Below are 56,435 nucleotides of genomic sequence, written 5' to 3'. Positions count from 1 at the left end.
GGGTGGGCGGTCTCGCACCCGATCAGACCGTTCGCGAGCCACGCCACCGGCTGCGGCCGCGCGCCGTCGTCTTCGGCCTTCTGGGCCTCGCGGCGCTTGCCGGTGGCGCTTGGTATGGCAACAACTGGTGGCATGTCGGCCGCTTCGTGATGTCGACTAACGACGCCTATGTCGGCGGCGACGTGACACCGATCTCCCCGCACGTCTCGGGCTTCGTCTCGGCCGTCCTCGTGCAGGACAATCAGTTCGTCCATGCCGGCCAGCCGCTGCTGCGCATCGATTCCGCGGATTTCACGGCGGCGCTGGACCATGCCCGCGCCGTCCTCGCCGAGCGCGAAGCCGCGGTCGCGACGCTCGTCGCCCAGCAGCGCCTGCAAGGCTCAGTGCTGGCCGAAGCCGGTGCGGATCTCGCCGCTTCTCGCGCCGAGGCGGTCTTCGCCGTGGCCGATGCCAAGCGCTATCGCACGCTCGCCCAGACCGACGCAGGATCGCGGCAGGATTCCGAGCGTGCCCTCGCCGCCGTGCAGACGGCGCAGGCGCGTGTCGCAGCCGCGGAGGCGAAACAGACGGCGGCGATGCAGCAGCTCGCCCTGATCGGCACGCAGATCACGACGGCCCAAGCAACCGTGCGCCAGGCAGAGGCCGATCTCCGCACGGCGCAGCTCAACCTGGGCTATACGGAGATCGACGCGCCGGTGGACGGCTATGTCGGGAACCGCTCGGCGCAGAGAGGCGCCTATGTCACGGCCGGTACCAACCTGCTCTCCGTCGTGCCCGCCGATGGCCTCTGGGTGGATGCGAATTTCAAGGAAAATGATCTCGCCCGCATGCAGCCGGGCGAGCCCGCGCGGATCGTGGCGGACGTGCTGCCCGGCCGCGTCTTCCACGGCCATGTCGGCAGCCTGGCGCCCGCGACGGGCGCCGTCTTCAGCGTCATTCCGCCGCAGAACGCCACCGGCAATTTCACCAAGATCGTGCAGCGCGTGCCCGTCCGCATCTTGCTGGACCCAGCCGATGCGCGGCTCGGTCTGCTGCGCGCGGGCCTCTCCGTCACCGCCTCCGTCGATACGCGGGGCGTACGCGGCCCCGCGTCATGAGCGCCGCCGGACCTGCGCCTGGCGTGAGGGGCATCGTCCCTTTCGCGATCATGTGCGTCGGCATGTTCATCGCGCTGCTTGATATTCAGATCGTCGCCTCATCGCTGCAGGACATCGGCGGTGGCCTGTCGGCGGCGCAGGATCAGATCGCCTGGGTGCAGACGGCCTATCTGATTGCCGAGATCATCATGATCCCGCTCTCGGGCTGGCTCACCCGCGTCTTTTCCACGCGCTGGCTCTTCACCGCCTCCGCCCTCGGCTTCACCCTGGCCTCGATGCTCTGCGGCCTGTCCTGGAACATCGGCAGCATGATCGTCTTCCGCGCGCTGCAGGGGCTGCTCGGCGCCTCGATGATCCCGACGGTCTTCACCTCGTCTTTCCATTATTTTCAGGGACCGCGGCGGGTCTATGCGGCGGCCGTGGTTGGCACCATTGCCTCCGTGGCGCCGACGCTCGGCCCCGTTATCGGCGGCTGGATCACCGATGCGCTGAACTGGCACTGGCTCTTTTACGTTAACCTCGTGCCGGGCCTGCTGGTGGCGGCAGGCGTCGCACTCCTCGTCGACATCGACCGCGCGGATCTGCGCCTGCTGCGGGACGCCGATTATCCCGGCATCGTGTTGATGGCGGTCTTTCTCGGCACGCTCGAATATGTGCTGGAGGAGGGAACGCGATGGAACTGGTTCGGCGACGAGACCATACGAACCTGCGCCGCCATTTCCGGCGTGAGTGGCCTACTCTTCGTCGCGCGCAGCTTGACTTATGTGCATCCCGTCGTGGATCTGCGGGCGCTGACGAACCGGAACTTCCTGCTCGGCTGCATCCTGTCCTTCACCACCGGCATCGGCATTTTCGCGACGATCTACCTGACGCCGCTCTTCCTCGGCTACGTGCGCGGCTTTTCCGCTTGGCAGACGGGGCTCGCGGTGTTTTCCACAGGCGTCGGCTCCCTCGCGGGCGTGCCGGTCTATATCTTCCTCGCGAAAAGGATCGACGGGCGCTGGCTGATGATGGCGGGGCTCGCCTGCTTCGGCCTTTCCATGTGGAGCTTCAGCCTCATCACCAGCGAATGGGGGGCGGACCAACTGTTGGTGCCGCAGCTCATTCGCGGCTTTCCGCAGGTCTTCGCGGTCGCCCCCGCTGTGACGCTGGGCCTGGGCAGCCTACCGCCCGAGCGGCTGAAATATGCGAGCGGGCTCTTCAACATGATGCGCAACCTCGGCGGCGCAGTTGGCATCGCGATCTGTGGGGCGATCCTGAACAGCCGCACCAACGCCCATTTCCTCGATATCGCCTCGACATTGACCCCGGCGAACGTGCCGATGGAGACGATGCTTCAAGGGTTGACGCGGCATTTCACCGAAACGCTCGGCTCACCCGTCGCGGGCCACGCCGCCGCTTTGCAAAGGCTGCACGACATCACCTACGCACAAGCCTCCACAATGGCCTATGCGGATGCTTTTCTTGCGATCATGGCGGCTTTTGCGATCGCAACGCCACTGGTCTTCTTCATGCGTCGCGTGGCACCGGCTACGAAGCCGCCCGCCGATGCACACTGACCGGCGGGCCTACTCCGAATAATCGAGTGCGCCGACGAGGCGGGGCTCGCCCTCCCGGGTGCGATCGAGATCAAAGCTCACGACGGTGAGGATGCGATGCGCTTCCTCATAGTCTTCTTCCGTCTTGCTCGGCTGTTTGAAGCGGAAGCTGCGGCCGTCATCCAGAAGGCCCAGCAACTCGCTGTTCTCCTGTTTGCTGATGGTGAATTTCTCACCCGCCTTCGGCTTCTCTTCGGCGGCGACATCGATATGGGCAGTGGGCATGCTCGGCTCTCCGATGAATTGTCCGCAGAGAGAAGGTGGGCCGGACGGGACAGCCGTTGCAGAGCCCTCGCGGGATTGTCAGCCTGGCACCACGCGCCCTTCATGAAGCGTGATCACTCGGTCGAGCGCACGCAATGCCTGGCCTCGATGACTGATCAGCAGCGTCGTCCGCCCCTGCATCAGCCTGCTGATGGCGTCCGCCACCAGATGTTCGGAGGCGGCGTCCAGCCCCTCGGTGGGTTCGTCCAGGATGAGGATGGGGGCGTTTTTGAGGAAGGCGCGGGCGATGGCGATGCGCCGTGCCTGGCCGCCGGAGAGACGCGTGCCCATTTCGCCCACCATGGTGCCCAACCCCTCCGGCATGGCGCGGACTTCATCCAGAATGCCGGCGTCGCGCAGAGCCTCCTCCATCTCGGCGTCGGTCGCGTCTGGGCGCGCGATGCGAAGGTTCTCCCGAATGCTGGTGTTGAAAAGATGCGTCTGCTGCGCAACGGTCGCGCAGGCGGCGCGCAGGCTTTCGCCGAAGAGAGCATTGATGGGCACGCCCCCGAGCAGGATGCGGCCTTCCTGACACTCCCAGAAGCGCAGAAGAAGATTGGCAAGACTCGTTTTGCCGGAACCGCTGGGCCCGATCACGCCAAGCGCGCCACCCGACGGGATGTGGAAGCTCACATGGCGGAGAGCCCAGGCATCCGCCGCCTCATACCGCAGGGAGACATCCTGAAAGGTGATGTCGAAGCTTGGCGGAAGGGCAAGGGGTGAGGCCGGCTCCTGCACGGCGGGCTGCGTATCGACGATCGCGAAGATGCGGCGCGCCGCCGCGAGGGTCTGACCCAGCGCGCGATAGGCGCCGGGTAGGGCGCTGACCGACTCGAAGCTCGCCAGCACCAGCAGCGCGATCATCGCGAGATCGGGGCCGGGGAGGGACCGCGCATGGACCAGCGGCACCGCGATGAGGAGCGCCGCAACCATCGTCCCCTGAACGAGCAGAAGCGTGGCGCCACCGGCCGCGGCTTCCACCCGCGTCTCTTGCCGCTGCAGGCCGGACAGCGTGGCGTATCCCGCCTCATGCCGCGCCGTCTGGCGTGCCAGCGCGCCGAAGACCTGCAACTCCTCGAAGCCGCGGACGGTATCGGCGATGTCCGCGCGCAGGCTGCCGCGCAGGGCGACGGCGGCGGCACCGGGGCGGCGCCCGGCACGAAAGGCGAGGATGGGCAGGCCAAGCCCCGCCAGAAGCAGGCCCGCGGCATCGACCAGGGCCACGCTCCAGGAAAAGCGTGCGAGAAAGCCGGTCACCAGCAGCAGGCAGACGAGCGCGGTGACGCTCGGCGCCAGCACGCGCAGATAGAAATTGTCGAGACTGTCGATATCCGCGCGGATGCGGCTCAGCAGGTCACCGCTGCGATGCGTCTGCAACCGCGCGGGCGCCAGCGGCTCGAGATGCGCATAGAACCAGACGCGCAGGTCCGACAGTAGGCGCAGCGTCGCCTCATGCGTCACCAGCCGCTCCAGATAGCGGCCGACCGTGCGGGCGATGGCGAGGGCGCGGATGGCGGCCGCCGGCACGAAGATTTCGATGCGCATCAGGCCGAGCCCGGCGAGCCCCATGCCGGCGATGAACCAGCCGGAGAGGGCCAGCAGACCGACATTGGTGAGAATGACGAGGATGCCGAGCAGGATGCCGAGCGCCTGCCAGCGCCAGCCGGGGCCGAGCAGACGCAGCAGCCGCAGGAGATCGCGCATCACACCGCTCCTTCGTGATAGAGGCTGTGCATGGTGGCATAGTCCCCGGCGCGACCCAGCAGCGCCGCAGGCGTGCCCTGCTCGACGATGCGCCCGTCGCGCAGCACCAGGATACGGTCGGCGGTCTCCGCACTTTCCAGCCGATGCGCGATGAGCAGCACGGCAGTGTCGCGCTCGAGCCGGGCGAGATTGGCGCGGATGCGCGCGGCCGTCGCTTCGTCGAGGCTCGCCTCCGCCTCGTCCAAGACCAGAAGATCGGCCGGCTTGAGCAGGGCGCGGGCCAAGGCGATGCGGCGGATTTCACCGCCCGACAGGCCCTGGCCGCGCTCCCCCACCACCGTTTCGTAGCCCTGTGGCAGACGGCGGATGAAACCGTCCGCCTCGGCCATCTCGGCGGCGCGGATCACCGCGTCCATGCGGGCCTCGGGTGCGCCCAGGCGGATGTTCTCGGCGAGCGTGCCGGCGAAGAGCGTCGGCCGCTGCGGCATCCAGGAAACGCGGGCGAACCAGGCCTCGCGTGGGATGGTGGCGAGATCAATCCCGCCGACGGTGATACGCCCCGTATCCGGTTGGCCGAGGCCGAGCAGCAGGCGGGCGACCGTGCTCTTGCCGGAGCCGCTCGGCCCGACGAGGGCCAGCCGCTCTCCACGGCCGAGAGAGAGGCTTACGTCGCGCAGCGCGGGCTCTCCCTCCCGGTAGGCGAAGGAGACGCCGGTGAGCGTGATCACGCCGCTCGCCAGGGGGGCGGTTTCCCCGCTTGGTCGGGTTGCAGGCTCGGGTGTCTCCAGCAGAGCCACGATCCGCTCGGAAGCGGCGATCGCCTCCATCCGCGCGTGATACTGCGTGCCCATGGCGCGCAGCGGGCGGAAGAATTCCGGCGCCAGCAGCAGAACGAAGAAACCCGGCATGAAGGCGAGTTCCCCGTAATAGAGCCGGAAGCCCACGAAGACCGCGATCATGGCGACGCCGAGCGTCGTGAAGAATTCGAGTACGAGGGAGGAGAGGAAAGCGACCCGCAGAACGCGCATCGTGCTTTCGCGATAGTCATTCGAGATGCGGCCAATCAGCGTTGCGGCGTCGCGGCTGGCGCCGAAGAGCTTCAGCGTGGAAAGCCCTTCCACCACGTCGAAGAAATGCGCGCTCATCAAAGCGAGGCGCCGCCATTGCTGCTGATTGAGCTTTTCCGTGCCGCGGCCGATGAGGATCATGAAGATCGGAATGAGCGGCGCGCCGATCATCATGATGACGCCGGAAATCCAGTCCGTCGGCAAGACGAAGGCGAGCAGGGCCACGGGCAGGAAGGCGGCCACCGCCATCTGCGGCAGATAGGCGGCATAGTAGTTGTCGAGCGCGTCCACCCCTTCCACCAGCAGATGGGCGATGTCGCCGCTGCGCTGCGTGCCGAGAAACCGCGGCCCGAGGGCGGTGAGCTTGGCATGAAGGGCGCGCCGCACCTCTGCCTTCACGCGCAGGCTCGCGGCCATGGCGGCGCGCGCCGTCGCATGCGACAGCAGGGCGCGCAGCAGAGCGAGGCCGAGCAGTAGGCCGAGGGCAGGCAGGACGGCCGCCAGCGGCTGGCCGTGAAAGACCACGGCTGTCACCGCATGGGCCAAGGCCCAGGCTTCCGGCACCAGCAGAAGGCCGCCGGTGGCGCCGAGAAGGATGGCAAGACGCAGTGGCCGCTTGGCAAGCGTGGACTGGCGGCGCAGCCAGCCGTCCAGCGCGCGGGTGACCGCGCGCGGCATGGGCTCTCTATGAGTGGTCATGGCACACCTTGGAGGCCGCGCGCGGCCTCGGAGTGATCAGTGATAGGCGGCGAGGGCCGAGATGCGGGCCCGGAACACCCAGATCTGATAGGCGTTGTACATCAGCATCACCGGGAAGAAGCCGCCCATGGCGAGGGTGAAGGTGAAGAGGGACACGGCCGGGCTCGCGCCGGTGTAGATCGTCCATGTGCCGGGCACGATCCATGGATAGACCGTGACCATCATCGCCACCGCCATGATGGCGAAGGCGAGGTTGAACCACAGGATGGCGGCAACGTCCCGGTCCGCCCGCACCGCCCGGCGCATGCGGAAGGCGACGAAGACGACGGCGAGCAGCACCAGCCCCCAGGCCCAGAAATGCGGGCCGAACCACTTCGCGGCCGCCCAGGGGAAGATCAGGGCATTGACGACGACCGTGACCGCGACCGCGCCGAGAGCGAGGTAGAAGATAAAATCCGTCCACTGCGCGGCTTGCTCGCGGATTGGCTCGCCATGTTCGAAACGCGCCCGGATGAACAGCACGCCGGCGAGGGTGACGGCGATGACGGAGGCGACGCCGGTCCAGATGCTGAAGGGCGAGATGAAGCGGAAGGAGCCACCCACATAGGTCTGCACCACGCCCGGCGTATTCGTCAGCGGATAGCCGTGCAGCAGCGCGCCCACCGCCATGCCGCCGAAGAAGGCGACGACGAGGCTCGAGACGCCGAAGCAGATGTCGGAGAAGCGCTGCCACGGCGTCTCGGCCAGATGGCGGAATTCGAGGGCGAGCGCCCGGGTGATCATGCCCCAGAGGGCGAGGGCGAGCGGCACCATCAGGTAGCTGAAGGCGGAGCCGTAGACGAAGGGGAAGGTGCCGAAGAGCACGCCGCCGGCCACGATCAGCCAGGTCTCATTGGCGTCCCAGGTGCCGGCCATGGCCGACATGATCGCGCCCCGCTCGTGATGGCTGCGCACGAAGAGGGAGAAGACCCCGGCGCCGAGGTCGGCGCCGTCCAGCAGGACGTAGAGGAGCACGCTGAGATCGAGCGCGATCCACCATGCGAAGGTGACGATGGATTGGATGTGGCTCAGCCCGTCCATGTTGGTTCTCCGGCCAGGATACGGTGTGCGTACGGATGCGGGTCAGATGGGGCGAACATAGGGGGGCGCCTCGCCCTTCGCGCGGTCGTCGAACTCGCCGAGATGCTGGTTGCCGCCGTAAGCCACGGGGCTTTTGAGGTCAGGCCCGCGGCGCATCACCTTGGCGAAGAAATACCAGGTACTGCCCCAGACGATGAGCTCGAAATACATGTAGCCGAGCAGCCAGAGGATGGCGGAGGTCAGATCCATGTGGCTGACGCCCTGCTCCGTGCGCATCAGGCCGTAGACGACCCAGGGCTGCCGCCCCACTTCGCGCACCCACCAGCCGCACCAGATGCCGAGGTAGGGCAGGAAGCCGCAAAGGATGGCGGCCCCGAGGAAGAGCCGGTTCTCGGTGATCCGCGCGACGGAAAAGCGGCCACGCAGGAACAGCCACAGGCCCCAGAAGGCGAAGAGCATCAGCGCGCCGCCCGCCGCCACCATGACGCGGAAGGCGTAGAAGGGCACGACCACGGGCGGCCGGTCGGCGGGCGGGAAGCTGTTCAGCCCTTCTACCTTGCCGTTCCAGCTATGGGTTTCGAGCAGGCTCAGCACGTGCGGAATGCTCATGGACCAGGCCATACCGTCACCCTTGGCATTGGGCCAGCCGATCACCTTCCAGCTGTTATCCACCGATCCATCGGGATTGTAGGTGTTATAATGGCCTTCCATGGCGGCCAGGGCCGCGGGCTGCGCATCGGAGACCGTGAGGCCGAGGCCGTCCCCCAGATAGACCTGCAGCGGCGCGATGACGACGAGGGCGAGCACCGCGAATTTCAGCGGCCGCTGGAACAGGGCGACATGCTTCTTCGTCAGCACGAACCAGGCCGAGACCGCGATGACGAAGCAGAGCGCGAGTTCGACGGCCGCGATCAGCATATGCGGGAAGCCGAGCCAGACGTCGGGGTTGAGCAGTGCCGCGACCCAGTCCGTCACCTGGAAGACGCCGTTCTTCAGCTCCACGCCGGCGGGCGTCTGCATCCAGGAGTTGGCGTCGAGAATCCACATCGCCGAGAGCGACGAGGAGAGGGCGACGTTGAAGGTCGCGAAAAGGTGCATGCCGCGGCTGATCTTGCCCCAGCCGAAGATCATCAGGCCGATGAATCCCGCCTCATACATGAAGGCGGTGATGGTCTCGTAGCCCAGCACTTGGCCGAAGAAGGGGCCGGCCGCCTGGGAGAAGGGGCCGTAGAGAATGCCGAAGGCCATCTCCATGGTGATGCCGGTGGCCACGCCCGCGGCGAAGTTCACGATGAACAGCCGTTCGAAGAAGCGAACGATGCGATACCAGGCTTCGTCGTTGGTCGCGACCCAGCGCCATTCCGCGCAGAAGAGCAGGATGGCGAGGCCGATAGTCAGCGGCGGATAGATGATGTGGAAGGTCGTGATCCAGGCGAAATCGAGCCGGGAAATAAAGACCGTCAGGGCATCATTGGGCATCGAGGTCACTCCGGAATGTGGCGGAAGCGAACCACATCGTTGCTAAGCCTTTGCGACTATGAACGAACTCATTCCGCAACAGAAGGCTGAGGCTCGTTCTTGCGTGCTACCCCGAAGCGATGACACTCCTGCCTCCGCCGCCCGCGGGGCCCGGACGGTTGATGCGTTAATTTCAGAAAATTCTGAAAGAAATGTATCCTTCCCTTGATCCAAGTCAATGAAACGGACGGATGGGTGACATGCGGCCGGCGCGCAGAGACCGGGCGGAGACGCGGCGGGTCGCCTGCCTCCACTACGTGCCGGGCCGGGCAGTAGATCTTCCAAGGTCCATCCGCTGGCGGCGACCCAGTGGTGATGGGCCGGGGTGGAGAGCGGGGGTGGCGCGGGCGCGACCATCCCCCACAACATGATCATCCGAGCGAGGGAAAAGCATGCGGCGTTTTGCGGCCGGTCGCGCCTAGCCTGTTACCTTTATAAACATCAATGTAATGATGTTTATGAACCTATGGATCGCGGCGGCCGGAGGATGATTGGCTGCGCTTTCTGGTCGAAACAGTTCGGGGAAACCTGCCATGAAGCGGCTCCGCCTCTCCACCCTCTGTCAGGGGCTTCTGTGCGCGACGGCGCTCGGCGCCGCGGTGATTGGGTTCGCCGCTTCGGCGCGGGCCGCCGCTCAGCTCAATGTGCTGACTTGGTGTGACCATGAAGACCCCGCCCTCCTCAAGCCCTTCGAAGCGGCGAACGGTGTCCATGTGAACTTCAAGGACATCGGCAGCACGGCGGATGCGCTGGCGATCCTCGGCCAATCCAAGCCCGGCGACTGGGACGTGATCGTGATGGATGAGACGGATACTGGCCGTCTCGCCAAGATGGGTCTGCTGTCTCCGCTGACGCCCGCCGACTATCCCTTCGCGACAATCCCCGCCGTCATTGCCGACCCGAAGCTGACGAGCCTGGATGGCACGCTGTACACCGTGCCGGAAAAATTCGGCTACAACACGGTCGCCTTCAACAAGCAGGCCGTCGATCCGGCCGCGATGGAGGACATCGCGGCGCCGTGGGACGCGAAGTACAAGGGCCACATCGCGGTCTATGATTACTACGTCCCCGAGATCCAGTATGCGGCCCTGGCCATCGGGAAGAATCCCGACGCGATCACCGATGCCGATCTCCCTGCCATCAAGGCGAAGCTGCTGGCCTTGAAGCAGAATGCAGCGCTGGTGGGCGACGTGACGACGACGCAGCAGGCGCTGACAACCGGTGCCGTGGATATCCTGGTCGGTGGTGGCGAATGGGTGACGGCCGGCATTGCCAAGGACAGCCCCAATCTCGACTACACCATCCCGAAGCAGGGCGGCATCCGCTGGCAGCAGGGGCTGGGGCTTTTCGCCGCCTCCAAGGACAAGGCGATGGGCGTCAAGTTCATCCAATACATTCTGAGCCCAGAAGGGCAGGCCAAGCTCGCCACCTCCTCCTGCTACTGGGGGATGCCGGCGAATACCCAGGCCGCGCTCACGCCCGACCAGAAATCCATCCTGCGCTGGGACCAGCAGCCCGGCTATCTCAAGTCCTCCTATACCTATCTGCAGATGACGCCGGAGATGGATAAGAAGCTTCAGGTGCTCTGGGCCGAAGTGATGCAGGGCAAGTGACCAGCCCCGCTTCTGCGGAGAGCCGTGCGGCGGCGCGGCAGCGGCTCTCCGGCCTTTACTTCTCGCTGCCGGCGCTACTTTGGATTCTCGTCTTCTTCGCGGCGCCCGTCATCGTCATGGCGGTCTACAGCCTGCATCCGCTCGGGCCCAATGGACAACTCGGGCAGTGGAGCCTCGGCGCCTACCGCGCCTTCGCCGCCGAAAGCGCCTATCGCGCCGCGCTCGTGAATTCCATCGTCACCACGCTCATCGTCACGCTGCTCAGCACCGTGCTCGCCTATCCCTTCGCCTATTGCATCGCCCGCGTGGTGCCCGCCCGCTTCCAGCGGATCGCGCTGATTGCGGCGATCCTTCCCTTCTGGACCTCCTATGTCGTGCGCTCCTACGCCTGGCTGCTCGCGCTCTCGCCCGTGGGCGTGGTCAACAAGACGCTGCTGGCGCTGGGCGTCATCCATCGCCCGGTGCTGTTTGCCTACAATCCGCATGCGACGGAATTCGGCTTCATCCACTTCTTCATCATGCTGAACACGCTCACAATCTATGCGAGCCTGAAGCAGATCAATCCGCGCTATGCGCTGGCCGCCCAGGACCTCGGCGCCTCTGCCTGGCGCAGTTTCCTGTCCGTCACCCTGCCGCTGAGCCTGCCGGGCGTCGCCGTCGGCGCCTTTCTCACCATCGTGCTGACGATCGGCGATTACGTCACGCCGCAGATATTGGGTGGCTTCCGCCAGCTTCTGCTGCCGCAGGCGATCATGATGCAGATCCAGCGCCAGCTCGATCTACCCATGGCGTCCGCCATGTCGCTCATCCTCACCCTGGTGGTGGCGCTCGCCTATCTCGCGATGCAGCGCTGGCTGAAGATGGCCCGGCTATGAGACGAGCGCTGCACAGAGCGGGCACCACGCTCGCCGGCCTCTACATGGCTCTCTGCTATTTCTTCATCTTCCTGCCGGTGGGCGTGCTCGTCCTCTTCTCCTTCCAGGGCGGTCGGCTACCAGTGCCGCCCTTCAACGGACCCTCCTTGCGCTGGTATGCCGCCGCCTTCGCAGACGACCGGCTGGTGCATGGCTTCGTCAATTCGCTGATCGTGGGGGTGGGCTCCTCCGCGCTCTCCGTGCTGCTCGGCTTCCTCGCGGCCTATGGGCTGGCGCGGCACGACTTTCCCGGCAAGTCCCTGATCCAGGGCGTAATCATGCTGCCGCTCGCCGTGTCCTATCTGCTCGTCAGCATGGGACTTCTCGTCAGCGCCTCGGCGCTGAACATTGGGCCGAGCCTGGTGACGGTGATCATCGGTCATGTCGTCATCAACATGCCGCTCGCCTTTGCCATCTGCCTCGCTCAGCTCGGCGAGCATCAGCGCCGCATCGAAATGGCGGCGCGCGATCTCGGTGCTTCCACCACCCGCGTGCTGTGGAGCATCACCGCGCCGATGATCCTGCCGGCGCTGATCGCCGCCTTCTGCCTGTGCTTCACCCTGTCCTGGGATGAGTTCCTCATCGCCTTCCTCAACACCCGCTTCAACGTGACGCTGCCTGTCGTCATCTGGAGCCTGCTGCGTGGCGGGCTCAATCCAGAGACGAATGCGGCAGGGTCCTTCATCTTCCTCTGCTCGGTTGCGCTCGTGATGATTGTCGAACTTCTCCTGCTCCGGCGGCGCCGCTCATGAGCGCGCCCCATCTCGTCATCGACCGCGTGCGCAAGGCCTATCCGGGGTCGGTCGCGCTCGATAACGTCTCGCTCTCCGTCGCGGCTCATGACTATGTGGTGTTGCTCGGGCCCTCGGGGTCGGGAAAGACGACGCTGCTCTCGATCATCGGCGGTTTCACCGTCCCGACCGCCGGGCGCGTGCAGATCGCCGGGCGGGACGTCACCAATCTCGGCCCGGCCGCACGGCCGACAACGACGGTGTTTCAGGATTATGCGTTGTTTCCGCATATGAGCGTCGGCCAGAACATCGCCTTCGGCCTCAAGTTGCGGCGGGTGGCCGGCGCGGAACGCCAGCACCGGGTCGAGCGTGCCCTCGAGATGGTGGGACTGGCGGGTTTCGGTCGGCGCGCCATTCACGAACTGTCGGGCGGCCAGCGGCAGCGCGTGGCGCTCGCACGCGCGCTGATCCTCGAGCCGGAGATCCTGCTGCTGGACGAGCCGCTGGGCGCGCTCGACCTCAATCTGCGCCGGCAGATGCAGGACGAACTCCTGGCCCTGCAGCGCCGCACCGGGCGGTGCTTCGTCCACGTCACCCATGATCAGGAAGAGGCGATGGCGCTCGCCAGCCTCATTGTCGTGATGAACAAGGGCCGCATCGAGGATGCGGGGCCGCCCGCGCGCGTCTATGCCCGGCCGGCCACCCGCTTCACGGCCGCCTTCATGGGTGAAAGTACCGAGATCGCCGGCACGGTCGTGCGGGCCGGTGTGCGCTCCGTGCTCGGCGATCTGCCGGTGACACCGAAGGGAGCAGAGGGTGAGGCGGCAACGGTGATCATCCGGCCCGAAAACATCCATGCGGATGGTGCCGGCGATGTCTCTCTCGGCGAGGCGCGCATCACCGAAGCCATCTTCCAGGGCGCGCATTACCGCGTGCAGGCCCGCTCCGAGACGAGCGACCAGACCTTCCTCCTGCGCCTGCCACCGCGTGCCGCGCCCGAAACCGGTAGCCTGCTCACCCTGTCCTGCGCGGAGGCCGATCTTGTCGCCGTCTGACCGCATCAGAGCAGAGGATTGGTTCGAGACCATCGCCATGGGGGAGGGGGTCACGCTGATCCACGAGCCTTGGATCAAGCCCTTCTTCCGCTGCAATATGTGGTTCGTGCGTGGCCGCGACCGCGATCTTCTCTTCGATAGCGGGCTCGGCGTCTTTCCCCTGGCGCCGGTGGTGGCAAGGTTCAACGGGCGCATGCCGGTCTGTGTCGCGAGCCACACCCATTTCGACCATATCGGCGGCCATCACGAATTCCCCTGCCGGTGCGTCCACACGAACGAGGCCGCAATCCTCGCCGATCCGCGCAACGCGTGGACCCTGGCCGACGCCTACGCGACCGACGCCATGTTCGATGCCTTGCCCGACGGGTGGGACAGTGCCGCCTATGCCGTGCAGCCTGCGCCGGCCGAGCGGCTTCTGGCCGATGGGGAGGTCATCGATCTCGGTGATCGCGCATTCCAGGTCATCCACACGCCAGGCCATTCGCCCGGTGGCATCGCGCTCTGGGAGGCGAAGACCGGCGTGCTCCTCTCCGGCGACATCCTCTATGACGGTCCTCTGATCACCGACACCTATCACGCCGATCTTGGTGATTACGACGCCTCCATCGACCGCTTGCAAAAGCTGCCGGTGAGCGTGGTGCATGGCGGGCATTTCCCGAGCTTCGGCCGCGTGCGTCTCCACCAGCTCGCCGCCGAGTATCGTGCCGGGCGGCGCCAGCCTGGCTGCCACCTCAGCGGCGTCTGAGGCGCGCCTTGGCCCGGCTCGATACCGTTGATCTGCGGCTGCTGCGCGTTTTCGCAACGGTTGTGGAGGCGCGGGGTTTTACGGCGGCGCAGACCATCCTGAACGTCAGCGGTTCCACCATCAGCAACCAGATCACCGCCTTGGAGACGCGCCTCGGCGTCAAGCTCTGTCAGCGCGGGCGCGCCGGCTTCAAGCTGACTGAAGACGGGGCTGCGATCTTCGCCGAGGCACAGAAGCTCTTCTCCGCGGTGGACGACTTCGACCTGCGGGCGAGCGCCCTCCGATCCCATATCCGTGGCACGCTCGTGGTCGGGCTGGTGGACGGCACGATCTCGGACGAACGTGTCGGTTTGCATGCGCTGTTCCGTGAGTTCACCACGAGCATGCGGGACGTGCAGCTTTCCATCGAGATGAAGTCGCCGAACGAGCTGCTGCGCGATTTGCTCGATGGGCGCATCCATCTCGGCATCGGCAGCTTCCCGCGCATCATGCTCGGGCCTCACTACGTCCAGCTGTACGAGGAGACGCATCATCTCTACTGCGCAGAGGGCAATCCGCTCTTCGGCCTCGCGGCCCACCGCGTCACACGCGAGCTGATCGCGGGTCAGCGCCTCATCTCCCGCGGCTATTGGGGTCGGCGCGACACGAAGCAGCTCGGCGGCGGACGCGGCAATGCCACGGTCAACAGCATGGAGGCGGGGGCCCATCTCATCCTCTCGGGCGAATATATCGGCTATCTTCCCGAGCATTACGCACGGCCTTGGGTCAGCAGGGGCGAGATGAAGGCGCTGCTGCCGGGGGAGGTCAGCTACGAGGCGCCTTTCGAACTCGTCTATGACCGTGCGGTCGAGAAACTCGCTCCGGCGCGGCTCTTCATCGAGCAACTGCGCGCGCGCTTCGGAGTGGCGGGGTAGCCAATTGTTTGCCCAGTCCTCCGGTGGTCCGCCGCCAGCGACAATTCCCGGGCATTTGGCCGTAAGGGGCGAGGCTCCGCGCCTTACGCCTTGGCTTGCTGCAGGGCGCTCAGCAGGTGCTCGGCCATGGGGCCGGCCGAGGCCGGGTTCTGGCCTGTGATCAGCCGCCCGTCGACCACCACATGGGCCTGCCAGTTGGCCGCCGAGGAGTAGCTTGCCCCGTCGGCAACCAGTGCGTCCTCAAGTTCATAGGGAACGTCTTCGCGGGCGTAGTCGTATTCCTCGCTCTTCGAGAAGGCGGTCATGCGCTTGCCTCTGAGGAACGGCTTGCCGTCGCCCAGGTCCACGCCCAACAGAGCGCAGGGCCCATGGCATACGGCAGAGACGAGCTTGCCCGTGGTCCACGCCCGGACAACCGCCGTCTGAACCTGGGTATTGCGAGCGATGTCGACCATCGGGCCGAGTCCGCCTGGAATCAGCACGGCGTCGTAGTCGGCTGCATCGACTTCGGACAGTTTTCGGCTGCGGTTCAAGCGGTTGAACGCCTTGCTCTCGAAAAAAGCCTTCTGCGCGGGGTCGCTCTCATCATAGGCGTCATGCGGCGTCCAGCCGCCAGCGGGTGAAGCAAACTCGACTGCGATGCCTGCTCGGTCGAGTATTTCGAACGGATGAGCGACTTCTGCAAAGAAGAAGCCGGTTTTGCGGTTTCTCGGACCGATAACGGCGGCGTTCGTTACGATAAACAAAACATGTTGCGTCATGGGTCTTTTACTTCTTGAATGAGTGGTGATGTCCGAGGCTATCTTACCTGCCTGCGAAGCGGCGGGAACGGAGAATTGACAGGGCGAGGCGACCTGGCCCGGCGTTGATAGACGTTGCGCGGCCCGAAGTATCGTCACATCCTGCCCTCCGACGGACCGATCTTGCTCTTGTTCCGTGCCTATCGCATCCACGCGGATCCGCAGCGTCTTGATGGTGACGGGGCGTGGCATCGGTGCTTCTGCCAAATCCGGGCGGCGACGGCTTCGCGCCGGGCAAGGGCGACCAAGTCGGAGTGGGATGCCGATGATCGGATCGGGGGATCGGAAATTTATCGGCAGCGAGCACCTCGGCAGTATCGCCGAGTGGCCGGACCTACTCATCGAGAGACGCAGGATTCAGGCTGGTCCTCAAGCAGATTTCACCGCCGAGAGCGTGGAGGTGGTGATCATGCTCGCCGGGCAGGCGGGATCACAACGCAAGGGAAACGGCGAAACTCAGAAAGGAGCCGCCCTCCCTGGGATGGTCTGGATTTCGCCGATAGGAATCTACGAGCACGACATTGAACTGACTGGCCCCGCCGAATGCCTTCATCTCTACCTTCCCCCGACACTTGTGGAGGCAAGCGCACTGCAGGATTATGACCTCGATCCTGCTAAGGTCGAACTTGCCTATGCGGGCTTCGTCGCTGACCCGATGTTGCATCAGATCGCTACCGCCATAACGGGCTGCATCGGCCGGAAATTCGACGTCACGGACCGGCTATTCATCGACGGGATGCGGGCTTCCTTGGCCGCCTGCCTGATGAGCAGCTACACCGTTGATCGCTGGAGGCGGCCCGAAGTCGCTCCCACACTCGATGCCAAGCGACTGAACAGGGTGCTCGACTATATCGGAGCGCATCTTCCCGAGGAGATGACCCTTGACCAGCTCGCTGCCGAAGCCTGTCTCAGCCCCTATCATTTCGCGCGCCTGTTCAAGCAAGCCACCGGGCTTTCGCCCCACCGCTACGTGACAGACCGACGCATCCAGCTGGCGCAGAACAAACTGGCGCGCAATGGCGCGTCGCTGGTCGAGATCGGCTTGGACTGCGGCTTTGGCTCGCAAACCAACTTCACGCGCGTGTTTCGCAAGAATACCGGCCTCACCCCCGGCCAATATCGCGCCTTGTGTCATGGCCGGGGCAACGGCAACTGATCCCACGGCGTGCACAACGACCGCGTGATGGACAGCCCCCATGACGGCGCTGGTGCCAGGAGCACGAGGCGGGTGGGGGCGGCCTGATCGCCGCCTCAGCCGCGCGGCAGCACCCGGAGAACGATCCGTCCGAGGGCGCTGATTGCAGCGCCAGGACAAGGTTTAGAGATGTGAGAAGATGGCGTCCCGTAGGGGATTCGAACCCCTGTTACCGCCGTGAAAGGGCGGTGTCCTAGGCCTCTAGACGAACGGGACAGGCCTGGTAGGCCGGAGGTCAGGAGCGGGGGCTCCATCATCGCGGCAGTGGCGCTGGGTAGCCGAGGGGCGGCGGGGAATCAAGCCCTGCGGTTCGTATTTCTCACCAAAGCCCGGCAAGGCTCGTCCGCGCCCGGCGAGGGGCGCCCTGCGAGGGGCGCCCTGCGAGGGGCGCCCGGCGAGGGACGCCCAGCCCAGGGATGACCGGTGCGCATCCGTCACGCCCAGGCGGCGTCCTGCACCATGAAGCTCGCCGAGACGGTGCCGTTCCACTCTTCCGCCCGCAGATGGCCGGCGAGATGCAGGGGCCGGCGGCCGGTATCGAGCAGCGCCTCCGCCACCGGCCCCGTCTTGGCGCGGAAGAGCAGCGTCTTCAGCCGCCCGCCACCTTCGCCCTCCACCATGGCCCTGATCGTTCCGCCATCCTTTCCGATACGGTCGGCCTTCAGCACGCGGACATGGCTCACCACCAGCAGCGGCTCGTCATTGCCCTGGCCGAAGGGGGCGAGGCGCAGCAGCTGTTCGGCGACGGGCACGGTCGCCCCCCGCGCCGTGAGCACGCCTTCCACCGAGAGTGCCGCGGCGGAGGGCATGGCGGCGGCAACCGACAGCCGGTCATTGAGGAAGGCATGCAGGGCCGGCACGCCCTCCTGCAGTAGGGCGAAGCCCGCCGCCATGGCGTGGCCGCCGCCGCGCTCCAGCAGGCCGCTCTGCCGCGCTGCCAGCACGGCCGCACCCAGATCGATGCCGGGCACCGAGCGGCCGGAGCCGGTGGCGCGGCCTTCGGCGAATGCCATGACGCAGGCGGGGCGGTTGAACTTCTCCTTCAGCCGCCCGGCGACGATGCCGACGACGCCGGCATGCCAGCCTTCGCCACCGACGAGGAGCACCGGGCAACCGGCCGCGATTTGGGCTTCGGCGAGGCGGATCGCTTCCTCCATCACCCCAAGCTCGATCTGCTGGCGCTGGCGGTTGATGCTGTCGAGCAGCTCGGCGATCTCGCGCGCCTCCTCGGGGTCCTCCGTCAGCAGCAGCCGCAGGCCGAGGCTCGAATCGGCGACACGGCCGCCGGCATTGATGCGCGGGCCGAGGGCGAAGCCGCAGGTCATGGCGGAGGGCACGCCCTTCGCCTGCGCCACCTCCAGCAGAGCGGCGATTCCGGGCCGCCCGCCGCGCGCCATGATGCGTAGGCCCTGGGCCACGAAGGCGCGGTTCAGGCCGGTCAGCGGCATCACGTCGCAGACGGTCGCCAGTGCCACGAGATCGAGCAGGCGCATCAGGTCGGGCTCGGCTCGGCCGGCGCCGAAAAAACCGTCCCGCCGCAGATGGCGCAGCAGGGCGACGGCGGTGAGGAAGGCGATGCCCGTGGCGCACAGGCTGCCCTGGCCCGAGCCGCAATCCAGCCGGTTGGGATTGACGGTCGCGAGAATCGCGGGCGGCGGACCCTCCGCCTTATGATGGTCGAGCACCAGGATATCGACCGGCGCGTTGAGGGCGGCGAAGACATCATGCGCGGCCGTGCCGCAATCGACGCAGACGACGAGACCCGCGCCCTTGGCCGTCAGCCCGGATAAAGCCGGCACATTGGGGCCGTAGCCTTCCGTCGCGCGGTCCGGAATGTGTGTGTGGACGACGCAACCGAGGCGCTGCAGCAGCTCGGTCATCAGCGCCGTGGAACAGGCGCCATCCACGTCGTAATCGCCGAAGATGCCGATCGTCTCGCCCGCTTCCACGGCGCGCGCCAGGCGTTCGGCCGCGCGGTCCATGTCGATGAGGGTCGAGGGGTCGGGCAGCAGGGCGCGCAGCGTCGGTGTCAGGTAATGCGTCGCTTCCTCGAGGCCGATGCCGCGGATGGCGAGCAGCCGGCCCACGATCTCGGGCAGGTCGAGCCGCTGGGCCAGGCCGAGGCCGAGATGGGCGGGCACCGCCAGCGCGCCGGGCCGCCACAGCCAGCGCCGGCCCGAGACGCTCTGCGAGACGCCGAGGACGAGGCCGTCATCCTCCTCGGCCGGCCGTGAGACGAGGGCACTCAGCGCGCCATCCTCCGCACGGCGCGGCTCACGCGTTGGTCCAATGCTTGATCGCGAAGTCATGATGCGCTTCGACGAAGCGCACGGTGCCGGACTTGCTGCGCATGACGACGGAATGGGTGACGGCGCCGACCTCCGTGCGTAGCACGCCGCGCAGCATCGGCCCGGTGGTCACACCGGTGGCCGCGAACATCACGTCCCCGCCCGCGATCTCATGCAGGCTGTATTTGCGGTTGGGGTCGATCACCCCCATGGTCCGGGCGCGCTCGATCTGCGCGTCAGCCTCGTAGAGCAGCCGGCACTGCATCTGCCCGTTCATGCAGCGCAAAGCGGCCGCGGCGATCACGCCTTCCGGCGCGCCGCCGGAGCCGAGATAGAGATCAACCCCGCTCACCGGCAGGGCGGTCGCGATGCAGCCGGCAACGTCCCCGGCCTCGATCAGCATGATGCGGGCGCCGGCCTCGCGACAATGCGCGATGATCTCGGCATGGCGCGGCCTGTCCAGGATGCAGACGACGAGATCGGAAATATCCACCTTCTTGGCGCGGGCCAGGTTGCGCAGATTGGCGCTTTCCGGCGCGTCGAGATCGACGACACCTTGCGGCAGCCCGGCGCCCACCGCGATCTTCTGCATGTAGATGTCGGGCGCGTGCAGGAAGCGGCCCTTGTCGGCCAGCGCGATCACCGCCATGCCGTTGGCCGCGCCCTTGGCGACGATCTCGGTGCCTTCCAGCGGATCGACGGCGATGTCCATCTCCGGCCCGCCGATGCCCACCTTCTCGCCGATGTAGAGCATCGGCGCCTCGTCCATCTCGCCCTCGCCGATGACGACGGTGCCCGAGATCGCGACGGAATCGAAGGCGTGGCGCATGGCTTCCACAGCGGCGCCGTCGGCCGCGTTCTTGTCGCCACGGCCGATCCATTTGGCGGCGGCGATGCCGGCGGCTTCCGTCACGCGCACCAGCTCCAGCGCCAGGTTGCGGTCGGTATGTTGCCGGGGAGGCTGGGCCATCGCGTGCTCCTTCAGGTTCTGTCCGCGCGGAACAGGAGTCTAGCCTAGCCCCCGGCGATTCGGAAAATCAGGCCGCGCCCCTAGGCCGCGCCGATGCGAATGAGGGCCGGCGGCTCCAGCACGCTCGAGAGCGCCGCCATGCGAGCCACCGCCTGCATCATGTCGGCCTCCCGCGTCTCATGCGTCACGAGCACGATCGGCACCGCCTCGCCGGGCGCGCGGCCATGCTGCAGCATGGATTGCAGGGACACGCCGGTATCGCGCAGCACCGCCGTCACCTCGGCCATCACGCCTGGCCGGTCCAGCACCATCAGGCGCAGGTAGTAGGCGCCGTGATGGGCGGTCATCGGCAGGTTGGGCAGCGGCTTCAGGGCAATACCCTCCGCGCCCCAGATCGGCGTCAGCCGGCCACGCGCGAGATCGATGAGATCGGCGACCACGGCAGAGGCCGTGGGGCCGGCGCCTGCGCCGCGGCCCATGAGCATGACGCGGCCGACGAAATCGCCCTCCGCCACCACGGCGTTGAAGACGCCGTCCACCTGGGCGATCTCCTCGCCCTCCGGCACCATGGCCGGATGCACGCGCATGGAGACACCCTCGGCATCCCGCCGAGCGATGCCGAGCAGCTTGATGCGCATGCCGAGTTCACGGGCGAAGGCGATGTCGAGCGCAGAGATGCGGCGGATGCCTTCGACGTGCAGCGCCGAGAAATCGACCGGCTGGCCGAAGGCGAGGGCGCCGAGGATGGCGAGCTTGTGGGCGGCATCCACCCCGTCCACGTCGAAAGAGGGATCGGCCTCGGCATAGCCGAGCTTCTGCGCATCGGCGAGGACGTCGGCGAAATCCCGGCCCTGCTCGCGCATCACGGTCAGGATGTAGTTGCAGGTACCGTTGAGAATGCCGGAGACGGTGCGGATCTCGTTGGCGGCCAGGCCTTCGCGCAGCGCCTTGATGGCGGGGATGCCGCCGGCAACGGCGGCTTCATAGCCAAGGGAGACGCCTTGCGCCTCTGCCATCCGCGCAAGCTCCGCGCCATGCAGCGCGAGCAAAGCCTTGTTCGCGGTCACAACCGGCTTGCCGGCCGCGAGCGCGGCCCGTACGGTCTCGGCCGCCGGGCCTTCCGCGCCGCCGATCACCTCGACCATCACATCCACCTGCGCGTCCGTGGCCAGGGCCACCGGGTCCTCGTGCCAGCGCAGCCCTTCCGTCGAGACGCCGCGGTCCCGCGTGCGGTCTCGGGCCGAGACCGCCGTCACCGTCACCGGCCGGCCGGCGCGCGCGCCGATCAGCGCCGCATTCTGCCGCAGGAGGGAGAGGGTGCCGGCGCCGACGGTGCCGAGGCCCGCGATGCCGACGCGCAGCGGTTTGGAAGGGTCGCTCATACCAGGTCCTGTGCGGAAGCGGCCTCGGGGGAGGCGGGGGGATGGTTGCCGTCCTGGCCCAGGAAGGTGCGGATGTTCCGCACCGCCTGGCGCAGGCGCTGGGTGTTCTCGACGAGCGCGATGCGGACGTGGCCGTCGCCATATTCGCCGAAGCCGATGCCGGGGGCGACCGCCACCTGTGCGCGCTCCAGCAGCAGCTTGGAGAAATCGAGGCTGCCCATATGGGCATAGCGCTCAGGGATCGGCGCCCAGGCGAACATCGAGCCTTGCGGGCTCGGCACCTGCCAGCCGGCGGAGGCGAGGCCGCGGATCAGCACGTCGCGCCGCTCGCGATAGAGGCTGCGGGCGGCTTCCACGCAATCCTGTGGGCCGTTCAGCGCTGCCGTCGCCGCCACCTGGATGGGAGTGAAGGCGCCGTAGTCGAGATAGGATTTCATGCGCGTCAGCGCCGTCACCAGGCGCTGGTTGCCGGCAGCGAAGCCCATGCGCCAGCCCGGCATGGAATAGGTTTTGGAGAGGCTGGTGAATTCCACCGTCACCTCCCGCGCGCCCTCCACCTGCAGCACCGAGGGCGGCGGCTCACCCTCAAAAAACAGTTCGGCATAGGCGAGGTCGGAGAGGATGAAGAACTCGTGGCTGCGCGCGAGCTTCACGAGTTCCTTGTAGAAATCGAGGGTCGCGACATGCGCCGTGGGGTTGGACGGGAAGTTGACGATCAGCGCAGTGGGCTTCGGCACGGAATGGCGCACGGCGCGGTCGATGGCGCGCAGCATCTCGTCATCCGGTGTCGCCGGGATGGAGCGCACGGCAGCGCCTGCGATGATGAAGCCGAACTGATGGATGGGGTAGGACGGGTTCGGCACCATGATGGTGTCGCCCGGAGAGGTGATGGCGGCAGCGAGATTGGCGAGCCCTTCCTTGGAGCCCAGGGTGGCGATCACCTCTGTCTCGGGGTCCAGCGTCACGCCGAAGCGGCGCTGGTAGTAACCGGCGAGCGCCCGGCGCAGCCCGGTGATGCCGCGGCTGACCGAATAGCGATGGGTGCGGGGGTCCTGCACCGCTTCCACGAGCTTGGCCACGATATGGGGCGGCGTCGGGCTGTCGGGATTGCCCATGCCGAGGTCGATGATGTCGGCTCCGGCCGTGCGGGCGGCGGCCTTGGCCTTGTTGACGACCGCGAAGACATAGGGCGGCAGGCGGCGGATGCGGTGGAATTCTTCGGTCATGGTGTGGCCCGGCAGGGAGGGGAGGGAAGCACGGCGGGGTGAAGCCGTTACGCCCAAAACCCCGCCGGCTCAATCGCCGTCGCGTCAATCCACCAATCGCGCGAGGCCACCCCGTCCTTGCGCCGCTGCGGCGGTGGCGAGCTGGGCCGGCGGCACGCCGTCCGCCATCAACTGCACGGTGATTGCGCGGGCCCGTTCGAGGGCGAGCGGCAGGGCTGCACGCTGGTCCGCGAGGGCACTGTCCGCCGCGTCGCCAAAGCCGATGACGGCGATGCGATTGCCCTGCCGGCTCTGGGCGAGGTTCGCGAGCGCATGTTGCATCGGGGGGCTGAGGATGGCGGAGCCCGGCAGGAAGGCCACCGGCACCGGCGGCACGTTGGGTAGTGGCGGCGGCGGCACGTAGGGCGCCGGTTGGGCCACTGCCTTGGGCGGCACGTAGGTGGAGGGGACCGCCGGGATGGCGAAGCCCGGCACCTGCGCGGGCGCCGGCACGCTGGTCGGCACCGGCGGCGGATGCGCCTCGTCCGGCTGGGCCACGGGGGACAGCGCGCCCGGAATGCTGAGGCCGTTATTGGCGTCGAAGGCCTTGTAGCTGGTCGCGACCTGGCCGCTGCCATTGACCGGAACCTGGGCGGGGCCCGAACCGGTCGGCGTCGAATCGGGCGCGGCGAGCGTCACTTGGCTGCCCGCGCCGCCTGCGGTAGCGGGCTGGCCCGAGGCCGCGGAGGCGGCAGCGACCGTCGCGGCCGGCGGGGTGGAGACGGCGGCACCGGCCGGCCCCTGGGCTGCGGCGAGGCGCCGGATCGCATCCTGATCGGCGGCAGAGGGGGCGGCAGCGGTGGTCGCAGCCGGCTGTGCCGGTGCAGCCGCCGGCTTGGTGGCGGGTTGAGACGGGGTTGCAGCGGCCGAGCCCGTCGCGCCCGGGGCTTGCGGCAGCGTCGGGATGGGGTTTTCGGCCGCATACTGATGGGCGGCGGCCCCTTGGGCGGCGAGGGTCTTTTGCAGCTCCTGCCACTCCCAATCCGGCATGCCGGCCGGGCGCGTGGGGGCGGCGGCGATATGGGGGAAGGGCGCATTGGCCTTGGGCGGGGGCGGCCGGTCCTCGGCGATGGCGCCGCCTTCGAGCCCATGCCACCAGCTCACCGGATTGATCGATTTCGGCGCCGCGCTGCAGCCGCCGAGGAGCAGCAGCAGGGCCCCCATGGCGGCTCCCTGCCTCCACGCATTTGCGCGGGCACTGGCAATCCTGTCTGTGGGTTGAACCCGGCCGCACCGGGGCATACCCTGTTTCTCGGTTGGAACCATACGGCGCATGTCCTTCAAGGCGGGCCTGATCTAACCCAAGCGAGTAAAGCCGCAAAGGATCGTGTCATGGCGGATAGCGAGAAACCGGACCCTCAGGATATCCGCCTGCCCGATCCGGAACTCGTCCGGCGGACGATGACCGATGTCGCCGAACGCTCCCAGCGTATCATCCTCGGCTGGCTGAAGCGCCAGGGGTCCGAGACGCCGGAGCCAGGGCCCGCCCATGCCGATCCGCTCAACATCGGCGCCGCCTTCCTGGAGATGACGGCACGGCTGATGGCCAATCCCGCCCGGCTCATGCAGGCCCAGATGGGCCTGTGGCAGGACTATATGGCGCTGTGGCAGAACACGACGCGGCGGATGATGGGGCTGGACGCGGCCCCGGTGATCGAGGCCGACCCGCGCGACCGCCGCTTCAAGGATGGGGCGTGGCAGGACAACGAGATTTTCGACTTCATCAAGCAGAGCTACCTGCTCTCCGCCCGCTTCGTGCAGGAGGTGGTGAAGGACGTGGACGGGCTGGACCCGAAAGTCGCCCAGAAGGTCGATTTCTACTCGCGCCAATTCGTGGACGCGCTGAGCCCGTCCAACTTCGTCATGACCAATCCCGAGGTGCTGCGCCGCACGGTGGAGACGGGCGGCGAGAACCTCCTGCGCGGCCTGACCAATCTGCTCGGCGATCTCGAGCGCGGGCGGGGTCGCCTGCGCATCCGCATGACGGATACGGAAGCCTTCTGCCTGGGTGAGAACATTGCCACCACGCCGGGCAAGGTGGTGTGGCAGACGCCGCTCATGCAGCTCATCCAATACGCCCCGGCGAGCGAGACGGTGCTGAAGCGGCCGCTGCTGATCGTGCCGCCCTGGATCAACAAGTTCTACATCCTGGACCTGCGCGCCAAGAATAGCTTCGTGGCTTGGGCGGTGGCACAGGGCCACACGGTCTTCATGGTCTCCTGGGTCAATCCGGACGAAGAACTCGCGACCAAGGATTTCGAGGATTACATGAGCGAGGGCATCCTCGCCGCCCTCGACGCGATCGAGCGCATTACCGGCGAGCGTGAGGTCAATGCCATCGGCTATTGCCTCGGTGGCACGCTGCTCGCCTCCACCCTGTCCTGGATGGCGGTGAAGAAGGACAAGCGGATCCGGTCGGCGACCTTCCTCGTGACGCTCCTCGATTTCTCGGAGGCTGGCGAACTCGGCGTCTTCATCGACGAGCAGCAGATCCAGGCGCTGGAGGAGCGGATGAACCGCCGCGGCTATCTCGAGGGCAGCGAGATGGCGCAGACCTTCAACATGCTGCGGGCGAACGACCTCATCTGGTCCTTCGTCGTGAACAACTACCTGCTCGGCAACGAACCGTTTCCTTTCGACCTGCTCTACTGGAACAGCGACAGCACGCGCATGCCGGCGGCCATGCACAGCTTCTACCTGCGGCAGATGTATCAGCAGAACAAGCTCTGCGTGCCGGGCGGCATTACCTTGGGCGGCGTGCCGATCGACCTCGGCCGCGTCAATCTGCCGATCTACATGCTGGCGGCGCGGGAAGACCACATCACGCCGTGGAAATCGACCTATGCCGGGCTGAAATACATGAAGGGGCAGAAGCGCTTCGTGCTCGCCGCCTCCGGCCACATCGCGGGGGTCGTCAACCCGCCCTCTTCCGGCAAATACAGCCACTGGGTCGCGAACGAGACGCCGGAGCGCGCTGAGGACTGGGAGGGGGGCGCCACCGAAATCGCCGGCTCCTGGTGGCCCGACTGGCAGCGCTGGATCGTCCGCCTGGCACCCGAGACCGTACCGGCGCGCGAACCCGGCACCAACGTCACGGTGATCGAGGACGCGCCCGGCTCCTACGTGAAGGTGACGGCCTGAACCGAGCCCGTCAGCGCGCTGGGCGCGGCGCAGGGACGGCGAGAGATTCACTCGGCGACTGGCGGAATTTCACGAAATAGGTCGTGAAGCGGCCGACGAAGATGCCGGTGCAGAAGCCGCCGACGGCGAGCGTGAACAGAAGGAAGGTGAGATTGGCGCGAAGCGCGGGCTCCGCCCCGGTCAGGTAGCCAACCGCGTATTTCAGCGCGAAGATGACGAGGATGAGCGGCAGCACAGTGGAGTCGCCTTCCAGGCCGATGAGCCACTGCGCATGGTCGGCACGCACCCGGGCCTGCCGGGTCAACAGATGTCCGAGCACGGCGCCCGCCGCCAGGGTGATCAGCCAGACCGGCAGGAGGCCTGGGGTGATCGCCGGATTTGCCAGAATCCCCTCGATGTCGAGCCCGGCGAAGATGAGGGGGAGAAGGGCGAGGCGCCACAGCGGCACGACGTTCGCCTGGCGGGCGGCGATGCCGCGCCGGACCAGCACGTAGAGGACGAGATAGACCCACCAGGGCGTATGCTTGAGAGCCTCGATGATCGCGGTCACGTCGCCTGTCCCTTCCGGCGCTGCTTCCCGGCCGTTCGAGCCGGCCACGGGTGTTATGACAAAACCGGCCTCGCTCCAAAAGAGGCGCCTCTGGCCGGGGCCGCCCGCTGTCCTGTAGAACCGCCGCATGATCGCGGACCTCATCGCCCTCGTCCTCGGCCTCATCGGCCTCCTCCTCGGCATTGCGGCCTTCCTGGCGCAGCGCGGCGCCGCCCGGCAGGGTGAGGGCGAGGTCGAGCGGCTGCGGCTGCAGGCCGAGCAGATTCTGACCGGCATGCGCGCCGAGCAGGAAACGACGCGGGCGCAGTTGGCGGCGACAGAGCGGGGCTTGAACGCCGCCATCCAGGCAGGCACCACCGGCGCGCTCTCCAAGGCCTTCGAGCAGATCACCGCGGCCACCACCGCTGTCTCCGCCGCCATGGACACGATGCGCCAGCAGGCGACGGAGGAGCAGCGGCGCATCGCCGCGACGCTCGACCAGCAGATCACCAGCTTACGCGAGAGCAACGAGAAGCGGCTGGCCGAGATGCAGGCGACGGTGAACGAGCAACTGCACGCCGCCGTCGAAAAGCAGATGGAGCAGAGCTTCGCCCGCGTGGTTGACCAGTTCACTGCCGTGCAGAAGGCGCTGGGGGACGTGCAGGCGGTGACGGCGCAAATCGGTGACATCAAGCGGCTCTTCACCAACGTCAAGACGCGCGGCGGCTGGGGCGAGGCGCAGCTGCGCGCCATGTTGGAGGACGTGCTGCCCGCCGGCAGTTTCGAGGCCAACGTCAAGCTGCGCGAAGATAGCGACGACATGGTGGACTTCGCCGTCGCCATGCCGATGCGCGGCGGCGCGCGCGTCTGGCTGCCGGTGGATGCGAAATTTCCGGTCGAGGATTACGAGCGGCTCATCGCCGCCGCCGAAGCGGGGGATGGCGAGGGCGAGCGCGGGGCCCGGCGCGGGCTGGAACGGCGCCTGCGGGACGAATGCCGCAAGATCGCCGAGAAATACGTCAACCCGCCGGTAACCGTGGAATTCGGCGTGCTCTATCTCGCGACCGACGGGCTCTATGCCGAGGTTGCGCGCGTGCCGGGGCTGATCGAGGAGATGAGCCGCAGCCATCGCGTGATGATCCTGGGGCCCAGCCTGTTTCCCGCCCTGCTGCGCACGGTGCAGCTCGGCCACGTGACACTGGCCCTCGAAGAGAAGGCGGATCAGATTCGGTCGCTGCTGGGCGCCACGAAGACCGAAATGGGCAAGATGGATCTGGTGCTCGGCAAGCTCGCCAAGAATGCGAGCAGCATGACGAACACGATCGAAGCGGCGCGGGTGCGCGCGCGCGCCGTCAGCCGCAAGCTACGCACGCTGGAAGCGGTCGAGGAAGCGAAGGCCGACGAACTCCTCGAACTCGAAGCCGGTTTTCCGGCGATCGAATCCGAGGAATCTTGATCGTAGAGTGGGCATCGCTCCGCGATGCCCACTCTAGGGCACGCTCTAGAAGCGATAGCCGATACCGACGCCGACGACGGTCGGGTTCAGCGCCGTCTTGGCCGAGACGTGGCCGGCCACGCTGTCGATGTTCGCGGTTGTGTTCAGGAACATCTGCTTGGCGTCGAAGTTCGCGAACCAGTGGCCCGAGAAGTTGTAGTCGAAACCGATGTCGAGCGCGGGGCCGGCCGTCGTGTCCAGGCTGAACTTGGTGACGGTGGGTTCCGAGGGCTGCGTCGCGTAGAAGAAGGCGACGGTGACGCCGAGCCCGACATAGGGGCTGAACTTGCGCTCCGGCATGAAGTGATACTGCACGGTCAGCGTCGGCGGCAGCACCCAGGCGCTACCGACGTCGACATGGCCGAGCGCCGTATCACCCGCGGAAATCTTGTGGTTGGTGCTGGCGGCGATGAGCTGCACCGCCCAGTTCGGCGTGACGAAATAGGTGCCGGTGAGTTCCGGGGACACGCCGCCACTCGCATTCACCTGGCCGCCGATCGGGCTGATGCTGCTCGAGAAGGTCTCGGGGATCACGCCGATGACGCTGAGGCTCGCCTCGAAGGTGCCGGCATGGATGGGGGTCGGTGCGCGGGCGGTGAAGAAGCCATCGTCCTGCGCTGCGGTCTGTGCCTGGGCGGCGCCGGGGAATGCGGCGAGAGCTGCGAGCGCAATGCTGCCCAAGCCTGCCAATGCCAACCGATTCATGGGGTCTCTCCATCTCTGATGGCGAGATGAAGTCAGGCTTGCGGCTGCAAATCTTTGATCGAACGCAAAGCATCGCATGCTGCACTGCAACGCAGCTATCGGCGCTGGGCGGGGCTCCATGGCGCTTGTGTGGGGAACGAAACGATGGCGCGGCGCGGCGGAGCAGGATAGGGTGCTTGCGGGGAGACGGCCGCTCTGTGAACCCTTAATGAACAATCAAAGAAAGCTGCGGTCAGCGCCTTGTTAAAGGATTATTAGCCGGCTCGGCCGTACCCCGGTCTGGACCCTCGCTCTGCCGCCCGGGAGGCTGCTCTGACGGACGACCCCGCACAGGACTCGGATATCGACGCCCGCTATTTCGACGCGGCCTTCTATCTCGAGACCTATCCCGACATCCGCCAAGCGGGCGTGGACCCGTTGCATCACTACCGGCACTGGGGCGCCTTCGAAGGGCGTGATCCCAACCCCTTCTTCTCGACCTCTTGGTATCTGCTGCAGAATCCGGACGTGCTGGAGGCGGGCATCAACCCGCTGCACCACTACGTGCTCTTCGGCCAGCGCGAGGGGCGCAATCCCCACCCCAATTTCGACCTGCATTTCTACGTCAATCAGCAGCCTGAGGCGGCGGGCGATCCGCTGCTCTACCATCTGCGCATCGGCCAGGCTCAGGGCCTGCCGACCGAGCGGCAGTTTCGGCTCGAGGATCTCATGTCCGCCGGCGGCACGCCGCCCGCGCCCCCGGCCGGGCTGCAGGTGGATGTCGTCATCCCCGTCTATCGTGGCCTGGAAGAGACGCGGCGCTGCATCGCGAGCCTGCTGCGCGATCCGCAGCCGGGCCTCGGCGGGCTGCTCCACCGTATCATCGTCATCGACGACGCCGCGCCGGACCCGGCGCTCTCCCGCTATCTCGACCGGCTGGCGGCGCGCCGCTTCATCCATCTCATCCGCCATCCGCGCAATCGCGGCTTCGTCGCCTCCGTCAACCACGGCATCACCGCCGCCCGCGGGCGGGACGTGGTGCTGCTCAACGCCGATACCGAAGTGCCGGCCGGCTGGCTCGCGCGTCTTGCAGGTCACGCCTACAGTCATCCGCGCGTCGCCACCGTCTCACCCTTCTCCAACAATGCGACGCTCTGTTCCTATCCGGCCGTGCCCGGCGCGCCTGACCTGCCCTTCGGCGAAAGCCTGGCCCGGATCGATGCCGCCTGTCTCGCGGCCAATGCTGGGCGCGCGGTGACGGTGCCGACGACCGTCGGCTTCTGCATGTATCTGCGGCGCGACGCGCTGGATGCGCTCGGCGTCTTCGATGCCGAGACCTTCGGGCGCGGCTATGGCGAGGAGAACGATTTCTGCATGCGTGCGGCCGCCGCCGGGTGGCGCCACCTGCTCGCCTGCGACCTCTTCGTCTACCACAAGGGCGAGGTGAGCTTCGGCGCCGAAGCGCCGGAGCGCCTGAGCAGCCGCGCGCTGCTGGATGCGCGATGGCCGGAGTACCGCGATCGCGTCGCGGTCCATTTGCGGCTGGACGAGGCGCGGCCCTATCGCTTTGCGACCACGCTGCAGCTCTTCGCCACCAACGGCTTGCCGACGATCCTGATGGTGCAGCACGCCTATGACGGCGGCATCGGCCAATATGTCCGTGGCCTGGCCGAGGCTGCGCGCGGCCGGGCCAATGTGCTCGTGCTGCGGGCCACCATGGATGGGCGGGGCGTCCGCCTCGCCGTGCCCGCCCTCGCCGATCATCCGGACGTCTTCATTCCCTTCCCGCAGCCCGACCGCGAAGAGGTGCGGGACCCGCTGCTCGTGGAGGGGGAAGGACGCGCGGCGCTGCTCGCTGATCTCTTGCGCCTCCTCGCGCCGCTCCGCATCGCGCGCCTCCATGTCCAGCATTGGATCGGCCTCAAGCTCGACCTGCCGGCGCTCATCCGCGCGCTGGACGTGCCGTTCGACGTCACGATCCATGACTGGTTCGCGATCTGCCCGCGCATCAACCTGCTGCCGGTCGCGGATGGTCCCTCCTGCGGCGAACCCGAACCCGCCGTCTGTGACCGTTGCATCCAGGCGCGAGACGATACGGTGGCGCAGGACATTCTGGGCTGGCGCGCCGAGCAGGCCTGGCTGCTGCGCCTGGCCAACCGCGTGCTCTGCGCGACGCAGGACGGTCTCGCCCGGCTCGCCCGCCATGGCCTGGCGGACCGCGCCATTCTCGCGCCCTTGGAACTGATGCCGGCGGAGGTGCCGCCTTGCCCGGCGCTGCGTCCCGCGCCGAAACCTCTGCGCGGCCGCGCCGGCGCCCGGCCTCTGCGCGTGGCCGTTCTCGGCGTGCTCGCCGATCACAAGGGCGCGCCGCGGGTCACCGCGCTTGCCGAAACCGCCGAACCCGGGCGCCTCGCCATCACCCTCATCGGCAAGGCGGAGCGGCCGATCCCGACTGCCGCGCGCCACGCGCTGAGCGAGACCGGCGCCTACGAGCCGGAGGAACTGCCGGCGCTCATCGACCGCGTGGACCCCGAGGTGATCTGGTTTCCCGCCGGCTGGCCCGAAACCTGGAGCTATACGCTGACCCAGGCGATCCTCTCCGGCCGGCCGATTCTGGCCGCTGCCATTGGCGCCTTTCGTGAGCGTCTGGCGACTCACCCCAGGGCGATGCTGATCGACCCCGAGGCGGGGCCGGAGGAAACCCTCTCCGCTCTGGTGGCGCTCGCCAAGCGGGCCGCAGCCGAACGCAGCGCCGGGGCCGGGGCCGCCGAGGCCTTGCCCACCGAATCGCCTGCCGATTTCTTCTACGAGCAGGCCTATTGGGCGCCGCTGGCGCTGGGTGCGGGCAAGCCCGCGGCACCGCGCGTTACCGATCTGCGCAGCCCCGGGCGGACCGCCGTCGTCTTCCTGCCCGAGCGGCTCGACGTCGGCGTCATGGGCGCCTGCGCCTATATTCGCGGCCTGCTGCCACTGACTCATCCGGGGGCGGGTGAGGTCAGCGTCACCCTCGCCGATGCCACGGAAGCGCAGCGGCTGCGGCCGGATCTCTTCGTCGTCCATCGTCATGCCGTGCCGGAAGAAGCCGAGGCGGCCGCGCTGCTCGACCACGCGCGGCGCCTCGGCGTGCCGCTGCTCTACGATCTCGATGACGATCTCGCCGGCCTGCCGGACGATCACCCCGAAGCCGCCCGGCTGCGCCCACGCAGCGCCGCCGTCATCCGCCTGCTCGCCGGGGCCGACCGTGTGCATGTCTCGACGGCGCGCCTCGCCGACCGCGTGGCGCCCTTCGTGCGCGGTGGTCACGCCCGGATCGACGTCGTGCCGAACGGGTTGGACGAGCGGCTCTGGCTGCCGCCCGGTTTCGCGCCGCCCGGCCCTGCGTCGGCGCTGACGGCAGCGGGGGTGCAACTCGGGCCGGTGCGCCTCCTCTACATGGGCACCGCGACCCACGGGGCGGATCTCGATCTCATCCTGCCGGCGCTGCGCCGCCTGCACGAAACCTTCGGCGAGCGCGTCGCGATCGACCTGGTCGGCGTGGTGCCACCTGGGGATCTGCCGGGCTTCCTCAATCGTGTCGAGGTGCCGCGGCGAGCCGGGCTCTCCTATCCCGCCTTCGTCGCCTGGCTGACCGACCGGCAGCGCCGGCAACCCTGGGCGATCGGCCTCGCACCCTTGGTCGACACGCCCTTCAACCGCTGCAAATCGGCGATCAAGATGCAGGATTACGCGGCGCTGGGCCTCGCCACCGTCGCCTCCGACATGGCGGCCTATAACGCCCTCGGCGTGATGGGGGGCGCGGCCGGAAACCCGCGTGGCGCTCTGCTGGCGGCGAGTGAGGGGGACTGGTTCCAGAGCCTCGCGCGCCTCGTCCGCCAGCCGGAGATACGGCGGCGCATGGCGGCGGATGGCCATGCCGCCCTTTGTGCGGATGGCACGCTCGTGGCCCAGGCTGCGACGCGGCGTGCCCATCTCGCGGCCCTTCTGCCCGGAATAGGGGCGCCTCCGGCCCCGGCCGAGACACCGGAGCGGCCGCGTGCGTCACGCCGGCGCCTGGCACGCGAAAGCGTCTGAGCGCCAGCCCGGCTTTTCCTCCGCCGCACCCGGCTTCAGGATGGCCCGCTATCCTCTGCCAGGAAGGAGTGCGCCGTGCCATCCAGCCTTGTCTTGCCTGCCGTTCTGCGACGTGGGCCGGCTCAGGATCTGCGGCGTGTAAGGGACGAACCGGGCCAGGGCCGTGTCACCAACACGGAACTCTTCTTCGATCTCGTCTTCGTCTTCGCGGTCACGCAGATCTCCCACGCGATGCTGCCGGAGCCGGATCTGTGGCGTGGCCTGCATGCGCTGCTGCTCTTCGGCGCGGTGTGGTGGCTCTGGATCGATACCTCGTGGGTCACCAACTGGCTGGACCCGGATCGCGCGCCCGTGCGCCTCATGCTGTTCGCGCTCATGGCGGGCGGCCTCGTCATCGCGGCCTGCATCCCGCACGCCTTTGCCGCGCGCGGACTCGCCTTTGCCCTGTGCTACGTCGCGATGCAGATCGGCCGCTCGCTCTTCGCCTTGTGGGCCTTCGCCGGGCGCAGCCCTGGAAACGCGCGGAACTTCCAGCGTATCGCGCTGTGGATGGCCGGCAGCGCGGTCTTCTGGATTGCCGGCGGCTGTGCTGGCGGGGACCTGCGCTTCGCCCTCTGGGTGGTGGCGCTGGCGCTCGATCTCGGCTCGGCCTGGGCCGGCTTCTGGGTGCCCGGCCTCGGCCGCTCGACCACGGCGGATTGGGACGTGGACGGCGCGCATATGGCCGAACGCTGTGCGGCCTTCGTGCTCATCGCCCTCGGCGAATCCATTACCGTCACGGGTGCCTCCTTCTACGAGGCGGCCTGGACGGCGCCGCTGCTCGGCAGCTTCCTCGCGGCCTTCCTGGGTACCGTCGCGATGTGGTGGATCTATTTCGATACCGGCGCGGAACACGCCAGCCGGCACATCGCGACCTCCGACGACCCGGGCCGGCTGGCCCGAGTCATCTACACCTACGTCCATGCCGCGCTGATCGCCGCGGTCATTCTGGGTGCGGTGGGTGACGAGATGACCTTGCACGAGCCTGGGGCGCCGGCCCGGGGCGCGGCGCTGGCCGTCACCCTCGCGGCGCCGGTGCTCTACCTCCTCGCCAATCTCGCCTTCAAGGCCGTCGTCACGGGTAGGCCGCCGCTTTCCCACCTCGTGGGCCTCGGGCTGATGCTGCCGCTCGGGCTGTGGTCGGGTGGCCAATCCCTGCTGCACGTCAATTTGGCGACCAGCCTCGTGCTCGTCGTCGTGGCCCTCTGGGAGAACCGATCCTTCACACGACCGCGGTTTGATATGGCGCCGGGGCGCCGTTAGAAGGGCGACAAACGCGGCGACTGCGAAGGGCTGAGATGCAGATTGAATGGACTGAGGGGGAGGCCGCCTTCGCGGCCTGCGCGGCCGGGCACGTCGCACGGCATTTGGTGGACAATCCGAGCCTGGCGATTGCGCTGCCCACGGGCATGACACCGGTCGGTCTCTACCGGCAACTCCTGGCGGAGGCCGCCGAGGGGCGGGTAAGGCTGACCGAGGGCCATTACTTCAACCTGGACGAATATGTCGGTGTGCCCCAGGCCGATAGCCACAGCTTCGCGGCCTTCCTGCATCGTCACTTCATTGACGAGGCAGGGATTCCGGCCAGCCAGGTGCGGCTGCTCCACGGCGATGCGCCCGACATTCTGGCTGAAGCCCGCGCGCATGACGCAGCCGTCGCCGCCCGCGGCGGGCTCGATCTCGCCATCCTCGGCCTCGGCGCCAATGGCCATATCGCCTTCAACGAGCCGGGCGCGCCCTGGGACACCGGCACCCACGTCGTGCCGCTGACGGAGGAGACGCGCGCCGCCAACGCTGCCTATTTCGCCGATGCCTTCACCGTGCCGGAGGCCGGCGTCACCATGGGCATCGGGCTGTTGCGCGCGGCGCGGCACATCCTGCTCCTGGTCTCGGGTGCGGCCAAGGCGCGCGCGCTCGAGGTCTTTCTCGCCGGCAAACCCGATCCCGCCTGGCCGGTGACGGCCCTGTGCGGTCACCCTTCCGTCACCCTCGTGGCCGATTCCGCACTCAGGAGCCGCTGATGCGCTGGCACGCCGCAGCCGTCGCCCTCTGCCTCGTCGCGCTGCCCGCCGTCGCGCAGGCGGCCGGGCTCTGCGCCGCGGGCGCCACGAGCGATGCGCTGCGCCCGCTGCCTGAGAGCGCGGCGCCGGCCGCGCGGCAGGTCTTTGGGCTCGCCCCCGAGATGCCGGCGGCCGTCGTCGCCCAGACCACGGTCTATCGCTGCGATGGCGGGCGGACGCTGATCTGCACGACCGGCGCCAATCTGCCCTGTGGCAAGGCGAAGACCGCGCGGCACCTGCCGGCGGTCAGCCAGTGGTGCGCGCGCAATCCGAATGCCGATTTCGTGCCGGCCTATGTCACGGGAAACGAGACGGTCTATTCGTGGCGCTGTCATGCAGGCCGCGCCGTGGCGGGCCAACGCGCGCCACTCGATGCCCGCGGCTTTTTCGCGGATTACTGGAAGTCGCTGCCCTCGGCGGCACCTTAAGGCCGCGTGCCTCGTCGGCTGATGGTGTGCGCCGGTCTCAGTTCGCCGGCGGCGTCATCGGCCCGCAGAGCTTCGCAAGTTCCGCTTCGGCATCATAGTAGGGCTTCTTCTCGCCCTTGGTGCTGGCGCGCGTCCATTCGACAAAGAAGGGCTTCCAGCCGGTCGTCGTGCCGTCATTGTCCCTGTACTTCACGAATCCGCACAGCGCTGGGCTCTTGCCGATCGATTCGAATTCGCCAGTGAACTGCGCGCTGGTCGGGTGGGTGAGAGCGGTCGCGATATAGGCTTCGCCGAGATCGCGCACCTTGCCTTCCGCCGGGGTGTGCAGCGTGCGGGCGCGGAACTCCGCCAGGCTCTGCGGCGTCGTCGCCGGCACGCTGCCCGCGCCGATATAGGGCTGCGGATAGAGCTGCGGCTGGCTGGCGCAGGCGGCCAGGCCAAGAGGCGCGAGAAGGGCGAGGGCGGGAAGGCGACGATGGATCTGCATGGGCGCTATTCGCTCATAGCCCTGATTCCTGGTCAATCCTTCGGCAAGAGGCGAGAGGCCCATTAATCTTCTGGTTACGCACGGCTGCCTGCGTGCTAGTGCGACGGGATCAAGGATGGCGGTGTCAGGGGCCATGGGTGATCGGTTCAGCGTAACGGCCAGGCAAGCGGCTGTGGCTCGGTGGGGGCGCGGGATCGTCCGTTTGGTCCAGCGCCGGCTGACCGTCTTCATCGTGGCGCTGGTCGCCGTCATGGGCGCCTGCACCTGCATCGCCTTCATCGTCAATCGCAATGATGAAGCGGCAGTCAGAGACTATATCTATGTGACGCGGGACGTGCGGATGGTGCAGATGGCGCTGCTGCAGGCCCAGGCCGGTGCGCGCAGCCTGGTGCTGAGCGGTGACCCCGAAGATTTCGCCGATTATGCGCATGCCATCGGCCAGCTGGCCCAGACGCGGCCCGAGCTTTACGCCTTGATCGACGATTTCGCGGCGCGTGACCCGCAGGCCGCGGGCGAGGCGAAACCCGTGAGTAAAGCCGTGGCCCAACTGCGTGACATCTGGGACCAGGCTGCCGCCCTCGGCCTCGCACACCGGACCGCCGATGCCCAAGGCGTGCTGGCAGCGCACGACGCCAATGCGGTGATGGGGCGGACGACGGATCTCATCACGGGCTATCTCGCCTATCGCTCCGCCCGCGCTGAGCGGGACTGGCAGCGTATCGCCGTCGAACAGAACATCACGCTGCTCGTCAACCTGCTCGGCGCCCTGATCGCGATCGGCGCCACCGCTTACGCCTTCACGCGCAGCGAGCGCGAGGCGAAGGGGCGCGACGCCGCGATCCAGGCCAGCCAGCGGGCGCGCCGGCAGGTGGAGACGCTCTTCGGCATGACGGACATCCTGCAGAGCGCGCAGGTGAGTGAGGACGCTAATGCCGTGCTACGTGCGACGGCGACCGAGCTCATGCCGGAATGCGGCGGCATGCTCTACGTCTTCAACAACTCGCGGGACCGTTTGGATCTCGCCATCGAATGGGGCGAGCCGGGCAGCGCTCCCGCGCCGGTGCACATCACGCCCGATTCCTGCTGGGCGCTGAAGCGCGGCAAGCCGCATCTGAATGAGGACGCACCGGGCGCGCTGCGCTGCAACCATGCCGTGGAGACCCAGCCGGTCCTCGAAATTCCCATTGTCGCGCGCGGCGAGATTCACGGCCTGCTCGCGCTGCGGGGCGTGGCGCTGAGCGACGCCGACATCCGCACGCGCCTCAAGCCAGTGGCGATCGCGCTGGCGGATGCGATGTCCCTGGCACTCTCCAACATCGCGCTGCGCGAACGCCTGCGCAACCAGGCGCTGCGCGACCCGCTGACCAGTCTCTACAACCGGCGTTTCCTGGAAGAGATGCTGGAGCGGCTGACGACGGATGCCGAGCGGCGGCGCGCCCCTCTCGCGGTCATCATGATGGATCTGGATCACTTCAAGAAGCTGAACGACCGTTACGGTCATGCGACGGGCGACATCGTGCTGCGCAACGCCGCGAGTGCCGTTCTCTCCTGCCTGCGTCCGGTCGACGTCGCCTGCCGCTACGGTGGAGAAGAACTGGCGATTCTGCTGCCCGACAGTACGCTTGAGCAGGCGATGGCGAAGGCCGAGCAGATTCGGGCGCGTCTCGGCACGGCGAGCGCGAGCGACGTGCCGGTGACTGCATCTTTCGGCGTCGCCGCGATGCCCGAGACTTGCCGGCGTGCGTCCGAATTGCTGCCCACGGCGGACGTGGCCTTGTACCAGGCGAAGGATCAAGGCCGGAACCGGGTGGTGGCCGCGCCCATCCTTCCCGCGGCCGAAATGATCAGTCTCGCCAATGGTGGGCGCAGCCTGCCCAGCGGCGACTGAGGCAGCGCCGCAGTCCCGGCGCTCAGCCTGATAGTTATACACATGGACTTCGTTAATTTTTGGATAGATGGATTAATTTGACAATCTGCGACCGTGATGGAACCTTCGCGCGGGGTTGCCGCTTTCGGGGCCTCAATGCACAGAAGATGCAGAAGAAGGATGACGTGATGCGTGCCTGTCGACAGTTCCTTCGTTTCGACTGAAGCCCGTCGCCGTCCCGCACTCCGTAGGAGCCGTTCATGCCTCGCCCTTTGACCTTGGCCCGTCTGCTTTCAGATGGCTTGGTCCGTCGCGCGCTTTCGACCATCCTCATCCGCCGCCAGGAGCCGATCCTGCAGCCCGTCGCCGCCGAAGTGCGCCGTCTTGGCCCGTCGCGGTCGGCCGCAGCACCCCGCCTGGTGTCGCCGGCCATAAGAAACACGGGAAAACGTTCATGACCGATCAACCGTCATCCGATGCCGCCCGCCGCTGGCGGCCCGAGACCCTGGCGCTTCACGGCGGCAGCTATCGCGCCGATCCCACGACGGGGGCGGTCGCCGTGCCGATCTACCAGACGACCTCGTACCAGTTCCATGATACGGCGCATGCCGCGCGGCTGTTCGGGCTGCAGGAACTCGGCAACATCTACACGCGCATCATGAATCCGACGCAGGATGCCTTCGAGCAGCGGATCGCAGCGCTCGAAGGCGGCGTCGCGGCGCTCGCCCTCTCCTCCGGCCAGTCGGCCTCTGCCTTCTCCATCCTCAACATCGCCGAAGCGGGGGACAACGTCGTCAGCTCCACGGATCTGTACGGCGGCACCTGGGCGCTGTTTGCGAATACGCTGAAGCGGATGGGGATCGAGGTGCGCTTCGTCGACCCCGCCGATCCCGAGAACTTCGCGCGCGCGACGGACGCTCGCACCCGCGCCTATTATGCCGAGACGCTGCCCAACCCGAAGCTCGAGGTCTTTCCCATCGCCGAGGTGGCGGCGGTGGGCCGACGGCTCGGCGTGCCCCTGATCATGGACAATACCGCCGCACCCCTCATCGTGCGGCCCTTCGATCATGGTGCTGCCATCGTGATGTATTCGGCGACGAAATATATCGGCGGTCACGGCACCTCGATCGGTGGTGTCATCATCGATGGCGGCAATTTCCCCTGGGAGGCCCATAAGGAGCGCTTCCCTCTGCTGGCCGAGCCGGATGCCGGCTATCACGGCGCGGTCTGGATCGAGGCGGCAAAGCCGCTCGGCCCCATCGCCTATGTGCTGCGTGCACGGGTGGTGTTGCAGCGGGATCTCGGCGCCACGCTCTCTCCCTTCAACGCCTTCCAACTCATCCAGGGGCTGGAGACGCTGCCGCTGCGCCTGCGCCAGCACAATGCCTCCGCCGAGACCGTGGCGGCCTTCCTCAAGGGGCATGAGAAAGTCACCCGGGTCATCCATCCGAGCCAGCAGGACGGGCTCGCGCGGAGGCGGGCCGAGACATACCTGCGCGGCGGCCATGGCGCGCTGGTCGGCTTCGAACTTGCCGGGGGGGCAGAGGCGGGGTCCCGCTTCATCAATGCCCTCAAGCTCTTCTATCACGTCGCCAATATCGGGGACGCGCGCAGCCTCGCCATCCATCCGGCGACGACGACTCATTCCCAGCTGACGGTGGAGGAGCAGGCGAAGACTGGGGTGACGCCGGGCTACATCCGGCTCTCCATCGGCCTCGAACATCCGGATGATATTCTCGAGGACTTGGCGCAGGCGCTCGCCGCTGCCTGAGGGCCAACGGCATCCGGAGCCAGGTCTCTGGGTGTCGTTCGCACAGCGAAAAGCGTGTTGCAGTGCAGCGGGAGCGGTTGGATTTTGCTGCGCGGCAGGGCCGCCACTGTTGCGGGCAGAGGCGGCCCCGGCGGAGGCCGAACGATCCGTTCGGCCAGAGGGCTGCGAGACGCAGCCCCTGCGAGAAATCACATCATGATCGGAAAGATCGCGCAAATTTGACGAAAAGTCAACTTGACCGATCAGCATAACTCTGATGCTGCCAGCGCCGGTCGCGGGGCTTATCCCGCAACTGCGAAGGATCTACCGCGGAAAGAGTGGGAGGGTGGGGCTCTCACCCGTTCAGATATCCCCTCGTCCGCAGATTGGGAGAGTGGTCAACGACCCCTCGCCGCGCGCCGGAGTGAGGACGCGGGGGGAGCGCCCCCCGACGGCTCTACGCCGGCTTCTTTTTCTTCGGCAGCAGCTTCATGACGCGGAGCGCTAGGCGGGTCAGCGCCGGCATGGTGGTGGGGCGGCGCAGGCGGGGATCATAGCCCGAAAAGCGGCGGTCGTTCTCGGACAGGCAGAGCGCCATCAATTCGGGCAGTTCGATCTCGACGTTGCTCACGGATTGCGCGCCGGTGACGGTGAAGTTGTTGTCCTGCGTGCGCTCCTTGCCCTCACCGTCGATGCTGCGGGCGAGGCCGATCCGCTCATAGCCGAGGAAGACCCAGACCGCCCAGACGCGCAGTTCGAACCAGGGGCGCTTGTACCAGGGCAGCGTCGCCCGGTGCCAGGCCAGCCAGTTGGCGAAGAGCAGGATGTGGCGGCACTCCTCCTGCATCACCGGCTCGAAGGTTTCGATCAGCTCGGGCGGGAAGAAGCCGGAGCGCTTCGCCACCTCGAAGAGACCGAAGGCGAAGAAGCTGTCCACGCATTCGCTGAAGCCGGTAACGAGATAGGCCCACTCCGTATCCTTCGGCTTGCGGTAGGGCGGCTCCACGGCGAGCGGAATGCCATAGGCCTCGACGAGCTTGGAGAGCACCTCCTTGTGGCGGTTCTCTTCCCAGGCGTTGAGGGCGATGGCGTGGCGCATGTCGCCATCCATGAGGTCCCCCGCATAGGCGGCCATGCGCAGTCGCGCCTTGCCCTCGGTCTCCACCGCAATGTCCCAGATCGGCAGGGAGGTCACGCGGTGCAGCGTCTCCGGGTCGAGCTTCGGCCAGGGAATGACGGAGGGCCGGTAGGGGTTGAAGGTCTCCTCGAACATGCGGTGGACTTCGCGCTTGTGTTCCGGAGTGCCCGGCCGCAGCGGGCCCGTCACCGAACTCTGCCAGTAGCGGGCTTCGCGGTCGGCCCGGTCCATCGCGTCCTGATGGCGTTCATTGGGGAGAACGGGCGGCACGAAGCCCTTCACATGGGCCTCGGTGAAGAATTCGTCGGCGGCTGCGCTCATCTCTGTCCTGCCTCCTGTGCCCGATGGTGGGCGACCGATGGCGCGAAAGTACCACATCGTGCGGCACTGCAAAATGGCTCCGCCGCGCGGCCAAGTTGCGCTGTCCACGTGACACCGGCGCGCCTCGACGATCCGGTGTTCATCTCATGCGAGGGGAGGGGGGGACGCGAGGCCGAAGCCTCGCCGTCGAACCACAGTGGTGCCCAGAAGAAGACTCGAACTTCCACGACCTTGCGGCCACAGGTACCTGAAACCTGCGCGTCTACCAATTCCGCCATCTGGGCAATGCTGCGGTGGGCGGGGGTGTAACCGTCCTGTCGCGTGGCGTCAACGGGGGGCGATCACGAGACCGCGGGGAAAGCCGTGCTTGATCTTGAGGGCAGCCTTGCCGCTCCGTAATGCTGTGATCCCCATGGTTCCGGAGGCCAAGAGCATGCTTGCCCATCAGCCTAAGATCGCCACCGTCTTGGGAGGTGCCGGCTTCATCGGCCGCTACCTCGTGCCGCGACTCACGCATGCCGGCTATATCGTCAGGGTTGCCGGGCGCGATGCCGAACGCGCGGCCGGGCTGCGGCCCATGGGCCGGCCGGGGCAGGTGGTGCCGGTCGAAGCCGCCATCACCGATGCCGCGGCCATTGCGCGCGCCGTGGCCGGCGCCGAGGTCGTGGTCAATCTCGTCGGCATCCTGGCGGAGAAGCGGGCCGGTGATTTCAACCGGGTGCAGGGCACGGGGCCGCGGCTCATCGCCGAAGCCGCCGCCGGTGCCCGGGTGCGGCACCTCGTTCATGTCTCCGCCATTGGCGCCTCGGGCACGAGCGCGAGCGGCTATGGCCGCAGCAAGGCGGCAGGCGAGGCCTCCGTCACCGCCGGCTTCCCCGGCGCTGTGATCCTTCGGCCCTCCATCGTCTTCGGGCCCGAGGATCAGTTCTTCAATCGCTTCGCCGCCATGGCGCGCGTCTCACCGTTCATGCCGGTGATCGCGGGCGAGACCCGGTTCCAGCCGGTCTATGTCGGAGACGTCGCCGCAGCGATCATGGCGACACTCAGCCTGCCGCCGGACGCGCCGCGCTTGTACGAACTGGGTGGCCCGGAGGTGCTGAGCTTCCGCCAGATTCTGGAATACATTCTGAAGCAGACGCGGCGGAACCGCAGGCTCGTGACCGTGCCCATGGGCGCCGCCCGTCTGCAGGCGCGCGTGCTGGAGCGGCTGCCCGGCAAGATGCTGACGACGGACCAATTGGCTATGCTGAGCCATGACAATGTCGTGAGCGGGCTTGTGCCGGGTCTGGCGGCACTCGGCGTTCAGCCGACGCCGATCGGCTTGGTGGTGCCGGCTTATTTGGCGCGCTACGCCGCCTGGAGCCGTCGCGGCTGACGAAGCCCGCGGCGGCCCCATCCTGTGAATGATTACCTCTTGGCAATCTTGAGAAACCACGAGACCGCACAAAATTCGCCTCATTCCAAGCGCGTGGTGGGCGTGCTCCACCACAGATTCAGGAGGTCATCGTGAAGTTTCTCTCCATTCGGGCCATCGTCCTCAGCCTGGCCTTCGGCTCCGCCGCCGTCTCTCTCTCCGCCTGCGGCCATTCGCCGCTGACGCGCGCGCTGACCGGCGGCGCCATCGGCGCGGGCGCGGGTGCCGCCGTGGGTGCGGCGACGGGCGGCAATGCCGGCACCGGTGCGCTGGTCGGTGGCGGTATCGGTGCCGCGGGCGGCGCGCTGACCGCGCCCTAAGCCTGCGGTGTCTTCGGCCGGACGGCTGAGCCGGCCGGTTTCCGGTTGACGGGAGAGCGGCGCCGGGCCGCGGCAGGCGGCTCGGCGCTCTCCGACCCGGTGCAGTCTGCGGGCGCCGCCCGCTGCGCGCCCTCTCCACAGCAATAATGGCGTTCGAAGGTCTGCATGGTGAAGGCGACCACCTCGTCCCGCGGGTGGCGGTTGTCCTCCTCATACGGATCCCGGCACAGCGCGGAGACGATTTCGAAAGACGGGAAGTAGAACAGCCTGGGATCGTCTGTGGTGCGCATCACCTCATCCACGGCCGACCGCAGGATGCTCTTGGATGCTGCATTGGCGGTGATGCAGGAGACCGGGCGGAAGGTCGCCATCAGCGGGATGGGCGAGACCGTGAAGACGATGGTGGCCTCGGGCCGCGCGCGGCGGATGACGGCGCAGATCCGGCGAAGATTGTCCAAATTTTCCTGATGGGACGAGACGCGGAAGCCGTGGATCTCTTCGTCGAAGAGATAGGCCGGAACGGCGCGCCACAGCGCGTCGCCGCTCCGCTTGTCGAACCAGATTTCGGCCAGGCCCAGCGTGAGGATGAAGAGATCCGTCTGCTGGATGATGGCACGGGTCTCCGCCTGAACGGCAGGGTCCGCCGGCACGATTTCTTTGGCCTTTGAAAACCACAGATTTTCTGAAAAGCGTTTTCCTTCCAGAGCCCATTCCAATTGCTGCAGGATGGCGAAGGTGTTCACCATGCCTTCGCCGAAGCGGACGATGTGGCTCTGGTTGTTCAGCCCGCGACCCAGAACCGCGTAGCCCCGCTGGCCGAGGTAGCGGGTGATGTGGGCGGCGAAGCAACTGCCGAAGGCCGTGATGCGGGTGTCTTTCGTGACGAAAGGCGCCGGCGGTGACCAGCCGGGCATGATCCAGCGGTCCACCCCCTCAGGCGTTTCGCGAAGTTCCGCTTTGGCGGCGATGAAATGCGTGTGCGGCCCGCGGAACCAGGACCCGTTGAAGACGGCGTAATGGCCATCCCGCTGACTGACGATCTGTTCCAAATCGCTCACGTCGCCGTCCTCATCCGATCTCGCGCCGTTTCGCGGGTGCAGCAAAACTGCCACCAATGCGGAACGATCGAGATTCCTTTCGTCCGACATTGCAACGACCGGGTTTGGAAGTCCATAGTCCTGGAAAGCCGCGCGGAGACGATGGGTGGACAAAAGGAAGACGAAGGGGAGGGCCGTGACGCCTGCCAGACTGAGATTGATCCTGCATGCCGGTACGCCCAAGACGGGAACCACCGCGCTGCAGTCCTTCCTCCACGGCCATCACGACACGCTGCTGGAGCGTGGCATCCTCTATCCGCGCATCGGCGTTACGCCGCCTCCGGAGCCGAAGCATCAATGGATGGTCGGCACCGTCATCGACGAGGATGCTCACCGCTTCGGCGCCTATATGCGGGCGGCCCTGCGGGAAACCAGGGAGGACACGCATACGATCATCCTCTCGGCGGAAGGCTTGTTTCATCGCTGGTGGGACTTTACCGAATCAGGACGCGCGATCCTGAGAGGCCTCGGGGATCAGTTTGACGTGTCGGTCTGGGTCTTCTTTCGTGAGCCGGTTTCCTTTCTCCGCAGCTTCTACGTGCAGATGTTGAAGAATCCACGCAACTGCGGCCCGTTTTACGGAAGAGATGTCGCGGTGGGGCAGATGCTGTCGCACCCCCGCTTCGCCATCCATTTCGACTATGCCCGATACATCGAGGAGGTCGACGCGCTGCTTGGCGACGGGACGGTGCGCCCCTTTCGCTATCGGGGAGACACGGTAGCCGATGTTCTTGCGGCCCTCGGCCTGGAGCCCTTCGACGATGGGGGGGAGCGCGCCAATGTCACCTTGGGCTCCGTCGGGGTGCAACTGCTGCGGCGCGTCAATCGGTATGACCTGCCGGACGAGGCGCGAACGGAAGCGCTTCAGCTCATCGCCAGGCTGGACGGCTTGATCGACGGTGCCAAGGAACCCTGGGGCGTCGATCCTGATGCGGCGAGACAGGTGCGGGCGCTGGCGGCGCCGAGCCTGCGGTTCCTGGCTCAGCGCTACGGTCTATATTTCGAGAATGACGGGGCCGTTGCGGGTGCAGCGGACTAACCGTGGAACACTGTGACGCGGGCCACGCCCATGGGGAACCGCTCGACACATGGCACCAGCGGCGTGTGATCTATTCCTTCGTGCTCGATACGGAGCCCCGCTTCGCAGCCCACGGCTGGCTTCTGGCGCAGTCCCTGATGCGCTGCTGCGGGGCGCGAGCGGCGGACATCCATGTTCAGGCGACCCCGGACGTGGCGCCACCCCTTCTCGCGCTTTTCCGGGACGCAGGCTTCGCGGTTCTGCACATCGCGCGCTTCGGGGACGGCAGGTGGTGCAACAAGATCGCCCAACTGCCGAACCTGTTCGACGTGCCGTCTCGCCACATCGTGCTCCTCGACACTGACATGATCGCCGTCGGCGACATCCGGCCGTTCCTCCGGGACGACGGCATCCAGGCGAAGGTCGTCGACATGCCAAACCCCTCCCTCGGGGTGCTGCATGCCATTCTCGCAGAAGCCGGGTGCCAGGATCCACCTCTGACCGCGACGGATGCACTGGGGAAACCGACCGTTTTGGGAAACGCGAACGGCGGATTCTACGCCGTGCCCCGTCCTCTCGCGCGGCGCTTCGACGCTGCCTGGCGGCACTGGGCTCTCTGGCTGCAAGACCATGGTGCCCCTCTGGCCGAGGAAGGGAGGACGCAGCATGTCGACCAGGTCAGCGCCGCCCTGGCCTTCCGCGTCTCCGGCATCCCCTTCATTCCTGCCCCGTCGAACCTGAACTACTTCACGCATTTCCAAGCACCCCACGGGGCCGACGACGACAGCGCTCCGATCTGCTTGCTGCATCATCACGGTCGTGGGCTTTCCCCCGACGGCCAGTTCGCGCCACCCTTTCCTCTGACGGAACGTGAGCAGGCGGCCGTGGCGATCGCACGCGGCCTCGTGAACGATCATCTGGCTCCGCTCCTACCCGAACTGGCATCTCGCCTCGGCCTTTCTGAGGTCGCCGTCGTCTGACCGTCGAGCGACCGGAGCTCAGCTCTCCCCGCCAATCTTCGCCATCGGCAGGGCTGCCCTCACGATTTCGGATGCACCGAAGCCGCGCAGCTATGCCATTCACCCCCACATGCGCGTTCCTGTCTGGCTTCCCGCCCTCCTCGGCTTCCTGACCGCCGTCGGGTCGATCTCGATCGACATGTATCTGCCGGCTTTCCCGGCCATCGCCCATCAGCTCGGCGATGTCCGTGGCGGCGCGCAGATGACCCTGGCCGCCTTCTTCATCGGCTTGGCGCTGGGCCAGCTCATCCTTGGGCCGCTTGCCGACAGGGTGGGGCGCAAGGCGCCGCTCGTCGCGGGCATGACCCTCTATACGCTGGCCACCATCGGCTGCGCCTTGTCCACCGGTCTTCTGTCCTTCTCGGTCTTCCGCTTCCTCGCCGCCGTCGGCGGTGCGTCCAGCATGGTGGTGCCGCGCGCCATCGTGCGCGATCTCGCCAATGGGCCGGCCGCTGCGCGCATGATGGCGCAGCTCATGCTGGTCATGGGCGTCTCGCCTATCCTCGCGCCGGCTCTGGGCGGCTTCGTGCTCAACTGGGCCGGCTGGCGCAGCATCTTCTGGGTTCAGGCCGCGTATGGCGTCATCAACCTGAGCCTCGTCATCCTGCTGCTGCCGGACACGCTGCCGCGTGACATGCGGGTCCGCTACGGCTTGATCAGCGTGGCTCAGCGCTACGTGCAGGTGGCGCGCGACCGCAGCTTCCTGCCGGCAGCACTGACGGTTGCCTTCGGCAGCGCCACGCTCTTCGCCTATCTCGGTGGTTCCCCACTCGTCTTCGAGCAGGGCTTCAAGGTCAGCCCTGTGCTCTATGGCGCGATCTTCGGCCTCAATGGCTTTGGCCTGATCATCGCGAGCCAGCTCAACGGCCGCTTGTTCGCGACCCGCTTCGGGATCGACCGCACGCTGAACGCCGCCGTCCTCACCCTGCTCGGCGGGACGGTCTTCCTCTCCGTCCTCGCCGTCCTGGGCCTCGCCGGACTGGCGGTCACGCTGATCGGACTTTTCGTCACTGTCGCAGCACTCGGCTGCGTCTTTCCCAATGGCACGGTCGCCGTCATGTCCCGCCAGCATGCGAATGCGGGGGTTGCCTCGGCGCTCACCGGCACGCTGCAGTTCTCGATTGGCGCCGTCTCCGGCATGCTGGTGGGTGAATTGAGCGACAGTTCGCCGCGCGCCATGGCGATCTGCATGCTGGTGGGGGCGCTGTGCGTCACCCTGTGCAATCGTCTGCGGCCACGCGCCGCGCCCGGGGCCTGATCCCGGCCGCGGCGTGCGCGGTTCAGACGAACATGCCGCCCGAAACCTCTATCCGCTGGCCATTGACCCAGCGGTTGTCGTCGGAGAGCAGGCTCGCGATCATCGGGCCGATGTCCTCCGGCAGGCCGACGCGGCCGAGTGCCGTGACGCTTGCCACCATCCGGTTGACCTCGGGCAGATCCCGCACATGGCCTCCGCCGAAATCGGTTTCGATGGCGCCGGGGGCGACCGTATTCACCACGATCCCGCGCGGCCCGAGTTCCTTGGCGAGATAGCGGGTGAAGACCTCGATTCCACCCTTCATCATGGCATAGGCCGAATAGCCGGGCAGGCTGAAGCGGGCGAGGCCGGAGGAGAGGTTCACAATCCGTCCGCCATCGGCGATCAGCGCCAGCAGGCGCTGGGTAAGGAAGAAGACGCCCTTGAGGTGAATGTTCATGAGGCTGTCGAATTGGGCCTCCGTCACCTCGGCGAAGGGCGTGTTCATGCCGATCCCGGCGTTGTTCACCAGGAAGTCGAACCGATCGGCCTCGAAGGTCTCGGCCAGGCCGGCCTTCAGGCGCGCGGCGAAGTCCGCGAAATCGGCGGTCTTGCCGGTATCGAGTTGCAGTGCGGCGGCGCGGCGTCCGAGCGCTTTGATTTCGGCGACCGCGGCTGCGGCTTCGTCGGCGCGGGAATGGTAGGTGATGATCACATCCACCCCGCGGCGGGCGAGGTGGAGGGCGGTGTTGCGGCCGAGGCCTCGGCTGCCGCCTGTCACAAGCGCGATCTTAGTCATCTCTCGTCTCCGTCGTGGACGGATGCTGTCTAGACTGCGCGCGGCATCGGCGGTTGCCGGAACCGCCCGATCCTTTGCCCGATCCTCCAGGCGCGGCTACGCTGATACCGCCGCTGTGCTAGGACGGCGGCCTGGCCCTTGGAGGAGGGAATGCGATGCATGAGGCTCTCAAACAGGCGGTGCGTCGCTATGCCGACGCCCATGCGAATCCTTATGGCCTTGCCGTCACCCCAATCCCCGGCTTCACCCTCCTGCGCCATTACGGCCCGACCGGCATCACCCATCTCATCTACCGGCCGCTGGTTTGCCTGGTTCTCCAGGGGGCGAAGGAGGTGATGGCCGGTGAAAGGGTGATGCAATTCGGCGCCGGCCAGTCGCTCCTCGTCAATGTCGACCTGCCCGCGATCAGCCGCGTCATCCGGGCGAACCCGGCCGAACCTTATCTCGCCCTTGCGCTCGAACTCGACATGGGGGTGATGCGCAGCCTGATGGAGGAGATGGCGGCGCAGCCCCCGGCTCCCCCGCGGAGCGAGGCGCCGCTCTTCGTCGAGGAGACGGAGGCAGTGATGCTCGATTGCGCCGGGCGTCTGCTGCGCCTGCTCGACCGGCCGGAAGCGGCCCCGGTGCTGCGCCAGGGGCTGATCCGGGAGATGCATTACTGGCTGCTCGCTGGTGCCCTGGGGGGTACCATCCGGCGGCTGGCACCCGCCGATGGTCACGCCCAGCGGATCGCCCGTGCCGTCGCACGTCTGCGCCAGGATTTCGCCCGGCCGCTGCGGGTCGAGACCCTGGCCGAGACGGCGGGCATGAGCGCCTCCGCCTTCCACCTCCATTTCAAATCCGTCACCTCCATCTCGCCGCTGCAGTTCCAGAAGCAGTTGCGCCTTCTGGAAGCGCGGCGGCTGATGCTGGCGGAGGGCGAGGCGCCGTCCCAAGCGGCCTTTGCCGTCGGCTATGAAAGCGTGCAGCATTTCACCCGGGACTATGGCCGCATGTTCGGTCGCCCACCGAAGCGGGACGTGATGGAGAGCCGCGCCGCGGCCTGAAGGAGGGGGGATGGCGGAGATCACCGGCGGGTGTCTGTGCGGCGCGGTGCGCTACCGGTTGAGTGAGCCGCCCTCGAGCAGCGGGGTCTGCCATTGCGAGACCTGCCGGCGGGCGAGTTCGGCGCCGGGCCTGCCCTATGCCGGGGTCGCTCTTTCGGCCTATGCGGTGACGAAAGGGACGCCGGTGGTCTACCGCTCCTCGGCCCGCGTGCTGCGCAGCTTCTGCGGCACCTGCGGCTCGCCGCTCACCTATTTCCTGGAAGACAAGCCGGACAAGATCGACGTCATGACCGTCTCGCTCGACAGGCCTGAGGCCTTTCCGCCCACCGAGCATGTCTGGGTGAGCGAGAAGCTCGCCTGGGAGGTGGTGGCCGATGGCCTGCCCGCCTATCCGATGGGGGAGCGGGAGGCGTGACGGATCTGATACGGAGCAACTGATCGCAGATTTTCCTGCCGATGTGCATAGGGTGCAGAATGAGCAAGCAGACGAAGATTGACGTCATCGTCGGCGGCAGCCTTGAAGAGGATCTGAAGGCTTTTGCCGATACATGGACGCGTGCGGCCGCTGGCGCGGCGGTCGTGCCTCGGCGGGTCTTGGCCTTCGAGAGCTGGGACGGTTTGGCCAAAGTCGTGACGCCGGAGCGCTATCGCCTGCTCCGGCATCTGCACGGCCACCCCGAGCCGTCGATCTCATCCTTGGCGCGATCGCTGCAGCGCCAATATCGCCGGGTTCATGACGATGTGACGGCGCTGGAGGACGCAGGGCTGATCGCGCGTTCGACCGAGGGCGTGACGATGACGGCGGATCGGATCTCTACCGAGATACGGTTTTAGCGCCGGGCTTTCTCATCAAGCTGATCGAGGCGAAGGCGCCGAGCCAGGAGCCGAGGGCGGCGAAGATCACGTAGACCCAGTTCTGCGTGTAGCTGATCACCGCGAAGGCCGAGAGCAGATACCAGAAGCCGCTCCAGTTGGCGGCCGAGAGCCGCCGGCGATCCGCCACCGCCGCGGTGAAGCGGACATAGGCGGCATCAGTCGCCGCTGTCGCCACCACCACGCCCAGAGCCGTCCAGAGATTGAAGGCCATGGGCGGGGTGGCTCCTCAGCGCGTCAGGCCGCTTGCGGCCGGATGTCCTTGATGTCGCGGAAGGTCAGGCTCTCGTAATTCTCGATCGCCCGCTTGAGCATGAAGTTGGAGGAGGCGAGGAAGACCGGGTCACCGTCCACGTCATCCGCCATGGCGGTGCGCTGGCTCGCGATGAACTTCTCCATGGTCGCGCGGTCCCCCGAAATCCAGCGGGCGAGGGAATAGGGTACCGGTTCGAAGGTGATCGGCGTGCCGTATTCGGCGGCGAGGCGCGCTTGCAGCACGTCGAGCTGCAGCGTGCCGACCACGCCGACGATGGCGGGCGAGCCATCCTGCGGCCGGAAGAGCTGCACCACGCCTTCCTCGGCCAGTTCCTGCAGCGCCGTGCGCAGCTTCTTGGCCTTCATCGCATCCGACAGGTGCACGCGGCGCAGGATTTCCGGTGCGAAATAGGGCACGCCGGTGAAATTCAGCACCTCGTCCGACGTCAGCGTGTCGCCGATGCGCAGCGTGCCGTGGTTCGGGATGCCCACCACGTCCCCGGCAAAGGCTTCCTCGGCCAGCGCACGATCGCGCGCGAAGAAGAACTGCGGCGCATGCATCGGGATCAGCTTGCCCGTGCGCACCTGCTTCACCCGCATGCCGCGCGTGAGGCGCCCGGAGCAGACGCGGGCGAAGGCGATGCGGTCCCGGTGATTGGGGTCCATATTCGCCTGGATCTTGAAGACCAGCGCGGTGAGATCGGGCTCCGACGCGTCGACGGTGCGGGTATCGGCTGGCTGCGCGCGGGGCTTCGGGCCGTATTCGGCGAGCGCGTCGAGCAGGTCGGTCACGCCGATATCCTTGATCGCCGAGCCGAAATAGGTCGGCGTCAGGTGGCCCGCCATGAAGCTCTCGGCGTCGAACTCCGGCAGGGCGGCGCGCACGAGGTCGATCTCCTCGCCAAGCTGCACCATCCGCTCGTCCGACTGGGAAAGCTCCGCCGTCAGGTGGTAGTCGCGCGTCCGCAGATCATAGGTGCCGGCGAAATCAGCCGCCCGGCCGACCGGCCAGGTCATGGGGCAGACATCGAGCGCCAGGCTGCTCGCCACCTCGTCCAGCAGCGAGAAGACGTCTTGGGATTCACGGTCCATCTTGTTGATGAAGGTGATGATCGGAATGTCGCGCAGGCGGCAGATCTCGAAGAGCTTGCGCGTCCGGTCCTCGATGCCCTTGGCCGCGTCGATCACCATGACGGCGGAATCCACCGCCGTCAGCGTGCGGTAGGTGTCCTCCGAGAAGTCCTCATGGCCCGGCGTGTCGAGCAGATTGAAGACGCAGCCGCCATATTCAAAGGTCATGACCGAGGTGACGACCGAGATGCCGCGGTCGCGCTCGATGCCCATCCAGTCCGAGCGCGTGCGCCGCCGCTCGCCCTTGGCGCGGACGTTCCCGGCAAGCTGAATGGCGCCGCCGGCGCGCAGCAGGCGCTCGGTCAGCGTCGTCTTGCCGGCATCGGGATGTGAGATGATGGCGAAGGTCCGCCGGCGGGCAATTTCGCCCGCAATGTTCTCGGTCTGGCTCATGGCCGGGGCTGTAGCAAGAAGAGGGCTTTTCGGGAACTGCGACATGGCTGCCCTCTCGCATGCCGTGGCGGGAGAGGGCGGGGAATGCTAACCGGAAGGCTGAGCTTCGAGAGGAGACGGCCCATGCGCCTGGAGACCGACAGCTTCACCGATCTGCCGATGGACGAGGGGGTGATGCGGGTGCACGTGCTGCGGCCCCAGGCGGAAGGCCGCTTCCCCGCCATCCTCCTCTACTCGGAAATCTATCAGGTGACGGCGCCCATCCGCCGCACGGCGGCCTATCTCGCGAGCCACGGCTTTCTGGTCGGCGTGCCCGAGGTCTACCACGAGTACGAGGCGCCAGGCACGGTGCTGGCCTATGACAAGCCGGGTACCGATCGCGGCAATGAGCTGAAATTCGCAAAGCCCGTGCCGGGCTATGACGCGGATTGCCGGGCGGCGCTCGATTTCCTCGCCAGCCACCCGAATTCAACGGGCGCTCTCGGCGCCTTCGGTGTCTGCCTCGGCGGGCATCTCGCCTTCCGCGCAGCCCTGCAGCCGGACGTGAAGGCGGCGGCCTGTTTCTACCCGACCGACCTGCACACCCATACGCTCGGCGCCGGCGCGAATGATGGCACGCTCGCCCGCGCCGAGGAGATCGGCGGCCAGTTGCTCATGGTCTTCGGCCGGCAGGACCCCCACGTGCCGCTGGAGGGCCGCAGCCTGATCCGTGACCGGCTCGAGCAGGCGGGGGTGACGTATGAGTGGCACGAGGTCAATGCGGCCCATGCCTTCATGCGTGACGAAGGCCCGCGTTATGACGCCGAACTCACCCGCTTCGGTTATGACTGTGCGCTCAGGCTGTTCCGCCAGTTCCTGCGCTGAGCGCCATGATGACCCTCGCGCGCCTTTTCCTCGCAAGCGGCCTCTGCCTGGCCGCTCCCGCCCTGGTGCGGGCCGCCGCACCGCCCGTCCAGTCCTACGACAGCTACAAGTCGTGGTTGGTCGCCTGCGACAATACGCTGTCCTGCGAAGCCAAGGGCTTCTCCCAGAACGGTGACCGCACGGAACTGACGATTCTGCGCGATGCTGGGCCTGGAGGACATATCCGAGCCCTCTTCGCCTCCGAGACACCCTTCACGGCCAATGACCCGCAGGTCGACGGCACGGGCTTCACCCTCGGACCTGCCTGGAAGGCCGAGACCTCGGCCGAGGATGGGACGACGTTCGTGACCGAGGATGAAGCCGCGATCCGCGCCCTTGTGCAGGCGATCCGCAATGGGTCTGAAATCGAGCTGCCGGGTGACAAGGCCATTCCGCTCGACGGCTTTACCGCCGCCCTCCGCCGCATGGACGCCCGGCAGGGGCGGACGGGCACGGTGACGGCACTCCTCGATACCGGGCCGAACCCGGCGCAGAGCGTGCCGCCGGCGCTGCCCGTGCCCCTGATCCCGCACCGTCCGATTACGGCCAAGCTCGAGCCGGGTGAGGCCGCGCGGCTGATCGCCACCACCCGCAAGAGCGGCGCGGCCGTGCTCGACAAGGAAGAGTGCGATGCGCAGGTGGAGGGGATGGACCCGGCCGCCTATGCGCTGGACCGGACGACAGCGCTCGTCCTCATTCCCTGCATCATGGGCGCCTATCAGGGCTCCTACATCGGCTTTCTGACGGACCGCGCGACAGGAGCGACGCAGGAGGTCGAGGCGCCGATCCCCTATCAGAGCAATGAAGAGGACAGGGCGAGTGCCGCGGATCTGACGGAAGGGGATTTCGATCCGGCCACCGGTATCCTCAGCATGGCGGCGAAAGGGCGGGGCCTCGGGGATTGCGGCCTCTCCGCAAGCTGGATCTGGGACGGCCATGCCTTCCAGCTCTCCGCCATGGCGCTGCAGGACAGTTGCGGCGGCATGGAAGCGGGCGACTGGCCGACCCTCTTCCGCTCCCAGCAATAGGAAGGGCGGCGGGTCGCCCCGCCGCCGCCTCTCTCAGCGCGCGCCGCCGCCGGCGTAGAGGGCCTCGCCCGTGACCCAATGGGAATCATCGGAAGCGAGGAAGACCGCGACGGGGGCGATATCGTCCGGCTGGCCCACGCGGCCAAGCGGCGTCTGAGCGACCACCGACTGACCGAACTCACCCTCGGCGAAGGCCGCCGAGCCTTCGGTGACGACGAGACCCGGGCTCACCGAATTGACACGGATGCCGCGGGGCCCAAGCTCCTTCGAGAGGACGACGGTGATGGCGTCCACCGCGCCCTTGGTGCCGGCATAGGTCGACGTCCCCGGCGGGTGCACGCGCGTGACCAGCGAGCTGACGTTGATGACGCTGCCGCCCGCGGCCGGGAAGTGCTTCACCGCCGCCTGGGTGGTGAGCAGCAGGCCGAGCACGTTGGTGTTGTACTGGCGATGGAATTCCTCGGCGGTGATCTCTCCGAGCGGGGCGAAGCTGTAGACGCCAGCATTGTTCACCAGGACGTCGATCTTGCCGAAAGCCGAGACGGCGTCGGCGACGATCCGCTCGGCGGCGTCGGCGACGCTGCCTTGGATCGCGACGGCGCGGCCGCCGGCGGCCTCAATCGCGGCGACCGTCTTCTCGGCGCCTGCGCGGTCGGAGGCGTAGTTGACGGCGACGGCCGCGCCCTCGGCGGCGAGAGCCCGCGCGATGGCGGCGCCGATCCCCTTGGATGCACCGGTGACGAGGGCCACCTTGCCGGAAAGCTTGCTCATGGATAGCTCCTGTGGGTTGAAGTTAGACAATTAGATAATCGTCTAATCGTTCGGTCCAGTGGGGCGGACGCAGGGCAGGGGCTCAGATTTCGGATAGACGCTTCAGATAGGCGGCCAGAACCTCGCGCTGCAACGTCAGCTTGGCGAATTTGCCTTCGCGCGCAATCTCGATGAGGCCGGCATTCTCCAGTTCCTTCATGTGGTGGGAGATGGTGGCGGCGCTGACCTCCTGGCACTGGTTGAGGGTGCTGCAGGCCATGCTGCCCTCATGGTCGCCCAGCATCTTGAGGATCTGGTAGCGGCGCGGCTCGGCCAGCGCCCGCGCAATCTGCGCAAACTGGCGGTCGGAGAGGTCGGTCGGGCGGGTCTCGTTCATCGTCAGCGGTCCCTCCAGGACCGAACATCCACCTTCAGATAGGACGGTAGGCCCGCTCGAAACAACTCCGCAGCCACGAGCCAGGCGAATGCCTGCGCCGTAAGCCGGGCGGGTGGCGCATGTCGGCCCTCAGAACCGCCGCCGGAAGAACAGGTTTTCGCTCTTACCGGGCAGTTCGGTGAAATCGGCCGCCAACGCCCGGCGCACGGCCGCCTCGCTGCCGGGCCGGAAACGGTCATGGGTTTCGATGATGATCAGCCTGGCCCGGCGCAGCACGGCGGCGGGTGTTTCCGCGAAAACCTCCAGCTCCGCGCCCTCGATATCGACCTTCAGGATATCGATGGTCTCCGCGTCCAGGCGGTCGCACAGGCTTTGCAGGCTGAAGCAGGGTGTTTGCATCGCGGCCGGCCGGTCCGAGACCTGGAAGCCCCAGGCGTCCAGCGGCGCGCCGCCCGCATCCTGGGTGTGCAGGTTGATGCTGCCATCACGGGTCCAGACCGCCGCCCGCAGCGCCTGCACCCGCGCCCCGAGCGCCGCCGTATTCTGCTGCAGGGCCGCGAAATTCCCGCTCTCCGGCTCGACCGCCAGCAGCCGCGCCCCAGGGTAGCGGAGCGCGAAGGAGACGGCGGCGTAGCCGACATTGCTGCCGAGATCGAGGATGGTGGCGGCGTCCGTGGGCAGATGCGGGCTATGATATTGTCCCTCGATGAAGACCTGCGCGAAGACCGGTACGTCTGAGGTGCGAAGGCGAATCTGCACCGCATAGGCTTCCCCCGGCACCGTCGCCGTCAGTGCATTGACCTGGACGGAGGCTCCGCCGATCGCGACGACCGAGAGATGATCGGGTGCGGGCGCGGTGTTGAGCAGGCTGCGGTGCAGGAAGAGGCCGGCGCGCGCGTGGAAGACATCCGGCGCATGCCGGTCCCAGAAGACCGTCAGCACCTCGCCCGCGAGCGTATAGGTGCCGCGGCTGTCATGGCCTTCATGCGCCACCGTGTCGTCGGTCATGGACAGCAGCAGCACGCCGCTCCAATGCGGATGCACGGCATCCACGCGCCTGACCGTTGTTTCCGCCATGATCGCGCCTTTCGCACCGCTCTTGGTCATTCTGTCCCGCCGCCGCCTTTGCTACACGGGGATGCGGGCCGGAGGAAACCGAGATGAGCGAGACGACCCCGTTCGAAGGCGGCTGCCTGTGTGGCGCATGCCGGTATGGCAGCGCCGGGCCGCCGCTCAATATCCGCGCCTGCCATTGCCGGCGCTGCCAGAAGGCGACCGGTTCTCCCTTCTATGCGCGGGTCATGGTCCCACTCGACAGTCTGCGGATGACAGGTCCGGTGAAATGGTTCGATGCGGGAACCGGTGTCCGTCGCGGGTTTTGTGGCGACTGCGGCACGACCCTGTTCTCGGAACGGCGCAGCGCCAATACCATCGGGCTTGCGATGGGGAGCCTGGACAACCCGGATGCCGTTGCCCCCACGGAGCACATCTGGACCTCCAGCAAGCAGCGATGGCTCACCTTCGACGATGGCTTGCCGCACTATCTCGAAGGCCCGCCCGCCTGATTCCGTCTCCTGCCGCGCGCGGGGGAGGGGGCAGTTTGGGGCTGGTCGTGGGCAGTCGATCCAAGTCGGACTGTAGCGTACCTGCCAATGCCTCCATAAAGCAGGCACTTGACGGAACCTGTCCCCGCAGTTCTGGTGAAAGCTAAGCAGCCGTTGAATCAAAGGGTCAAGCTATGAACCTCTCGCTTAGAGGGTGTTATGCACCTGGGATGAGGAGAGCGGCCTGCTTCATCATGAAACAGGCGAAAGCGACGACGTGCAGGCCAGCGAGAGTAGCAGCA

General features: G+C 67.1%; 50 protein-coding genes and 2 tRNA genes (1 of these 52 running past the window's edge). 28 read left to right on the top strand and 24 right to left on the bottom strand.

The genetic code is table 11. The features are described 5' to 3' along the window. A protein-coding gene (locus ACYQ6W_RS05710; RefSeq protein WP_459674115.1) for an HlyD family secretion protein crosses the window boundary here: on the top strand, positions 1–1,097 show its 3' portion. The gene continues 22 nt to the left of window position 1, outside the view; only the last 1,097 of its 1,119 coding nucleotides appear in the window; its start codon lies beyond the left edge, outside the window; the stop codon is at positions 1,095–1,097. A gap of 23 nt (positions 1,098–1,120) precedes the next feature. Beyond that, entirely contained in the window at positions 1,121–2,656 is a 1,536-nt protein-coding gene (locus ACYQ6W_RS05705; protein WP_459674114.1) for an MDR family MFS transporter, read from the top strand. Positions 2,657–2,665: 9 nt separating this feature from the next. On the opposite strand, the gene ACYQ6W_RS05700 is transcribed toward ACYQ6W_RS05705, so the two are convergent. The 5 genes from ACYQ6W_RS05700 to ACYQ6W_RS05680 form a co-directional block, all read right to left on the bottom strand. Then, positions 2,666–2,920 carry a hypothetical protein gene (locus ACYQ6W_RS05700; RefSeq protein WP_459674113.1) on the bottom strand — a complete coding sequence of 85 codons (255 nt, stop codon included), beginning with the start codon at positions 2,918–2,920 and terminating at the stop codon, positions 2,666–2,668. A gap of 78 nt (positions 2,921–2,998) precedes the next feature. After that, positions 2,999–4,663, bottom strand: a complete 1,665-nt coding sequence (gene cydC / locus ACYQ6W_RS05695) for a thiol reductant ABC exporter subunit CydC (protein WP_459674111.1) — start codon at positions 4,661–4,663, stop codon at positions 2,999–3,001. Then, positions 4,663–6,429 (bottom strand): thiol reductant ABC exporter subunit CydD, encoded by a 1,767-nt coding sequence (gene cydD / locus ACYQ6W_RS05690; RefSeq protein WP_459674110.1) that lies wholly within the window; start codon positions 6,427–6,429, stop codon positions 4,663–4,665. Before cydD ends, cydC begins: the two co-directional genes overlap by 1 nt. Positions 6,430–6,465: 36 nt before the next feature. Then, positions 6,466–7,509 (bottom strand): cytochrome d ubiquinol oxidase subunit II, encoded by a 1,044-nt coding sequence (locus ACYQ6W_RS05685; protein WP_459674109.1) that lies wholly within the window; start codon positions 7,507–7,509, stop codon positions 6,466–6,468. Positions 7,510–7,551: 42 nt separating this feature from the next. Further along, positions 7,552–8,988, bottom strand: coding sequence for a cytochrome ubiquinol oxidase subunit I (locus ACYQ6W_RS05680; RefSeq protein ID WP_459674108.1), 1,437 nt, complete (start codon positions 8,986–8,988; stop codon positions 7,552–7,554). Between the two features lie 572 nt (positions 8,989–9,560). On the opposite strand from ACYQ6W_RS05680, the gene ACYQ6W_RS05675 reads away from it, so the two are divergent. From ACYQ6W_RS05675 to ACYQ6W_RS05650, 6 genes are read left to right on the top strand one after another with little or no spacing between them, the layout of a single operon-like run. Continuing rightward, positions 9,561–10,640, top strand: coding sequence for a polyamine ABC transporter substrate-binding protein (locus ACYQ6W_RS05675; RefSeq protein ID WP_459674107.1), 1,080 nt, complete (start codon positions 9,561–9,563; stop codon positions 10,638–10,640). After that, the gene (locus tag ACYQ6W_RS05670) at positions 10,637–11,515 is read left to right on the top strand and encodes an ABC transporter permease (protein WP_459674106.1); all 879 of its coding nucleotides are present in this window, start codon (positions 10,637–10,639) and stop codon (positions 11,513–11,515) included. The genes ACYQ6W_RS05675 and ACYQ6W_RS05670 overlap by 4 nt, the downstream gene beginning before the upstream one ends. Next, entirely contained in the window at positions 11,512–12,306 is a 795-nt protein-coding gene (locus tag ACYQ6W_RS05665; RefSeq protein ID WP_459674105.1) for an ABC transporter permease, read from the top strand. Before ACYQ6W_RS05670 ends, ACYQ6W_RS05665 begins: the two co-directional genes overlap by 4 nt. Next, on the top strand, positions 12,303–13,340 hold the full coding sequence (locus ACYQ6W_RS05660; protein WP_459674103.1) for an ABC transporter ATP-binding protein: 1,038 nt from the start codon (positions 12,303–12,305) through the stop codon (positions 13,338–13,340). Before ACYQ6W_RS05665 ends, ACYQ6W_RS05660 begins: the two co-directional genes overlap by 4 nt. Then, positions 13,327–14,085 carry an MBL fold metallo-hydrolase gene (locus ACYQ6W_RS05655; protein WP_459674101.1) on the top strand — a complete coding sequence of 253 codons (759 nt, stop codon included), beginning with the start codon at positions 13,327–13,329 and terminating at the stop codon, positions 14,083–14,085. Before ACYQ6W_RS05660 ends, ACYQ6W_RS05655 begins: the two co-directional genes overlap by 14 nt. Positions 14,086–14,093: 8 nt before the next feature. After that, the gene (locus ACYQ6W_RS05650) at positions 14,094–14,999 is read left to right on the top strand and encodes a LysR family transcriptional regulator (protein WP_459674100.1); all 906 of its coding nucleotides are present in this window, start codon (positions 14,094–14,096) and stop codon (positions 14,997–14,999) included. 83 nt (positions 15,000–15,082) lie between these two features. On the opposite strand, the gene ACYQ6W_RS05645 is transcribed toward ACYQ6W_RS05650, so the two are convergent. Further along, positions 15,083–15,991 (bottom strand): type 1 glutamine amidotransferase domain-containing protein, encoded by a 909-nt coding sequence (locus ACYQ6W_RS05645; RefSeq protein ID WP_459674099.1) that lies wholly within the window; start codon positions 15,989–15,991, stop codon positions 15,083–15,085. Positions 15,992–16,058: 67 nt separating this feature from the next. Here ACYQ6W_RS05645 and ACYQ6W_RS05640 point away from each other — a divergent pair, with 67 nt between their 5' ends. Then, a complete protein-coding gene (locus tag ACYQ6W_RS05640) occupies positions 16,059–16,955 on the top strand; it encodes a helix-turn-helix domain-containing protein (protein ID WP_459674098.1) in 897 nt (298 codons plus the stop codon). A gap of 179 nt (positions 16,956–17,134) precedes the next feature. Here the strand turns inward: ACYQ6W_RS05640 and ACYQ6W_RS05635 are convergent. The 6 genes from ACYQ6W_RS05635 to ACYQ6W_RS05610 form a co-directional block, all read right to left on the bottom strand. Next, positions 17,135–17,210 (bottom strand) — tRNA-Glu (locus ACYQ6W_RS05635). A gap of 218 nt (positions 17,211–17,428) precedes the next feature. Continuing rightward, positions 17,429–19,303 carry a single-stranded-DNA-specific exonuclease RecJ gene (gene recJ, locus ACYQ6W_RS05630; RefSeq protein ID WP_459674097.1) on the bottom strand — a complete coding sequence of 625 codons (1,875 nt, stop codon included), beginning with the start codon at positions 19,301–19,303 and terminating at the stop codon, positions 17,429–17,431. After that, positions 19,269–20,252: a class II fructose-bisphosphatase gene (gene glpX / locus ACYQ6W_RS05625; RefSeq protein ID WP_459674096.1), complete on the bottom strand. Its 984-nt coding sequence runs from the start codon at positions 20,250–20,252 to the stop codon at positions 19,269–19,271. Before glpX ends, recJ begins: the two co-directional genes overlap by 35 nt. Positions 20,253–20,332: 80 nt before the next feature. Further along, positions 20,333–21,634: a homoserine dehydrogenase gene (locus ACYQ6W_RS05620; RefSeq protein WP_459674095.1), complete on the bottom strand. Its 1,302-nt coding sequence runs from the start codon at positions 21,632–21,634 to the stop codon at positions 20,333–20,335. Further along, the gene (locus ACYQ6W_RS05615) at positions 21,631–22,860 is read right to left on the bottom strand and encodes an LL-diaminopimelate aminotransferase (protein WP_459674094.1); all 1,230 of its coding nucleotides are present in this window, start codon (positions 22,858–22,860) and stop codon (positions 21,631–21,633) included. Before ACYQ6W_RS05615 ends, ACYQ6W_RS05620 begins: the two co-directional genes overlap by 4 nt. Positions 22,861–22,944: 84 nt before the next feature. Continuing rightward, a complete protein-coding gene (locus ACYQ6W_RS05610; RefSeq protein ID WP_459674093.1) occupies positions 22,945–24,063 on the bottom strand; it encodes an OmpA family protein in 1,119 nt (372 codons plus the stop codon). A 168-nt stretch (positions 24,064–24,231) separates the two neighbouring features. On the opposite strand from ACYQ6W_RS05610, the gene ACYQ6W_RS05605 reads away from it, so the two are divergent. After that, positions 24,232–26,040 (top strand): PHA/PHB synthase family protein, encoded by a 1,809-nt coding sequence (locus ACYQ6W_RS05605; protein WP_459674091.1) that lies wholly within the window; start codon positions 24,232–24,234, stop codon positions 26,038–26,040. A 10-nt stretch (positions 26,041–26,050) separates the two neighbouring features. On the opposite strand, the gene ACYQ6W_RS05600 is transcribed toward ACYQ6W_RS05605, so the two are convergent. Beyond that, complete coding sequence (locus ACYQ6W_RS05600; RefSeq protein ID WP_459674090.1) at positions 26,051–26,590, bottom strand: DUF6622 family protein; 540 nt, start codon at positions 26,588–26,590, stop codon at positions 26,051–26,053. Positions 26,591–26,717: 127 nt separating this feature from the next. Between ACYQ6W_RS05600 and ACYQ6W_RS05595 the strand changes: the two genes are divergently transcribed. Next, positions 26,718–28,025 (top strand): DNA recombination protein RmuC, encoded by a 1,308-nt coding sequence (locus ACYQ6W_RS05595; RefSeq protein ID WP_459674089.1) that lies wholly within the window; start codon positions 26,718–26,720, stop codon positions 28,023–28,025. A gap of 45 nt (positions 28,026–28,070) precedes the next feature. Here the strand turns inward: ACYQ6W_RS05595 and ACYQ6W_RS05590 are convergent, their stop codons facing one another. Beyond that, positions 28,071–28,769: an OmpW/AlkL family protein gene (locus tag ACYQ6W_RS05590; RefSeq protein WP_459674088.1), complete on the bottom strand. Its 699-nt coding sequence runs from the start codon at positions 28,767–28,769 to the stop codon at positions 28,071–28,073. Between the two features lie 408 nt (positions 28,770–29,177). Here ACYQ6W_RS05590 and ACYQ6W_RS05585 point away from each other — a divergent pair, with 408 nt between their 5' ends. The 4 genes from ACYQ6W_RS05585 (at position 29,178) to ACYQ6W_RS05570 (ending at position 35,346) form a co-directional block, all read left to right on the top strand. Beyond that, the gene (locus ACYQ6W_RS05585; RefSeq protein WP_459674087.1) at positions 29,178–32,819 is read left to right on the top strand and encodes a glycosyltransferase; all 3,642 of its coding nucleotides are present in this window, start codon (positions 29,178–29,180) and stop codon (positions 32,817–32,819) included. A gap of 75 nt (positions 32,820–32,894) precedes the next feature. Further along, entirely contained in the window at positions 32,895–34,121 is a 1,227-nt protein-coding gene (locus tag ACYQ6W_RS05580) for a low temperature requirement protein A (RefSeq protein WP_459674086.1), read from the top strand. A 35-nt stretch (positions 34,122–34,156) separates the two neighbouring features. Further along, on the top strand, positions 34,157–34,879 hold the full coding sequence (locus ACYQ6W_RS05575; protein WP_459674085.1) for a glucosamine-6-phosphate deaminase: 723 nt from the start codon (positions 34,157–34,159) through the stop codon (positions 34,877–34,879). Continuing rightward, on the top strand, positions 34,879–35,346 hold the full coding sequence (locus tag ACYQ6W_RS05570; RefSeq protein ID WP_459674084.1) for a hypothetical protein: 468 nt from the start codon (positions 34,879–34,881) through the stop codon (positions 35,344–35,346). The genes ACYQ6W_RS05575 and ACYQ6W_RS05570 overlap by 1 nt, the downstream gene beginning before the upstream one ends. Positions 35,347–35,383: 37 nt before the next feature. Here ACYQ6W_RS05570 and ACYQ6W_RS05565 read toward each other — a convergent pair whose 3' ends face one another. Then, a complete protein-coding gene (locus ACYQ6W_RS05565; RefSeq protein WP_459674083.1) occupies positions 35,384–35,833 on the bottom strand; it encodes a hypothetical protein in 450 nt (149 codons plus the stop codon). Between the two features lie 202 nt (positions 35,834–36,035). Here ACYQ6W_RS05565 and ACYQ6W_RS05560 point away from each other — a divergent pair, with 202 nt between their 5' ends. Both ACYQ6W_RS05560 and ACYQ6W_RS05555 read left to right on the top strand, forming a co-directional pair. Further along, the gene (locus ACYQ6W_RS05560) at positions 36,036–37,721 is read left to right on the top strand and encodes a diguanylate cyclase (RefSeq protein ID WP_459674082.1); all 1,686 of its coding nucleotides are present in this window, start codon (positions 36,036–36,038) and stop codon (positions 37,719–37,721) included. Positions 37,722–38,154: 433 nt separating this feature from the next. Next, positions 38,155–39,471: an O-acetylhomoserine aminocarboxypropyltransferase/cysteine synthase family protein gene (locus ACYQ6W_RS05555; RefSeq protein ID WP_459674081.1), complete on the top strand. Its 1,317-nt coding sequence runs from the start codon at positions 38,155–38,157 to the stop codon at positions 39,469–39,471. Between the two features lie 436 nt (positions 39,472–39,907). Here the strand turns inward: ACYQ6W_RS05555 and ACYQ6W_RS05550 are convergent, their stop codons facing one another. Together ACYQ6W_RS05550 and ACYQ6W_RS05545 are read right to left on the bottom strand one after the other, a co-directional pair. Further along, positions 39,908–40,819 carry a ferritin-like domain-containing protein gene (locus ACYQ6W_RS05550; RefSeq protein ID WP_459674457.1) on the bottom strand — a complete coding sequence of 304 codons (912 nt, stop codon included), beginning with the start codon at positions 40,817–40,819 and terminating at the stop codon, positions 39,908–39,910. Positions 40,820–41,106: 287 nt separating this feature from the next. Further along, positions 41,107–41,193 (bottom strand) — tRNA-Leu (locus tag ACYQ6W_RS05545). Positions 41,194–41,342: 149 nt separating this feature from the next. Here ACYQ6W_RS05545 and ACYQ6W_RS05540 point away from each other — a divergent pair. Then, the gene (locus tag ACYQ6W_RS05540) at positions 41,343–42,284 is read left to right on the top strand and encodes a complex I NDUFA9 subunit family protein (RefSeq protein ID WP_459674080.1); all 942 of its coding nucleotides are present in this window, start codon (positions 41,343–41,345) and stop codon (positions 42,282–42,284) included. A 131-nt stretch (positions 42,285–42,415) separates the two neighbouring features. Next, positions 42,416–42,643 (top strand): hypothetical protein, encoded by a 228-nt coding sequence (locus ACYQ6W_RS05535; RefSeq protein WP_459674079.1) that lies wholly within the window; start codon positions 42,416–42,418, stop codon positions 42,641–42,643. Here the strand turns inward: ACYQ6W_RS05535 and ACYQ6W_RS05530 are convergent. Continuing rightward, entirely contained in the window at positions 42,640–43,701 is a 1,062-nt protein-coding gene (locus ACYQ6W_RS05530) for a GSCFA domain-containing protein (RefSeq protein ID WP_459674078.1), read from the bottom strand. The genes ACYQ6W_RS05535 and ACYQ6W_RS05530 overlap by 4 nt on opposite strands. A 175-nt stretch (positions 43,702–43,876) precedes the next feature. Here ACYQ6W_RS05530 and ACYQ6W_RS05525 point away from each other — a divergent pair, with 175 nt between their 5' ends. The 3 genes from ACYQ6W_RS05525 to ACYQ6W_RS05515 all read left to right on the top strand — a co-directional run bounded on the left by ACYQ6W_RS05525 (position 43,877) and on the right by ACYQ6W_RS05515 (position 47,035). Continuing rightward, positions 43,877–44,779, top strand: a complete 903-nt coding sequence (locus tag ACYQ6W_RS05525; protein WP_459674077.1) for a hypothetical protein — start codon at positions 43,877–43,879, stop codon at positions 44,777–44,779. 2 nt (positions 44,780–44,781) lie between these two features. After that, a complete protein-coding gene (locus tag ACYQ6W_RS05520) occupies positions 44,782–45,738 on the top strand; it encodes a hypothetical protein (RefSeq protein ID WP_459674076.1) in 957 nt (318 codons plus the stop codon). Positions 45,739–45,847: 109 nt separating this feature from the next. After that, positions 45,848–47,035, top strand: a complete 1,188-nt coding sequence (locus ACYQ6W_RS05515; RefSeq protein ID WP_459674075.1) for a multidrug effflux MFS transporter — start codon at positions 45,848–45,850, stop codon at positions 47,033–47,035. Positions 47,036–47,057: 22 nt separating this feature from the next. Here ACYQ6W_RS05515 and ACYQ6W_RS05510 read toward each other — a convergent pair whose 3' ends face one another. Then, positions 47,058–47,813 carry an SDR family NAD(P)-dependent oxidoreductase gene (locus ACYQ6W_RS05510; protein ID WP_459674074.1) on the bottom strand — a complete coding sequence of 252 codons (756 nt, stop codon included), beginning with the start codon at positions 47,811–47,813 and terminating at the stop codon, positions 47,058–47,060. A gap of 155 nt (positions 47,814–47,968) precedes the next feature. Here ACYQ6W_RS05510 and ACYQ6W_RS05505 point away from each other — a divergent pair, with 155 nt between their 5' ends. The 3 genes from ACYQ6W_RS05505 to ACYQ6W_RS05495 are packed head-to-tail and all read left to right on the top strand — an operon-like array spanning position 47,969 to position 49,693. Continuing rightward, complete coding sequence (locus tag ACYQ6W_RS05505; RefSeq protein WP_459674072.1) at positions 47,969–48,859, top strand: AraC family transcriptional regulator; 891 nt, start codon at positions 47,969–47,971, stop codon at positions 48,857–48,859. Positions 48,860–48,869: 10 nt separating this feature from the next. Continuing rightward, positions 48,870–49,274, top strand: a complete 405-nt coding sequence (locus tag ACYQ6W_RS05500; RefSeq protein WP_459674071.1) for a GFA family protein — start codon at positions 48,870–48,872, stop codon at positions 49,272–49,274. Positions 49,275–49,333: 59 nt separating this feature from the next. Further along, on the top strand, positions 49,334–49,693 hold the full coding sequence (locus tag ACYQ6W_RS05495) for an HVO_A0114 family putative DNA-binding protein (RefSeq protein ID WP_459674070.1): 360 nt from the start codon (positions 49,334–49,336) through the stop codon (positions 49,691–49,693). Here ACYQ6W_RS05495 and ACYQ6W_RS05490 read toward each other — a convergent pair. After that, positions 49,674–49,946: a hypothetical protein gene (locus ACYQ6W_RS05490; protein WP_459674069.1), complete on the bottom strand. Its 273-nt coding sequence runs from the start codon at positions 49,944–49,946 to the stop codon at positions 49,674–49,676. The genes ACYQ6W_RS05495 and ACYQ6W_RS05490 overlap by 20 nt on opposite strands. A gap of 23 nt (positions 49,947–49,969) precedes the next feature. Continuing rightward, a complete protein-coding gene (locus ACYQ6W_RS05485) occupies positions 49,970–51,511 on the bottom strand; it encodes a peptide chain release factor 3 (protein WP_459674067.1) in 1,542 nt (513 codons plus the stop codon). Positions 51,512–51,634: 123 nt separating this feature from the next. Here ACYQ6W_RS05485 and ACYQ6W_RS05480 point away from each other — a divergent pair, with 123 nt between their 5' ends. Beyond that, positions 51,635–52,375 (top strand): dienelactone hydrolase family protein, encoded by a 741-nt coding sequence (locus tag ACYQ6W_RS05480; RefSeq protein WP_459674066.1) that lies wholly within the window; start codon positions 51,635–51,637, stop codon positions 52,373–52,375. Between the two features lie 8 nt (positions 52,376–52,383). Continuing rightward, positions 52,384–53,442 carry a DUF1176 domain-containing protein gene (locus tag ACYQ6W_RS05475; RefSeq protein ID WP_459674065.1) on the top strand — a complete coding sequence of 353 codons (1,059 nt, stop codon included), beginning with the start codon at positions 52,384–52,386 and terminating at the stop codon, positions 53,440–53,442. 33 nt (positions 53,443–53,475) lie between these two features. On the opposite strand, the gene ACYQ6W_RS05470 is transcribed toward ACYQ6W_RS05475, so the two are convergent. From ACYQ6W_RS05470 to ACYQ6W_RS05460, 3 genes are all read right to left on the bottom strand, one after another. Further along, positions 53,476–54,213, bottom strand: a complete 738-nt coding sequence (locus tag ACYQ6W_RS05470) for an SDR family NAD(P)-dependent oxidoreductase (RefSeq protein ID WP_459674063.1) — start codon at positions 54,211–54,213, stop codon at positions 53,476–53,478. Positions 54,214–54,295: 82 nt separating this feature from the next. Continuing rightward, positions 54,296–54,589, bottom strand: a complete 294-nt coding sequence (locus ACYQ6W_RS05465) for an ArsR/SmtB family transcription factor (protein ID WP_459674062.1) — start codon at positions 54,587–54,589, stop codon at positions 54,296–54,298. Positions 54,590–54,718: 129 nt separating this feature from the next. Next, on the bottom strand, positions 54,719–55,666 hold the full coding sequence (locus ACYQ6W_RS05460) for an FkbM family methyltransferase (RefSeq protein WP_459674060.1): 948 nt from the start codon (positions 55,664–55,666) through the stop codon (positions 54,719–54,721). A gap of 83 nt (positions 55,667–55,749) precedes the next feature. On the opposite strand from ACYQ6W_RS05460, the gene ACYQ6W_RS05455 reads away from it, so the two are divergent. Further along, complete coding sequence (locus ACYQ6W_RS05455) at positions 55,750–56,154, top strand: GFA family protein (protein WP_459674059.1); 405 nt, start codon at positions 55,750–55,752, stop codon at positions 56,152–56,154. The last annotated feature ends 281 nt before the right edge of the window (positions 56,155–56,435 follow it).

The sequence above is a fragment of the Acidisoma sp. 7E03 genome (assembly GCF_054665075.1).
The sequence above is the reverse complement of the archived record's forward strand: the minus strand, read 5'-3'. Positions and strand labels throughout refer to the sequence as shown.

Coding starts and splice junctions, on each gene's coding strand:
- ACYQ6W_RS05485 (WP_459674067.1), bottom strand. CDS start 51,511: ATGAGCCAGACCGAGAACATTGCGGGCGAAATTGCCCGCCGGCGGACC.
- ACYQ6W_RS05555 (WP_459674081.1), top strand. CDS start 38,155: ATGACCGATCAACCGTCATCCGATGCCGCCCGCCGCTGGCGGCCCGAG.
- ACYQ6W_RS05490 (WP_459674069.1), bottom strand. CDS start 49,946: ATGGCCTTCAATCTCTGGACGGCTCTGGGCGTGGTGGTGGCGACAGCG.
- cydC (WP_459674111.1), bottom strand. CDS start 4,663: ATGCGCGATCTCCTGCGGCTGCTGCGTCTGCTCGGCCCCGGCTGGCGC.
- ACYQ6W_RS05680 (WP_459674108.1), bottom strand. CDS start 8,988: ATGCCCAATGATGCCCTGACGGTCTTTATTTCCCGGCTCGATTTCGCC.
- ACYQ6W_RS05565 (WP_459674083.1), bottom strand. CDS start 35,833: ATGCAGATCCATCGTCGCCTTCCCGCCCTCGCCCTTCTCGCGCCTCTT.
- ACYQ6W_RS05505 (WP_459674072.1), top strand. CDS start 47,969: ATGCATGAGGCTCTCAAACAGGCGGTGCGTCGCTATGCCGACGCCCAT.
- ACYQ6W_RS05645 (WP_459674099.1), bottom strand. CDS start 15,991: ATGCCACGCCCCGTCACCATCAAGACGCTGCGGATCCGCGTGGATGCG.
- ACYQ6W_RS05455 (WP_459674059.1), top strand. CDS start 55,750: ATGAGCGAGACGACCCCGTTCGAAGGCGGCTGCCTGTGTGGCGCATGC.
- ACYQ6W_RS05475 (WP_459674065.1), top strand. CDS start 52,384: ATGACCCTCGCGCGCCTTTTCCTCGCAAGCGGCCTCTGCCTGGCCGCT.
- ACYQ6W_RS05480 (WP_459674066.1), top strand. CDS start 51,635: ATGCGCCTGGAGACCGACAGCTTCACCGATCTGCCGATGGACGAGGGG.
- ACYQ6W_RS05590 (WP_459674088.1), bottom strand. CDS start 28,769: ATGAATCGGTTGGCATTGGCAGGCTTGGGCAGCATTGCGCTCGCAGCT.
- ACYQ6W_RS05615 (WP_459674094.1), bottom strand. CDS start 22,860: ATGACCGAAGAATTCCACCGCATCCGCCGCCTGCCGCCCTATGTCTTC.
- ACYQ6W_RS05570 (WP_459674084.1), top strand. CDS start 34,879: ATGCGCTGGCACGCCGCAGCCGTCGCCCTCTGCCTCGTCGCGCTGCCC.
- ACYQ6W_RS05595 (WP_459674089.1), top strand. CDS start 26,718: ATGATCGCGGACCTCATCGCCCTCGTCCTCGGCCTCATCGGCCTCCTC.
- ACYQ6W_RS05620 (WP_459674095.1), bottom strand. CDS start 21,634: ATGAGCGACCCTTCCAAACCGCTGCGCGTCGGCATCGCGGGCCTCGGC.
- ACYQ6W_RS05610 (WP_459674093.1), bottom strand. CDS start 24,063: ATGGGGGCCCTGCTGCTGCTCCTCGGCGGCTGCAGCGCGGCGCCGAAA.
- ACYQ6W_RS05500 (WP_459674071.1), top strand. CDS start 48,870: ATGGCGGAGATCACCGGCGGGTGTCTGTGCGGCGCGGTGCGCTACCGG.
- ACYQ6W_RS05515 (WP_459674075.1), top strand. CDS start 45,848: ATGCGCGTTCCTGTCTGGCTTCCCGCCCTCCTCGGCTTCCTGACCGCC.
- ACYQ6W_RS05665 (WP_459674105.1), top strand. CDS start 11,512: ATGAGACGAGCGCTGCACAGAGCGGGCACCACGCTCGCCGGCCTCTAC.
- cydD (WP_459674110.1), bottom strand. CDS start 6,429: ATGACCACTCATAGAGAGCCCATGCCGCGCGCGGTCACCCGCGCGCTG.
- ACYQ6W_RS05675 (WP_459674107.1), top strand. CDS start 9,561: ATGAAGCGGCTCCGCCTCTCCACCCTCTGTCAGGGGCTTCTGTGCGCG.
- ACYQ6W_RS05550 (WP_459674457.1), bottom strand. CDS start 40,819: ATGGACCGGGCCGACCGCGAAGCCCGCTACTGGCAGAGTTCGGTGACG.
- ACYQ6W_RS05510 (WP_459674074.1), bottom strand. CDS start 47,813: ATGACTAAGATCGCGCTTGTGACAGGCGGCAGCCGAGGCCTCGGCCGC.
- ACYQ6W_RS05470 (WP_459674063.1), bottom strand. CDS start 54,213: ATGAGCAAGCTTTCCGGCAAGGTGGCCCTCGTCACCGGTGCATCCAAG.
- ACYQ6W_RS05660 (WP_459674103.1), top strand. CDS start 12,303: ATGAGCGCGCCCCATCTCGTCATCGACCGCGTGCGCAAGGCCTATCCG.
- ACYQ6W_RS05700 (WP_459674113.1), bottom strand. CDS start 2,920: ATGCCCACTGCCCATATCGATGTCGCCGCCGAAGAGAAGCCGAAGGCG.
- ACYQ6W_RS05575 (WP_459674085.1), top strand. CDS start 34,157: ATGCAGATTGAATGGACTGAGGGGGAGGCCGCCTTCGCGGCCTGCGCG.
- ACYQ6W_RS05465 (WP_459674062.1), bottom strand. CDS start 54,589: ATGAACGAGACCCGCCCGACCGACCTCTCCGACCGCCAGTTTGCGCAG.
- ACYQ6W_RS05640 (WP_459674098.1), top strand. CDS start 16,059: ATGCCGATGATCGGATCGGGGGATCGGAAATTTATCGGCAGCGAGCAC.
- ACYQ6W_RS05685 (WP_459674109.1), bottom strand. CDS start 7,509: ATGGACGGGCTGAGCCACATCCAATCCATCGTCACCTTCGCATGGTGG.
- ACYQ6W_RS05460 (WP_459674060.1), bottom strand. CDS start 55,666: ATGGCGGAAACAACGGTCAGGCGCGTGGATGCCGTGCATCCGCATTGG.
- ACYQ6W_RS05605 (WP_459674091.1), top strand. CDS start 24,232: ATGGCGGATAGCGAGAAACCGGACCCTCAGGATATCCGCCTGCCCGAT.
- ACYQ6W_RS05540 (WP_459674080.1), top strand. CDS start 41,343: ATGCTTGCCCATCAGCCTAAGATCGCCACCGTCTTGGGAGGTGCCGGC.
- glpX (WP_459674096.1), bottom strand. CDS start 20,252: ATGGCCCAGCCTCCCCGGCAACATACCGACCGCAACCTGGCGCTGGAG.
- ACYQ6W_RS05495 (WP_459674070.1), top strand. CDS start 49,334: ATGAGCAAGCAGACGAAGATTGACGTCATCGTCGGCGGCAGCCTTGAA.
- recJ (WP_459674097.1), bottom strand. CDS start 19,303: ATGACTTCGCGATCAAGCATTGGACCAACGCGTGAGCCGCGCCGTGCG.